Annotated in this window: 52 protein-coding genes and 1 pseudogene (2 of these 53 running past the window's edge); 17 read left to right on the top strand and 36 right to left on the bottom strand. The window is 68.0% G+C overall.

Annotated elements, in window-relative coordinates; genetic code table 11:
• The 3 genes from AC1D0A_RS16295 to AC1D0A_RS16285 form a co-directional block, all read left to right on the top strand.
• Positions 1-111, top strand: partial view of a metal-sensitive transcriptional regulator gene (locus AC1D0A_RS16295; protein ID WP_243178399.1) — the 3' portion only. Its footprint begins 225 nt before the window's first position; the window shows 111 of its 336 coding nt (coding positions 226-336); its start codon lies off the left edge, out of view; its stop codon occupies positions 109-111.
• A gap of 67 nt (positions 112-178) precedes the next feature.
• Positions 179-409: a heavy-metal-associated domain-containing protein gene (locus AC1D0A_RS16290; RefSeq protein WP_243178110.1), complete on the top strand. Its 231-nt coding sequence runs from the start codon at positions 179-181 to the stop codon at positions 407-409.
• Between the two features lie 72 nt (positions 410-481).
• Positions 482-2,779: a heavy metal translocating P-type ATPase gene (locus AC1D0A_RS16285; RefSeq protein ID WP_476946303.1), complete on the top strand. Its 2,298-nt coding sequence runs from the start codon at positions 482-484 to the stop codon at positions 2,777-2,779.
• A gap of 27 nt (positions 2,780-2,806) precedes the next feature.
• Here the strand turns inward: AC1D0A_RS16285 and AC1D0A_RS16280 are convergent, their stop codons facing one another.
• The gene (locus AC1D0A_RS16280) at positions 2,807-3,079 is read right to left on the bottom strand and encodes a DUF2277 domain-containing protein (protein WP_459385925.1); all 273 of its coding nucleotides are present in this window, start codon (positions 3,077-3,079) and stop codon (positions 2,807-2,809) included.
• A gap of 41 nt (positions 3,080-3,120) precedes the next feature.
• On the opposite strand from AC1D0A_RS16280, the pseudogene AC1D0A_RS16275 reads away from it, so the two are divergent.
• Positions 3,121-3,279, top strand: a pseudogene (locus tag AC1D0A_RS16275) (suppressor of fused domain protein); the annotation flags it as partial.
• Between the two features lie 18 nt (positions 3,280-3,297).
• Here AC1D0A_RS16275 and AC1D0A_RS16270 read toward each other — a convergent pair.
• Positions 3,298-4,251, bottom strand: a complete 954-nt coding sequence (locus AC1D0A_RS16270) for an EamA family transporter (protein WP_243178401.1) — start codon at positions 4,249-4,251, stop codon at positions 3,298-3,300.
• 240 nt (positions 4,252-4,491) lie between these two features.
• Here AC1D0A_RS16270 and AC1D0A_RS16265 point away from each other — a divergent pair, with 240 nt between their 5' ends.
• A complete protein-coding gene (locus tag AC1D0A_RS16265) occupies positions 4,492-5,034 on the top strand; it encodes a CGNR zinc finger domain-containing protein (protein ID WP_476946302.1) in 543 nt (180 codons plus the stop codon).
• A gap of 97 nt (positions 5,035-5,131) precedes the next feature.
• On the opposite strand, the gene AC1D0A_RS16260 is transcribed toward AC1D0A_RS16265, so the two are convergent.
• The 3 genes from AC1D0A_RS16260 to AC1D0A_RS16250 form a co-directional block, all read right to left on the bottom strand.
• A complete protein-coding gene (locus AC1D0A_RS16260) occupies positions 5,132-5,494 on the bottom strand; it encodes a hypothetical protein (protein ID WP_043436409.1) in 363 nt (120 codons plus the stop codon).
• Positions 5,495-5,577: 83 nt separating this feature from the next.
• The gene (locus tag AC1D0A_RS16255; RefSeq protein WP_476946301.1) at positions 5,578-6,171 is read right to left on the bottom strand and encodes a hypothetical protein; all 594 of its coding nucleotides are present in this window, start codon (positions 6,169-6,171) and stop codon (positions 5,578-5,580) included.
• A gap of 59 nt (positions 6,172-6,230) precedes the next feature.
• Positions 6,231-7,586 (bottom strand): MATE family efflux transporter, encoded by a 1,356-nt coding sequence (locus AC1D0A_RS16250; protein WP_476946300.1) that lies wholly within the window; start codon positions 7,584-7,586, stop codon positions 6,231-6,233.
• A 149-nt stretch (positions 7,587-7,735) separates the two neighbouring features.
• Here AC1D0A_RS16250 and AC1D0A_RS16245 point away from each other — a divergent pair, with 149 nt between their 5' ends.
• Together AC1D0A_RS16245 and AC1D0A_RS16240 are read left to right on the top strand one after the other, a co-directional pair.
• Positions 7,736-8,131, top strand: a complete 396-nt coding sequence (locus AC1D0A_RS16245) for a DoxX family protein (protein ID WP_476946299.1) — start codon at positions 7,736-7,738, stop codon at positions 8,129-8,131.
• Positions 8,132-8,140: 9 nt separating this feature from the next.
• Positions 8,141-9,115, top strand: coding sequence for an acyl-CoA thioesterase (locus tag AC1D0A_RS16240; protein WP_476946298.1), 975 nt, complete (start codon positions 8,141-8,143; stop codon positions 9,113-9,115).
• A 12-nt stretch (positions 9,116-9,127) separates the two neighbouring features.
• Here the strand turns inward: AC1D0A_RS16240 and dnaB are convergent, their stop codons facing one another.
• Positions 9,128-10,513 (bottom strand): replicative DNA helicase, encoded by a 1,386-nt coding sequence (gene dnaB / locus AC1D0A_RS16235; protein WP_018775337.1) that lies wholly within the window; start codon positions 10,511-10,513, stop codon positions 9,128-9,130.
• Between the two features lie 696 nt (positions 10,514-11,209).
• Between dnaB and AC1D0A_RS16230 the strand changes: the two genes are divergently transcribed.
• Both AC1D0A_RS16230 and AC1D0A_RS16225 read left to right on the top strand, forming a co-directional pair.
• Positions 11,210-11,656, top strand: a complete 447-nt coding sequence (locus AC1D0A_RS16230) for a hypothetical protein (protein ID WP_028277634.1) — start codon at positions 11,210-11,212, stop codon at positions 11,654-11,656.
• A 3-nt stretch (positions 11,657-11,659) separates the two neighbouring features.
• A complete protein-coding gene (locus tag AC1D0A_RS16225; RefSeq protein WP_476946297.1) occupies positions 11,660-12,232 on the top strand; it encodes a hypothetical protein in 573 nt (190 codons plus the stop codon).
• A 57-nt stretch (positions 12,233-12,289) separates the two neighbouring features.
• On the opposite strand, the gene AC1D0A_RS16220 is transcribed toward AC1D0A_RS16225, so the two are convergent.
• Both AC1D0A_RS16220 and AC1D0A_RS16215 read right to left on the bottom strand, forming a co-directional pair.
• On the bottom strand, positions 12,290-12,724 hold the full coding sequence (locus AC1D0A_RS16220; RefSeq protein ID WP_476946296.1) for a TFIIB-type zinc ribbon-containing protein: 435 nt from the start codon (positions 12,722-12,724) through the stop codon (positions 12,290-12,292).
• Positions 12,725-12,798: 74 nt separating this feature from the next.
• The gene (locus AC1D0A_RS16215) at positions 12,799-13,425 is read right to left on the bottom strand and encodes an FMN reductase (RefSeq protein ID WP_476946295.1); all 627 of its coding nucleotides are present in this window, start codon (positions 13,423-13,425) and stop codon (positions 12,799-12,801) included.
• A gap of 140 nt (positions 13,426-13,565) precedes the next feature.
• Here AC1D0A_RS16215 and AC1D0A_RS16210 point away from each other — a divergent pair, with 140 nt between their 5' ends.
• Positions 13,566-13,988, top strand: a complete 423-nt coding sequence (locus AC1D0A_RS16210) for a DUF1801 domain-containing protein (RefSeq protein WP_476946294.1) — start codon at positions 13,566-13,568, stop codon at positions 13,986-13,988.
• A 154-nt stretch (positions 13,989-14,142) separates the two neighbouring features.
• Here AC1D0A_RS16210 and rplI read toward each other — a convergent pair whose 3' ends face one another.
• The 4 genes from rplI to rpsF all read right to left on the bottom strand — a co-directional run bounded on the left by rplI (position 14,143) and on the right by rpsF (position 15,914).
• Positions 14,143-14,595: a 50S ribosomal protein L9 gene (gene rplI, locus AC1D0A_RS16205; protein WP_018775331.1), complete on the bottom strand. Its 453-nt coding sequence runs from the start codon at positions 14,593-14,595 to the stop codon at positions 14,143-14,145.
• Positions 14,596-14,612: 17 nt separating this feature from the next.
• The gene (rpsR, locus tag AC1D0A_RS16200) at positions 14,613-14,852 is read right to left on the bottom strand and encodes a 30S ribosomal protein S18 (RefSeq protein WP_003800144.1); all 240 of its coding nucleotides are present in this window, start codon (positions 14,850-14,852) and stop codon (positions 14,613-14,615) included.
• 125 nt (positions 14,853-14,977) lie between these two features.
• Positions 14,978-15,553 (bottom strand): single-stranded DNA-binding protein, encoded by a 576-nt coding sequence (locus AC1D0A_RS16195; protein ID WP_018775330.1) that lies wholly within the window; start codon positions 15,551-15,553, stop codon positions 14,978-14,980.
• A gap of 55 nt (positions 15,554-15,608) precedes the next feature.
• Positions 15,609-15,914: a 30S ribosomal protein S6 gene (rpsF, locus tag AC1D0A_RS16190; protein WP_026266755.1), complete on the bottom strand. Its 306-nt coding sequence runs from the start codon at positions 15,912-15,914 to the stop codon at positions 15,609-15,611.
• A 271-nt stretch (positions 15,915-16,185) separates the two neighbouring features.
• On the opposite strand from rpsF, the gene AC1D0A_RS16185 reads away from it, so the two are divergent.
• Positions 16,186-16,869: a DUF1345 domain-containing protein gene (locus AC1D0A_RS16185; RefSeq protein WP_476870321.1), complete on the top strand. Its 684-nt coding sequence runs from the start codon at positions 16,186-16,188 to the stop codon at positions 16,867-16,869.
• Between the two features lie 13 nt (positions 16,870-16,882).
• On the opposite strand, the gene AC1D0A_RS16180 is transcribed toward AC1D0A_RS16185, so the two are convergent.
• From AC1D0A_RS16180 to AC1D0A_RS16105, 16 genes are all read right to left on the bottom strand, one after another.
• On the bottom strand, positions 16,883-18,196 hold the full coding sequence (locus tag AC1D0A_RS16180) for a M18 family aminopeptidase (protein WP_476946293.1): 1,314 nt from the start codon (positions 18,194-18,196) through the stop codon (positions 16,883-16,885).
• Between the two features lie 62 nt (positions 18,197-18,258).
• Positions 18,259-19,155 (bottom strand): intradiol ring-cleavage dioxygenase, encoded by an 897-nt coding sequence (locus tag AC1D0A_RS16175; RefSeq protein WP_476946335.1) that lies wholly within the window; start codon positions 19,153-19,155, stop codon positions 18,259-18,261.
• A gap of 247 nt (positions 19,156-19,402) precedes the next feature.
• Positions 19,403-20,863 carry an amino acid permease gene (locus tag AC1D0A_RS16170; RefSeq protein ID WP_243178124.1) on the bottom strand — a complete coding sequence of 487 codons (1,461 nt, stop codon included), beginning with the start codon at positions 20,861-20,863 and terminating at the stop codon, positions 19,403-19,405.
• 285 nt (positions 20,864-21,148) lie between these two features.
• A complete protein-coding gene (locus AC1D0A_RS16165; protein ID WP_243178125.1) occupies positions 21,149-21,910 on the bottom strand; it encodes a response regulator in 762 nt (253 codons plus the stop codon).
• A complete protein-coding gene (locus AC1D0A_RS16160; RefSeq protein WP_476942803.1) occupies positions 21,870-23,249 on the bottom strand; it encodes a sensor histidine kinase in 1,380 nt (459 codons plus the stop codon). Before AC1D0A_RS16160 ends, AC1D0A_RS16165 begins: the two co-directional genes overlap by 41 nt.
• Positions 23,250-23,285: 36 nt before the next feature.
• Complete coding sequence (locus AC1D0A_RS16155; protein WP_476942802.1) at positions 23,286-24,170, bottom strand: ABC transporter permease; 885 nt, start codon at positions 24,168-24,170, stop codon at positions 23,286-23,288.
• Positions 24,171-24,173: 3 nt separating this feature from the next.
• Positions 24,174-25,115: an ABC transporter ATP-binding protein gene (locus AC1D0A_RS16150; RefSeq protein WP_476946292.1), complete on the bottom strand. Its 942-nt coding sequence runs from the start codon at positions 25,113-25,115 to the stop codon at positions 24,174-24,176.
• Positions 25,116-25,293: 178 nt separating this feature from the next.
• Positions 25,294-26,790: a phosphatase PAP2 family protein gene (locus tag AC1D0A_RS16145; RefSeq protein WP_476946291.1), complete on the bottom strand. Its 1,497-nt coding sequence runs from the start codon at positions 26,788-26,790 to the stop codon at positions 25,294-25,296.
• 15 nt (positions 26,791-26,805) lie between these two features.
• Positions 26,806-27,993 carry an MFS transporter gene (locus tag AC1D0A_RS16140; RefSeq protein WP_476942800.1) on the bottom strand — a complete coding sequence of 396 codons (1,188 nt, stop codon included), beginning with the start codon at positions 27,991-27,993 and terminating at the stop codon, positions 26,806-26,808.
• Positions 27,990-28,763, bottom strand: coding sequence for a DeoR/GlpR family DNA-binding transcription regulator (locus AC1D0A_RS16135; protein WP_028277647.1), 774 nt, complete (start codon positions 28,761-28,763; stop codon positions 27,990-27,992). Before AC1D0A_RS16135 ends, AC1D0A_RS16140 begins: the two co-directional genes overlap by 4 nt.
• Positions 28,764-28,885: 122 nt before the next feature.
• Positions 28,886-30,568 (bottom strand): ABC-F family ATP-binding cassette domain-containing protein, encoded by a 1,683-nt coding sequence (locus AC1D0A_RS16130; RefSeq protein WP_476942799.1) that lies wholly within the window; start codon positions 30,566-30,568, stop codon positions 28,886-28,888.
• 4 nt (positions 30,569-30,572) lie between these two features.
• The gene (locus AC1D0A_RS16125; RefSeq protein WP_476946290.1) at positions 30,573-32,051 is read right to left on the bottom strand and encodes an amidase; all 1,479 of its coding nucleotides are present in this window, start codon (positions 32,049-32,051) and stop codon (positions 30,573-30,575) included.
• Positions 32,048-33,313 carry a M20 family metallo-hydrolase gene (locus AC1D0A_RS16120; protein WP_476946289.1) on the bottom strand — a complete coding sequence of 422 codons (1,266 nt, stop codon included), beginning with the start codon at positions 33,311-33,313 and terminating at the stop codon, positions 32,048-32,050. Before AC1D0A_RS16120 ends, AC1D0A_RS16125 begins: the two co-directional genes overlap by 4 nt.
• 44 nt (positions 33,314-33,357) lie before the next feature.
• A complete protein-coding gene (locus AC1D0A_RS16115) occupies positions 33,358-34,728 on the bottom strand; it encodes an MFS transporter (protein ID WP_476946288.1) in 1,371 nt (456 codons plus the stop codon).
• A gap of 378 nt (positions 34,729-35,106) precedes the next feature.
• Complete coding sequence (locus AC1D0A_RS16110) at positions 35,107-36,024, bottom strand: LysR family transcriptional regulator (protein WP_243178134.1); 918 nt, start codon at positions 36,022-36,024, stop codon at positions 35,107-35,109.
• A gap of 33 nt (positions 36,025-36,057) precedes the next feature.
• Positions 36,058-37,752: a PucR family transcriptional regulator gene (locus tag AC1D0A_RS16105; protein ID WP_476946287.1), complete on the bottom strand. Its 1,695-nt coding sequence runs from the start codon at positions 37,750-37,752 to the stop codon at positions 36,058-36,060.
• 113 nt (positions 37,753-37,865) lie between these two features.
• Between AC1D0A_RS16105 and AC1D0A_RS16100 the strand changes: the two genes are divergently transcribed.
• Both AC1D0A_RS16100 and AC1D0A_RS16095 read left to right on the top strand, forming a co-directional pair.
• On the top strand, positions 37,866-39,353 hold the full coding sequence (locus tag AC1D0A_RS16100) for a CoA-acylating methylmalonate-semialdehyde dehydrogenase (protein ID WP_476946286.1): 1,488 nt from the start codon (positions 37,866-37,868) through the stop codon (positions 39,351-39,353).
• A 27-nt stretch (positions 39,354-39,380) separates the two neighbouring features.
• Positions 39,381-40,754 carry an aminotransferase class III-fold pyridoxal phosphate-dependent enzyme gene (locus tag AC1D0A_RS16095; protein ID WP_476946285.1) on the top strand — a complete coding sequence of 458 codons (1,374 nt, stop codon included), beginning with the start codon at positions 39,381-39,383 and terminating at the stop codon, positions 40,752-40,754.
• 110 nt (positions 40,755-40,864) lie between these two features.
• On the opposite strand, the gene AC1D0A_RS16090 is transcribed toward AC1D0A_RS16095, so the two are convergent.
• The 3 genes from AC1D0A_RS16090 to AC1D0A_RS16080 all read right to left on the bottom strand — a co-directional run bounded on the left by AC1D0A_RS16090 (position 40,865) and on the right by AC1D0A_RS16080 (position 45,048).
• Complete coding sequence (locus tag AC1D0A_RS16090) at positions 40,865-42,883, bottom strand: penicillin-binding transpeptidase domain-containing protein (RefSeq protein ID WP_476946284.1); 2,019 nt, start codon at positions 42,881-42,883, stop codon at positions 40,865-40,867.
• A 102-nt stretch (positions 42,884-42,985) separates the two neighbouring features.
• Positions 42,986-43,642 carry a response regulator gene (locus AC1D0A_RS16085; protein ID WP_243178139.1) on the bottom strand — a complete coding sequence of 219 codons (657 nt, stop codon included), beginning with the start codon at positions 43,640-43,642 and terminating at the stop codon, positions 42,986-42,988.
• Positions 43,639-45,048 carry a sensor histidine kinase gene (locus AC1D0A_RS16080; protein ID WP_476942791.1) on the bottom strand — a complete coding sequence of 470 codons (1,410 nt, stop codon included), beginning with the start codon at positions 45,046-45,048 and terminating at the stop codon, positions 43,639-43,641. The genes AC1D0A_RS16085 and AC1D0A_RS16080 overlap by 4 nt, the downstream gene beginning before the upstream one ends.
• Positions 45,049-45,244: 196 nt before the next feature.
• Between AC1D0A_RS16080 and AC1D0A_RS16075 the strand changes: the two genes are divergently transcribed.
• Entirely contained in the window at positions 45,245-46,339 is a 1,095-nt protein-coding gene (locus tag AC1D0A_RS16075) for an FtsX-like permease family protein (RefSeq protein ID WP_476946283.1), read from the top strand.
• Between the two features lie 43 nt (positions 46,340-46,382).
• On the top strand, positions 46,383-47,111 hold the full coding sequence (locus AC1D0A_RS16070) for an ABC transporter ATP-binding protein (protein ID WP_243178141.1): 729 nt from the start codon (positions 46,383-46,385) through the stop codon (positions 47,109-47,111).
• Between the two features lie 3 nt (positions 47,112-47,114).
• Here AC1D0A_RS16070 and AC1D0A_RS16065 read toward each other — a convergent pair whose 3' ends face one another.
• From AC1D0A_RS16065 to AC1D0A_RS16045, 5 genes are all read right to left on the bottom strand, one after another.
• The gene (locus AC1D0A_RS16065) at positions 47,115-48,563 is read right to left on the bottom strand and encodes a phytoene desaturase family protein (RefSeq protein ID WP_476946282.1); all 1,449 of its coding nucleotides are present in this window, start codon (positions 48,561-48,563) and stop codon (positions 47,115-47,117) included.
• On the bottom strand, positions 48,560-50,038 hold the full coding sequence (locus AC1D0A_RS16060) for a glycosyltransferase family 87 protein (RefSeq protein ID WP_476946281.1): 1,479 nt from the start codon (positions 50,036-50,038) through the stop codon (positions 48,560-48,562). The genes AC1D0A_RS16065 and AC1D0A_RS16060 overlap by 4 nt, the downstream gene beginning before the upstream one ends.
• Before the next feature lie 273 nt (positions 50,039-50,311).
• Positions 50,312-50,446 carry a hypothetical protein gene (locus tag AC1D0A_RS16055; RefSeq protein ID WP_476946280.1) on the bottom strand — a complete coding sequence of 45 codons (135 nt, stop codon included), beginning with the start codon at positions 50,444-50,446 and terminating at the stop codon, positions 50,312-50,314.
• A gap of 753 nt (positions 50,447-51,199) precedes the next feature.
• Positions 51,200-51,784, bottom strand: coding sequence for a histidine phosphatase family protein (locus AC1D0A_RS16050; RefSeq protein WP_028277661.1), 585 nt, complete (start codon positions 51,782-51,784; stop codon positions 51,200-51,202).
• Positions 51,785-53,263 (bottom strand): CCA tRNA nucleotidyltransferase, encoded by a 1,479-nt coding sequence (locus AC1D0A_RS16045; protein WP_476942788.1) that lies wholly within the window; start codon positions 53,261-53,263, stop codon positions 51,785-51,787.
• 171 nt (positions 53,264-53,434) lie between these two features.
• Here AC1D0A_RS16045 and AC1D0A_RS16040 point away from each other — a divergent pair, with 171 nt between their 5' ends.
• Both AC1D0A_RS16040 and murJ read left to right on the top strand, forming a co-directional pair.
• Entirely contained in the window at positions 53,435-53,983 is a 549-nt protein-coding gene (locus tag AC1D0A_RS16040) for an NUDIX hydrolase (RefSeq protein ID WP_243178145.1), read from the top strand.
• 62 nt (positions 53,984-54,045) lie between these two features.
• A protein-coding gene (gene murJ / locus AC1D0A_RS16035) for a murein biosynthesis integral membrane protein MurJ (protein WP_243178146.1) crosses the window boundary here: on the top strand, positions 54,046-56,041 show its 5' portion. It continues 71 nt past the right edge of the window; 1,996 of the gene's 2,067 nt are visible here — the first part of the coding sequence; it begins with the start codon at positions 54,046-54,048; the stop codon falls past the right edge of the window.

The following is a 56,041-nucleotide window of genomic DNA, read 5'->3' as shown; positions in this document are numbered from 1 at the left end:
GGCCACTGCGTTGTCGGCGCCGCCGCCGAGCCGGATCCGGAGCTTCGGGCGGAGGCCATCGATGTCAAAGTCAAGGAGGCCACCGATGCCATCGGACGCCTGCTCCGCTAGTACCCGTACCACCCACCACACCACCGGGCTGGGGAACCACACCCGGCCCAGCGACAAGGAGCATCCCATGGCCCCCGTTTCCACCACCGTCAACGTTTCCGGCATGACCTGCGGCCACTGCGTGTCCTCTGTCAGCGAAGAACTTGAGGCGCTCTCCGGCGTCGAAAAGATCGACGTCGACCTCAACGCCGGCGGCATCTCCACCGTCACGATCACCTCCAGCGAAGCACTGTCCTCCTCCGAAATCGGCGAGGCAATCGCCGAAGCCGGCTACCTCGTGGTCGCCAGCGAAGCCTGAGTGACAACAGCGCCGGGCGGGCGCAGACACCGGAACGGCAGAAAACCAATCGAGCGGGAAAAGAAGGGCGCCGTGAGCAGCGAGCAGTTGTTGGACCAGGCCGGGAGCCGTGTCATCGACCTCGATATCGAGGGCATGACGTGCGCTTCCTGCGTCAACCGGGTCGAGCGCAGGCTCGGAAAGCTCGACGGCGTCGAGGCCAGCGTCAACCTGCCCCTCGAGTCCGCCCGAGTCAGCGTCCCGGCGGACATCACCGACGACCAGATCACCGCCATTGTCGCGGCTGCGGGCTACAAGGCCACGGTCCGGTCCGCCAGGTACCCGGGCACGCCGGTGGAGGACGCAGGACTCCTGGCCGGCACCGAATTTCCGGCCGGCACAGCCGCACCCTCGCTTCGCCCGCGGCTGGTTGTGGCGGCCGTACTCACCGTCCCGGTCTTCGCAATCTCGATGATCCCGGCATTCCAGTTCCCGAACTGGGGCTGGGTGGCCGCGATCCTGGCCCTGCCGGTGGTTGCCTGGGCGGCGTGGCCGTTCCACCGCGCCGCGGCCATCAACGCGCGGCATCTGGCCTCGACCATGGACACCCTGGTATCCATCGGCGTGATTGCCGCCTACTCGTTCTCGGTTGGGCAACTCCTTGCCGACCCGGGCATGACCGAACATCCCGCAGCGGAGGGCATGGGCTCCGGCGGCCTGTACTTCGAGGTCGCATCCGTGGTCACCACGTTCCTGCTGCTCGGCCGCTACCTCGAGGCCAACGCCAAACGGAGGGCGGGCGACGCCCTCAAGGCCCTCCTGGACCTGGGGGCAAAAGACGCTACTGTCCTGCGCGGCGGCACCGAGCACAAGATCCCGGCCGACCAACTGGCCCTCGGAGACGTGATCATGGTCCGCCCCGGCGAGAAAATCGCCGCCGACGGCGTCGTCATCGACGGTACCTCTGCGGTGGACGCCTCCCTCGTGACGGGCGAATCCGTGCCCGTGGAAGTCGGCCCGGACAGCCAGGTCACCGGGGCCACCATCAATACCTCAGGCCGGCTCCTGGTCCGCGCCACCCGCGTCGGGTCCGAGACCACCCTGGCCCAGATGGGCAGGCTCGTCTCCGCGGCGCAGACCGGAAAAGCACCCATCGCCCGGCTCGCCGACCGCATCAGCGCCGTCTTCGTACCGGTCGTCCTGGTCATCGCCACCCTCACCTTCGGGGCCTGGCTGATTGCGGCCGCACCGGCCGTCAGCTCCGACGAGGTCCGGGCCGCCTTCACCGCCGCCGTCGCCGTGCTGGTCATTGCCTGCCCCTGCGCCCTCGGGCTGGCCACCCCCGTCGGACTGCTGACCGGGACCGGGCGGGGCGCCCAGCTGGGGATCCTGATCAAGGGTCCGCAAGTCCTCGAGGACACCCGGACGGTGGACACGATCCTGCTGGACAAGACCGGGACCGTCACCACCGGCCGCCTTGCCGTGGACGGCGTCCAAAGTTTCGGGCCGCACAGCGAAGCCGAGGTGCTGCGCCTGGCGGGGGCAGTGGAAAACGCCTCCGAGCACCCGATCGCCCGGGCCATCGCCGCTGCGGCATTGGCCGCGGAACGCTTGAACAACGACGGCGCCGGCCTCCCCGCCGTCGCCGGCTTCCGCTCCGCACCCGGCGGCGGCGTCGATGGCACGGTCGACGGCCGGCGCGTGGTCGCGGGGCGCACCGGCTGGCTGCTGGAGTCCGGCATCGACCCGGCCCCGGCTCAGCGCGAGGCGCTGGGTACTGCCGAAGACTCGGGCGCCACGGCCATCTGGGTTGCCGTGGACGGCGAGACCGCCGGAATCATCAGCCTGCGGGACACCGTTAAGCCCGGCTCCGCGGCCGCAGTTGCCCGGCTCCGGGAACTCGGGCTCCGGCCGATCCTGCTGACCGGCGACAACGCCGCTGTGGCTGCCCAGGTGGCGGCCGCCGTCGGGATCAGCCCGGACGACGTCTACGCGGGCGTGCTCCCGGAGGGCAAGGTCGAGGCCGTCCGGAAACTGCAAGCAGCGGGCGCCACTGTGGCGATGGCCGGGGACGGCGTCAACGACGCCGCGGCGCTGGCGCAGGCGGACCTGGGCATCGCGATGGGCTCCGGCACCGACGTCGCCATCGAGGCAGCCGATCTGACGGTGATGGGCAACGACCTCGGACAGGTGGCGCAGGCGATCGAGCTTTCCCGCCGGACGCTCGGCACCATCAAGACGAACCTCTTCTGGGCCTTCTTCTACAACGCCGTGGGCATCCCGGTGGCAGCCCTGGGCCTGCTCAACCCGATGATCGCCGGCGCCGCCATGGCCGCCAGCTCCGTGCTGGTGGTGGCCAACTCGCTGCGGCTGCGCAGCTTCGGGAAGTAATCCGGCCTTAGCCCGGGCGCCCCCGCCTCAGGCCGCGCCGTAGCGGATGGCGGCCCTGGCTTTGGCTTTGGCCGCTTCCTCCCCGCGGTCCTTTGCCGGGGCGTGGGTCACCAGGGCGTCGAGGAGGTGCTGCGTCGCATGGGCAATCTCATGCACGGCCCGGTTGAAGGCCTCCTCGTTGGCCTTGGACGGCTTGGTGCTGCCGCTGATCTTGCGCACGTATTGCAACGCGGCGGCCTCCACCTCCGCGGTGGTGGCGTGGGGTTCAAAATTGTGGAGGGTCCGGATATTTCGGCACATATCTCCATGCTAAGGGCGGTCTGCCCTTCAGGTCATGGCTGATGCTCGAAAGAACGGACGATTTCATTCCACCGCTGCAGCTCGACAACGGGCGCCACGTTGTCTTCCTGGACGCCACACCGGTCTACCCCGAAGAAGCCTGGCACTTGAAGGATCATGGCCTGGCGGGGCTTTTTGATCTCTGGGATGAGGACCCCCGAGACTTTACGGACAACCGCCTACGGCACGGGCTCGCAGTCGTTCGCGTGGTCCAGCGCTGCCGCGCCGGTGCCGGACGGGGCCCGGAGCTCGTCCAGCCGGACCAGCACCACCCCGCCGACGATCAGCAGCCCGCCGAGGAGCTGGATGGGTCCGGGCAGTTCGCCGAGCAGCAGCCACGCCCAGATGACGGCGAACAGCACCTCGGTGAGCGAGACAAAGGACGCGACTTTCGACCCGAGTGCCCGCGCGGCGACAATTCCGGACACGTACGCCACCACCGTCGCCAGGACCACGAGGCCGCCCAGCGCCACCCACCACGGCGTGACCCAGGGCCCCAGGCGGGTGTCGGCCGTGCTGAAGGCCATCGGCAGCAGCCCGGTTGCCGCGGCAAGCCACATGACGACGGCGCCCACCATGAGCCCGCCGGAGGCCAGCAGGATGGGCGGCAGGGTGTCGTTTTCCTTGGCCGTGATGAAGAAATAGATGGCCAGGCACACCGCGGCCGCGATCCCCCACAGCACCCCGATGAGGTCGATCTTGACGGCTCCGGTGAGGTCCAGGACCAGGATCAGCCCGCCGAGGGACAGGAGAGTGCCGGCAATGGTCAGTGGCCGCGGCCGTTTCCGGCTGGCGGCCCACAGCCAGAGGACGATCAGCACCGGCGCCAGGTACTCCAGCAGCAGGGCGACGCCGACCGAGAGCCGGGATACGGCGTTGAAATAGAACAGCTGGCAGGCGGCGACGCCGATGAATCCGAACAGCAGCACGGTCAGCCAGTTGTCCCGGAGCTGGTGCCAACGCCCGCGCAGGGAGGGAATGGCGAAGACGGCCAGAATCAGGGCCGCACCGGTAAGCCGGGCCGTGACGGCCGCCCCGGGAGTCCAGCCCGTTTCCAGGAGCGCCTTGGCGAATGATCCGGAGAGCCCGAACACCGCGGACGAAAACAGGGCGACGCCCAGGCCCGATGCCATGAACCCGGATGGTGCGGCGGCCCGCGTGGTGCTCTGCCTGGCGGCCTGCTTGCCTCCCCGTTTGCCGTCGAGTTTGCTTCCCTGCGGGGTGCCGCCCGGTTCGGAGGCAGACCGCTGGGCGGCAAGGTCTCGGACCGGCGTGGCGACGGGGCGCTGGGGGGCAGACACGGGCATTCTCCTGTCAGGAGTAAAGTAGGGTTATGCTCATGACATTACGCCCCGGCAAGGTAAGGAGTCAAGATGGTTTTTGCCCCTGACACGGAAGTTGCCCTGCGTTCTGTGGTCAACCTCATCAACACCGCGGCCAACGGCGAGGAACATTTGGCCACGGTCAGGGATCTGGATACCTTCCTGGAGGCCGAGGGCTTCACCGGTTCCCGCACCCGGGACGGGGCGGAGCTGGCCAGCGTGCGGCGGCTCCGCGGCGAGCTCGCCGAGCTCTGGCAGGCCGAGGAGTCGGCAGCCGCGGAGACCGTGAACCGGCTGCTCCGGGAGGCCCGGGCGCTGCCCCAGCTGGTCAAGCACGAACCCTGGGACTGGCACCTGCACGCCGCCACCCCGGAGGCGCCGCTGGCGGACCGGATGAGCACGGAGGCGGCCATGGCAATCGTGGACGTGATCCGCAGCAAGGAAATGGACCGCCTGCTGGTGTGCGCCGCGGACGACTGCGACGCCGTCGTGCTGGACCTGAGCCGCAACCGCTCGAAGCGCTACTGCGACACGGGAAACTGCGCCAACCGCGCGCACGTGGCCGCGTACCGGGCCCGCAAAGCCGCGTCCTGACGCCGAAGGTGCCGGCGGAGGGCCCCGCGGTGTCGGTCTCCGCTGTCAGGCCGGCCTGTCGGGCCTCACCGTGAGGCCACGCTGCTAGGCCTCGTTGCTAGGCCTGCGGGCCGCCGTCCCGGGAATCGCCGGGGCCGGCCTCGGGCCGGGGCTGCGCTGACGGGCCGCCATGGCCGGAGGGCGTGCGCTTGGAACTGAGGTTGACGCCGGAACCCTTCCCCAGGTCAGCGGGATTCTCCTTGTGGCTCATGGCCAGCATGGCGGCCACCACCAGGATCACAATAAAGGCGATGCCGGCGCCGATGAGCGCCAGATCGAACCGGGGCGAGCGGGCGCTGCCGCCCGAGGCGAAGATCAGGACGCCGAAGAAAACCACCACGGCCCAGAACGCGGAGAACATGAGCGGTCCCTTGACCGAGGTCCGCAGGCTGCGGGGCGCTCCGGGTTTCTGCTGTGCCAAGGTGTTTTCCTCCTGCAGCCCGCGCAAATAGCGTGGCTGTCTTGTTACCGCGATTGTTCTACGCCGGGTAGAACCTGTCGGTACTAGTTTACGGCCTCCGCGGAATCGCCCGGAAGATCATGGCGCAGGGTCAGTCCGGACAGCATCCACAGGACGCCGCTGATGATGGCCCCGCCGCCGGCAACGCCGAGGAGGGCGTGCGGGCCGAGGCCGATGAAGAACGGCAGCGCGATCGCAGTGCCCAGTCCGATCACGCCGGAAGCGATCCAGTCACGGGCCAGCACGGACCGGCCGCGGCCACGAATGCCCGCGAACAGCTCCGCGGCGCCGGCCACGCCCAGGCCCAGGGCCGCGATGGTTCCGAAGACGAGCGGGGCGGGAATCAGGGCGACGGCCGCGCCGGCTCCGGCCAGGGCTGCCCCGCCGGCGGAGAGGACCCTGCCAGCGCCTTCCCGCGGGGGGAATCCGGTCTTGGGCACGGTCCAGATCATCACCACACCGGTGGCCAGCAGGTAGAGGCCGCCGGCCCAGCCCATGCCCGATTCTGGCGGCGCCGCCCAGAACACGGTGACCGCGCCAAACACGAGCGCGACGGCCGCCCTGACAAGCACGGGCTTGAAGAGGTCGGCCGCGGCGCGGATGGCAGGGGTCGCGTCAGGCGCTGCGGGAAGAGTCACCCGTCCAGTTTAGTGCGAAGCCGCCGCTTCGCACGTCAGCCGGGGGTGCCTGCCCGCACTCACCGCGCGCCGAGCACCATCCACCGGTCCGTCCGGGCCCGGAGGCCCAGCGTCAGCGCCCGCGCCGCCATGTACCCGAGTGAGAACGCGGCCCACAGCCAGAGCAATCCCGCGCCGGCACCGGCGCCGGAATACAGCACGACCATCAGCAGCGGCAGGTAGGCAGCGAGGTTGACGACGCCGGCGATCGCCAGGTAGCGGGCGTCGCCCGCGCCGATGAGGACGCCGTCAAGGACGAAGACGTACCCGGCCAGCGGCTGCCCGGCGGCGAGCACCCACAGGGCGAGGGTCAGTGCCGCCCGGACTTCGGCGTCGGGCGTGAAGAGGGCGCCCGCCCACGGTGCCGCGGCTGCCAGAAGGATTCCGGTCAGGACACCGAAGCCGACCCCCCACCGGGTCATGGTGCGCGTCAGCGCGCGTGCCGCCACCGGCCGGGCAGCGCCGAGTTCCTTGCCGATCAAGGCCTGGGCCGCGATCGCGAGGGCGTCGAGGGCGAAAGCGAAGAACGTGAAGATGGTCATGGCCAGCTGATGCGCGGCGAGATTGACCGGCCCCTGGGCGGTGACCACCACCACCGTGGCGAGAATCGCGATCCGCAGGCTGAGCGTGCGCAGCATCAGCCAGGAACCCACCCCGGTCAGGGCCCGGATGCCACGCCAGTCCGGCCGCAGGGACACCCCGTTGTTGCGGGCATTGCGCCGGACGATCAGCACATAGACGGCCGCCATGGCCCACTGCGCGATGCTCGTGCCCACGGCCGAGCCGGTCACGGACCAGCCCAACCCGTAGACGAGGACCAGGTTCAGCGCGATGTTCAGCGTGAAACCCGCGGCGGCGACGATCAGCGGGGTCCGGGTGTCCTGGAGCCCGCGCAGCACCCCGGTGCCCGCGAAGATGAGCAGCATCGCCACGAGGCCGGGCATGGACCCGCGCAGGTAGTCCACGGCAAAGGCATGCACCTCGCCGTCGGCGCCCATCAGGTCCAGGAGCGGCCCCGCGGCCAGGAACCCGGCGACCGCGAGGACGAGCCCGAGCAGCAGCGCCAACCAGATGCCGTCGCGCCCGGCGGCGAGGGCTTTGGCCAGTTGGCCGTTGCCGATGGCCCGCGCCACTGCCGGGGTGGTGGAGTACGCGAGGAACACCATCAGTCCGACTGCCGTGTGCAGGACCGCCGATGCCAGCCCGACGCCGGCCAGTTCGGCTACGCCGAGATGGCCCACAATGGCCGAATCCGCGAGCAGGAACAGCGGCTCGGCGATCAGGGCGCCGAAGGCCGGCACTGCCAGGCGCAGGATTTCCCGGCGCTGCCCGGTAGTCGGCGGCGGGGCGGTGGACAGCGGCGGGGAAGGTTGCACGCGTTAACCCTAGCCGGGCCACTGAATCGACCCCGCGCGTCATTTAGTTGACATTTCAACTAAATATCCGGAAGACTGGGACTTGAACGCAACCGAAGCCGCGGCGGCTGAGAGCCGCGACGCCCCCTACTTACGAAACGGTATTTCCCATGAACCAGCCCGCCCTGACCACCTCCGCCCGAACCATCCTGCGCGTCATCGCCGGCTTCCTTTTCGCCGCCCACGGCTGGCAGAAGTTCAACGAATTCACGATCGCGGGCACCCAGGCCGCCTTCACCCAGATGGGTGTTCCGGCAGCCCAGGCGGTGGCTCCCGTCGTCGCGACCCTCGAGCTCGTCGGCGGTGTCGCGCTGATCCTGGGCGTGCTCACCCGCGTGTTTGCGGTCCTTCTCGCACTGGACATGCTCGGCGCCCTGTTCATGGTCCACGCCTCCGCTTGTTGTCTCGGCCCCGCCGTCGTGTGTCTCCAGGGTCATGGCCTGGTTATGGCGTGCCGGACAGCCATTATGTCGCCGGCCGGCGGCGCCTGCCGGGCCAATCAGTAAACTCACATTATGAGCGAGAATGCGCCCAATTCCGTGACCCTGCGCTTCCTGGCGGCCCCCACCGATGTCGGCCACAGCGGCTCGGTCGACGCCGGCACCGTGCTCGAGTGGGTGGACAAGGCGGCCTATGCCGCCGCCGTCGGCTGGGCAAAGTCCTACTGCGTGACGGCCTACGTGGGGAACATCCACTTCGCGGACCCGGTCAACAGCGGCGACATGGTGGAGGTCGAGGCCACGATTGTGTACACCGGGCGGTCCTCGATGCATATCCGCACCGTGGTGTCCTCGGGCGATCCGAAGGGCGGCCCCGCCACCATGCGCAGCCAGTGCATCGTGATCTTCGTGGCCGTGGGCGCGGACGGCAAGCCCATACTGGTGCCGCAGTTCGTCCCTGAGACGCCGGATGAAATCGAACAGCGGGACCACGCGCTGGCCCGGATCAAGGTCCGCGAGGACATCGTGGAAGCCATGAGCGGACAGGAATATACCGACGCCGGCACGGCCGAGCGCGTGGTGCTGCGGTTCATGGCCGCGCCCACGGACGTGAACTGGGGCGGCAAGGTGCACGGCGGCATCGTCATGAAGTGGATCGACGAGGCTGCGTACGTCTGCGCCTCCCGCTACTGCGGCAAGGACACCGTGGCCGTATTCTCCGGCGGTGTGCGGTTCTACCGGCCGCTGCTGATCGGCCACGTCGTAGAGGTGGAGGCCCGGCTGGTCTACACCGGCACCAAAGGCATGCACATCGCCGTCCACGTCCGGTCCGGAGACCCCAAGGGGCGCGGGCTGAACCTGACCACATACTGCCTGACGGTCATGGTCGCCCGCGACGAGACCGGCACCTCGGTCCCGATTCCGCAGTGGGTGCCGGTGTCAGCGGAAGATATCCGGCTCCACGCCCACGCCCGCGAACTGCTGAAAATCCGCGGCCGGGCCCCGGGGAACCGGCTGCCCAACCACCTGCTCGCGGCCGGCGACCGCTAGGGCCGGGCGGGGCTAGAAGCCGCCGCCACCGCCGGCGTCGGCGGCCATGTTGGCAAACCGCGAGTAGTGGCCCTGGAAGGCCACCACAATGTCTTTTGTGGGGCCGTTACGGTGCTTGGCGATCAGGATGTCCGCCTCGCCGGCGCGCGGGGACTCCTTGTCATAGACGTCTTCGCGGTGGAGCAGGATCACCATGTCGGCATCCTGCTCGATGGAGCCGGATTCGCGCAGGTCCGAGACCATGGGGCGCTTGTCCTGGCGCTGCTCGGAGCCACGGTTCAGCTGCGACAGCGCAATCACCGGCACCTGGAGTTCTTTGGCCAGGAGCTTCAGGGCACGGGAGAACTCGGAGACTTCCTGCTGGCGGGATTCCACTTTCTTGCCCGAGCTCATGAGCTGCAGGTAGTCCAGGATCACCAGTTTGAGGTCATGCTGCTGCTTCAGGCGCCGGCACTTGGCCCGGATCTCCATCAGCGACATGTTGGGGCTGTCATCGATGAACAGCGGCGCATCGTTCATCCGGCCCATGGTGGTGGCAATCTTGGACCACTGCTCGTCCTTGATGGTGCCCTTGCGGAGGTCCTGGAGGCCGATCGTGGCCTCGGCGGACAGCAGGCGCATGGCGATCTCGTTGCGGCCCATTTCGAGGGAAAACATGACGGTCGCGAGGTTGTTCTTGATGGCGGCCGAGCGGGCGAAGTCCAGAGCGAACGTGGACTTGCCGACGGCCGGGCGGGCGGCGATGACGATCATCTGGCCGGGATGCAGGCCGTGGGTGAGTTCATCGAGCTCGTAGAAGCCGGTGGGGACACCCACCATGCCCTCGCCGCGGTGGCCGGAGGCCTCGATCTCGTCCACGGTGGATTCCATGACGTCCTTGAGGACCACATAGTCCTCGGCGGTCCGGCGTTCGGCGACGGCGTAGACCTCGGCCTGGGCCTGGTTGACCAGGTCTTCGACCTCGCCGTCCTGTCCGTAGCCGAGCTGGACGATCTTGGTGCCGGCGTTGACCAGGCGGCGCAGCACCGCGCGTTCGCCCACGATTTCAGCGTAGTAACCGGCGTTGGCCGCCGTGGGGACGGTCTGGATGAGTTCGTGCAGGTAGGCGGGTCCGCCGATCCTGTTGATTTCGCCGCGCTTGGTCAGCTCGTCCGAGACGGTGACGGCGTCCGCGGGCTCGCCGCGGCCATAGAGGTCGATGATGGCCTCGTAGATGGTTTCGTGCGCCGGACGGTAGAAGTCCTGGCCACGCAGGATCTCGACGACGTCGGCGATGGCGTCCTTGGACAGCATCATGCCGCCCAGGACTGACTGCTCCGCGGGGATGTCCTGCGGAGGCTTGCGGCTGCCCTCGGCTCCCCGCGTACCCTCGACTGAGTCCAGATGCGTAACTGACAAAACTGCCGTCCTTCATTGTGTGCCGTGGCGGATGTCCGTTCGCCGCGGCGCGTAAGCACTGCGCCTCATGCCCAATGCCCTCGTACCAGTGCCTTAAGGCCAAGCGCCGAACTGCTGTGATGCGGGCTGCAAAACCCGGCACATGCCGGCCGCTCTATTCTTACCAGTCAGCTCCGACAGTTCGCGCCGGCCCAGCGACCGCCGTTATCCACAGTGCTGGTGCGGCCGCAGGGCACCGGATCCCGGAGTCGGTGTCCTGGCGGGCACCATCCGGCGACCGCAGGTTTTCCGCTTCCCTCGCCCGATATCCTGCTACGTTATCCGCCGCCGGGGCAGGCACCAACCCGGCCGCCCCGCTGCCCTGTGGATAACCTGTGCACTAGTGCCTGATGCTTGTGCACACTCTGTGGGTAGAGCTGTGGATAGAAAAAATGTTAAGCCTGTAATCAGTGCTTGACCTGCGGAAATGTTGCATTCATCTTGTGGACACAAAACAATTTCCGCCAAGCTTCATCCACAGCCTGCACCTTGGGGCTGGGGATACGATGCGGCACAGGAGGCCACATTTGCAGCCCGATACGCGCATTTTGTGACCGGATTCATTCCCGCCGAGCCGAATTGACGCCAGCAGCGGCGCACTGTACGCAAGGTGCGGAACATGCTGTGGATAACCGCAATCTGGCATAAGCTCTAATCATGGGCGATGTACTGATAGTCATGTTGCCTGCCCTTATCCTCGCGACGGTGCTCTGGGCGGCGGTCACGGCGTTGAAGCCGCGGAACCACGGCATCTCAGAGGCCGAGCGCTACCAGCAGGAACTGGCGCTCAAGTCCCAGGCCCACTACGCGGCGCAGGTCCGGGCTGCCGAGGCCTCCCGCGCCCGGATTGAAGCGACCACGCGCCCCAGCCAGAACTCCCAGCAGCAGTCGCAGCAGGCCGACCACGCCCGCTCCGCCCTGTTGGGCCGGGACAGCTCCGGCCACCAGGATGCGTTGTCCGCCATTGGACACCTGAACCCACAGCTCCTCTTGCAGCTCCAGTCACTGGCCCACGACGGCCACAAGACGAAGGCCGTCCGGCTGCTGCGGCAATCGACCCGCTCGGACCTGAAGACCGCAAAGAATTACGTAGATCGGCTCTAGCACATGGACTCCCTGCTCATTCCCGTACTGATCCTGGTGCTCGTGGCCGCCGCCGTACTGCTGGCGGTACGGGCGTGGAGCCGCCGCGGCGAACGCACCAGGCCGGCACCAGCGCCGCAGCCGGACCCCAACTCCGCGGAGCTGGCCCGGACGGCGGCCGCCAGGCTCACCGAGGAGCAGCACCGGCAGCTCTACGCGCTGATCGCGCAGGGGCAGGCCATGGCCGCCATCAAGGTCTACCTCGAGGCCACAGGCGAGGGCCTCCGGGCGTCCCGCGACGCCGTCGCGGCGCTGGCAGCCCACCCCCAGCCCTTCCGCGCCCCTGAGCCGGCGCCGGCGGCCATTCCGGACGACGACAACGTGCCGCAGCGGTTCTCGTACCGTTACCGCGCGATCGCCAGCAAGGGCGATGTCACCCGCGAGGTGAGCAGCAACATGCTCAATGATGAGATCTACGGGAGGATCCGCACCCTGGCCAAGAGCGGCGACACCGAGGCCGCAGCGACCGCCCTGACCCGCCACTCGGATATTTCCATGAAACAGGCCCGGGAATTCATCGCACTGCTCGGCGACTGAACCCCGCTGGCCCACGCCCGCTCCGGGGCCACCCGCACGGCCGGCGACCCGGCAGGGCTAGAAGTCGAACAAGTCCCCCAGCCAGCCTTCCTTCTTCTTCGGACGGCGGCGGTCATCGTACCGCGGCTGCTCATACCTCGACTGGTCGGGACGCGGACGGTCGCGGCGGTCATCGTACCGGCGCTCGTCATAGCGGCGGTCATCCGGACGCCGGTCGTCCCGGCGCGGGTCGAGGTTGTACAGCGGCGGCGGAATATGGCCAGCCGCCGCAGGTGAAAACTCAGCAGGTGGAAACGCAGGTGGGACCGCTGCCGGCGGCACTGGTGCGGCGGGGACGCCGGCTTTCGGGCCCAACGACTCCGCCGCACGGCCGATGATCTTGTCCAGCTCTCCCCGGTCCAGCCACACCCCGCGGCATTGGGGGCAATAGTCGATCTCCACGCCGCTGCGTTCACTCATGATCAGGTCAATAGAATCCACGGGACACTTCATGTCCCGGACAACGAGCGGGCGGCCGAAAAGGTTCGGACGGCGCTGCGGGCCCGGAAGCCCGGCGCCGGGCAGACCTACCGCTGGGCAGCGATCCCGGCCAGCAGCTGCTCAAACGGCAGGGACTCCAGCGCGGCCGGCTTCTGCTGCGGCCCTGAGTCCTGCAGCAGGGCGACAAACTCCCCCGCCGCCCTGTCCACACGCACCGACAGCGGCGAGCCGCCGTCGTCGTTGTTTCCCCAGTCCTGCGGCCCGGCGAAAACCGCGGTGGCGGCGATCCGGGTGCGCAGGTAGGTGAACAGCGGCCGCATCGCGAAGTCCAGCACCATCTGGTGCCGGTCCGTGCCGGCGGTGGCCCCGATCAGCACGGCCTTGCCTTCGAGCGCCTTGGGATCGAGCACGTCGATGAAGGACTTGAAAAGCCCGCTGTAGGACGCGCTGAACACGGGGCTGACGGCGATCAGGCCATCAGAGGCCTCGACGCCGGCGACTACTTCGGCGAGCCGCGGAGCCGCATACCCGGTGACAAAGTTGTTGGCGATGTCCACGGCGAGGTCCCGCAACTCCAAGACCTCGATGTCCACGGCGTAGCCGGCCGCGGCAAGCTGCCGCTCGACCGAGGCCGCCAGCTGGTCCGCGAGCAGGCGGCTTGAGGAGGGGACGCCGAGTCCGGCGGAGATAACGGTGATACGGCGGGTTTCCACGGAGTGCTCCTAAGTTGAATCCTGGTCAGCAACGCGACTACATGCGTTTGCATCTACCTCTAGAAGCTCCGGGCAAGGGGATTTATTCCCGGCCACCCTCCCCGCCTGACAGGAATCCCGCGCTCTGCAAGACTGCCCTCATGGCTGAAAACATAACGCAGGCAACCGGCGCGTCGGTTCAGGAGTTCCTGGCCGCCGTCGAGCATCCGGTCCGGCGCGCCGACGGATTCCGCCTGCTGGCGCTGATGTCCGAAATAACGGGCGAACCGGCGCAAATGTGGGGTCCGACGATTGTGGGCTTCGGCCGCTACCACTACAAATACGCGAGCGGCAGGGAGGGCGATGCCGCGGCGGTCGGCTTCTCGCCCAGGAACTCCAGCCTGTCGCTCTACGGCCTGACCTATGGGCCGGAGGCCGCCGAACTCCTCGGCCGGCTGGGCAGGCACAAGCTCGGCACCGGCTGCCTGTACGTCAACAAGCTCGACGACGTCGACGAGGCCGTGCTCACCGAACTGGTCCGGCTCGGCTACTGGCATGTCACCACGGCGCTGCGCCACGACTAAGGGGATCCGCCCCGCCAAAGCAACGCGGGGTCACCTGCGGCCCATGACGCCGTCCAACATGGACCGGGTTAAAGCGGAAGGCCCCCGCCTTCGGTCCTCAGAGAGGTCCGGAGGCGGGGGCCTTCCAGCAGTTCAGGACTGCAGCCGGTGAGGGCTACTTGCCTGCGACTACGTCGAGTTCGATCACAGCGGAAACGTCGTCGTGCAGACGGACGTTTGCCTGGTAGGAACCGGTCGACTTGATGTGTGCCGGCAGTTCAACCTTGCGCTTGTCGATGCGGCCCAGGCCTGCGGCCTCAACAGCGTCGGCCACGTCGCCCTGCTTGACGGTGCCGAACAGGCGTCCGGTTGCGCCAGCCTTGACGACCAGCTTGACCGGCTTGGCGGAGAGTGCAGCAGCCTGCTTCTGAGCATCTTCCAGGGAAGCGTGCTCGCGGGCAACGCGGGCAGCCTTGATGGACTCAACCTGCTTCTCGCCACCCTTGGACCAGGTCAGGGCGAAGTTGCGGGGCAGCAGGTAGTTACGTGCGTAACCGTCCTTGACCTCGACAACGTCGCCAGCAGCACCGAGACCGGTTACTTCGTGGGTCAGAATGAGCTTTGCCATTTTAGTTAATCCCTTCCTTAGCCGCGGCCAGCGCCGGAGTAAGGCAGCAGAGCAACTTCGCGGGCGTTCTTGATTGCCTGGGCGATCTTGCGCTGTTCCTGCACCGTGACGCCAGTGACGCGACGGGCGCGGATCTTTCCGCGGTCGGAGATGAACTTGCGCAGCAATGCTACGTCCTTGTAGTCGATGACAGTGATGTCAGCGGCCTTCAAGGGGTTGGACTTTGGTTTGGGCTTACGGAGTTCAGCCTTAGCCATCGTGGAGCTCCTATTCGATGGAGCCCGTGGATATTGATCCACGGGATGGTGGTGATCCGGCGCAGTCTGCACCAGGCCGCCTTGCGGCGGCCAGTCGGTTTTCGTTGCCGGACCTTAGATGTTGTTTAGAAGGGAGGTTCGGAATCCGGGCCGTTGCCCCAGCCGCCGCCCGCATTGCTGACCCCGGGCGTGGCCCACGGGTCTTCCTGCGCGGCGGGCTGGTTGCCGCCCCAGGTCCCACCGGTGTTGCCGCCCTGGTTTGCACCCTGGCCGCCACCGAATCCACCGCCGCTGTTGCCGCCGCCGAAGCCACCCTGACCACCCTGACCGCCGGAGCGCTGGGTGCGGTTGACCTTGGCGTTGGCGTAGCGCAGGCTCGGGCCGATTTCGTCGACCTCAAGCTCGATAACGGTGCGCTTCTCGCCTTCTTTTGTTTCGTAGGAACGGCTCTTCAAGCGGCCGGAGACGATAACGCGCATGCCCTTTGTCAGGGACTCGGCGACGTTTTCGGCTGCTTCGCGCCAGACCGACGCGCGGAGGAACAGGGTTTCCCCGTCCTTCCACTCATTGGACTGCCGGTCGAAGGTGCGGGGAGTAGAAGCGATGGTGAAATTCGCTACGGCCGAACCGGACGGTGTGAACCTGAGTTCGGGGTCATTGGTGAGGTTACCGATAACCGTGATAGTGGTTTCGCCTGCCATCTACTGCCTCCTTGTGCGTTCCTGCGGGGATAAAGATTGAAGGTTGGCTGCTGAATTACTCAGCAACAACTTTCTGCTCTTCGGGGCGGGTGATCTTGGTGCGCATGATGGTCTCGTTGAGACTCAGCTGGCGGTCAAGTTCCTTGGCGGTAGCCGGCTCGGCGGTGAAGTTCACCACGGCGTAGATACCTTCGGACTTCTTCTGGATTTCGTAAGCCAGGCGACGACGGCCCCAGATGTCAACCTTTTCGATGGTTCCACCATCGTTGGTGATGACGTTCAGGAACTTCTGAAGCGACGGCTCAACGGCACGCTCTTCGACCTCGGGGTCGATGATTACCATCAATTCGTAAGGACGCATATGTGAACCCACCTCCTTTGGGCTAAGCGGTTACGGCATTTCCGTAACAGGAGGTTCATTTGCGGTGTCATGCAATGCCCGGCCGCCGGAACGGAGGCAGGGCGCAGCACAGACTTCAATAGCTTAGTGCATGCGGGCCGGAATCCGCGATTCCGTGCCTCCACCGTACGGCCCCGCGGCCTGGCCGGGAAGAGCGCCGGCGGGCATGTGGATAACCGCCACACGGCCAGCGGTCAGTCGGGGGGCGCATCGGCTGTGCCATGATCTGAAAATGCACACCAACCCCTCGTCAGCCGTGCCGCCGCCGCTCCGCCGCAGCCGTCTCCGCTTCGCCGCCATGGTGCTGTTGGGGCTGCTCGCCGCCGGGGCGGCAGGAATGTCAGGGCACTGGGTGCAGGCTCCCACGATTGGCTGGTGCGCCGCCGCCTTGACCTACGTCGTCTGGGTCTGGCTGGTTATCGGCCGCCTCGACCCTGCGGACACCCGGTTGCACGCCACAACGGAAGACCCGGCCCGGAGCACGACGGACCTGCTTATCCTGGCCGCCAACGCCGCCAGCCTGGCGGCGGCGGGAGCGGTCATCGTGGATTCGCACAACAACACTGACACCCTCTCCAGGATTGCCGGCGGGCTGCTCGCGGTAGTCTCGGTGGCGCTGTCCTGGACCCTGGTCCAGACGCTGTTCACACTGCGGTACGCGGAGCTGTACTACGGCACGGGCACGAGGGCAGGCTCCCGGGTGGGCGGCATCGACTTCAACCAGAGCAGGCCGCCGCAGTACACAGATTTCGCCTACTTAGCCACAAGTCTGGGCATGACATACCAGGTATCGGACACCGCGCTGCAGAACCATGGCATCCGGGCCGAGGCCCTCAAGCACAGCCTGCTCTCGTACCTCTTTGGGACCATCATTCTGGCAACCACCATCAACCTCGTAGTCGGCGTCGCCGCGTAGGGCGCCGCAAGCGTCAGGCCGCCGTCCGGAAGAACGTCCGGGTCACCGCGGCCAGCCGGTGCGGGTCCTCGACGCCGCAGAGCTCGCGTGCCGAGTGCATCGACAGCAGGGCGACGCCGACGTCGACCGTCCGGATTCCCAGCCGGGTGGCGGTCAGCGGGCCGATCGTCGACCCGCACGGCATCACGTTGTTGGAGACGAATTCCTGGTACGGAATACCGGCGTCGGTGCACAGCCGGGCCCAAAGGGCGGCGCCGGCGGCGTCGGTGGCATAGCGCTGGTTGGCATTGATCTTCAGCAGCGGACCACCGTTGAGGACCGGCCGGTTGGCGGGATCGTGCCGCTCGGGATAGTTCGGGTGCACGGCGTGGCCGGCGTCCGCGGAGACGCAGAACGACGCCGCGAAGGCCTGCCGCCGCTGGCTTGCAGAGGCGCCGAGTCCGTCCGAGATCCGCACGAGGACATCTTCGAGGATGGGCCCGCACGCCCCGGACCGGGACGCCGAGCCGATTTCCTCGTGGTCGAAGGCGGCCAGCACGGCAATCGGCGCACCGTCCGGCACGGGCGTGCCGGCGTGCGCCACCAGCGCCGTGAGCCCGGCGTGCGTCGCGGAGAGGTTGTCGAGCCGGCCGGAGGCGAAGAATTCGCCCCTGGCGCCGAACACCGCCGGGGCCTGGGTGTCTGCGATGACGACGTCGTACCCGCCGATCTGCGCCGGATCCACCTCGGCATCGGCAACGCGGTCCGCGAGGAGTCCGAGCAGGTCCTCGCCGGCTGGGTCGCCCAGGCCAAAGACCGGATTCATGTGCTGCTGCTTGTCCAGGGCCAGGCCCTCATTGACGGCCCGGTCCAGGTGGATGGCGAGCTGCGGGAAGCGCAGCAGCGGGCCGGTGGCCGTGAGGTGCTGCGTGCCGTCGCGCATGACGAGCCGGCCGGCGAGCTGGAGTTCGCGGTCCAGCCAGGAGTTCAGGAGGGGTCCGCCATAGACCTCGACGCCGGCCTGCAGCCAGCCGAACTTGCCGGTGGTGGGCTTCGGCTTGAGTTTGAAGGAGGGCGAGTCCGTGTGCGCGCCAAGGATGTTGAAACCGGTGGTCGGTCCGGCGCCTGCCGGGACCACCCAGGCGATGAGGGCGCCGTCGCGGATCACGTAGAACTTGCCGGCGGCGGCCGCGGGCTCCGGCCAGGGCTGCAGTTCGTCCAGACCGGTGAAGCCCGCCGTGTCCAGCCGGCGCGCGGCCTCGTGGACGGCGTGGAAGCTCGACGGCGACGCGCTGACGTACGCGCCGAGGTCCTGGATGTGCTCTGCGGCAGTGCTCGGTGTGGGCATGGCTCCGAGTCTAGCCCGGCACGCACGGGCCCCGGGGGCCGGGGTGCCGGGCGACGCCGCGCCTAGACGGTGACGTTGAGACCGGCGGCGTAGCCCGCGGCCACCGAGCCGGTGATGGTGGCCAGCTGGTAGATGCCGCCGTCGTTGCCGAACACGTTGTCGGACTTCAGCGTGGTGCGGGGGAAGTTCTGCGCGCTGGATTCGTACCCGGCCGACGCGTAAACCTGCTTGCACGCGGCCTCGGTCAGCGCGATCTGTGACACCGCCAGGACCTGGCCGGCCGCCGTCGCATTGTTCATGGACTCGAACACTTCGAAGTGGATATGCGGCCAGCGGCCGTTGTAGGCGCCGGGGTAGATGGTCTTGAACGTCACCTGGCCGTTCGCGTCGGCCTCCTGGACGCCGCGGAGGTAGTTCTCGTTCTGAAGCCCGGAATCGTACATGGAGTATTTGCCCTCGCGGTCACAGTGCCAGGCGTAAACCGCGTCACCGGCCAGCGGGGTGCAGCCGTTGGCGTTGTCCAGAAGGGTCAGCGTGACGGTCAGCGGTACGCCCCCGGCTGTGCTGGTGGAGGTCCCGAAGCTGGAGGTGATGTCCTGACGGACCACGCCGGATGCCTCGAGGACGTTGGGTCCGTTGGAACCGTCACCGGGGTAGGGGCCGGCGGTTTCCTGCGGGATTTCGACCCCGCACTCGGCGATCGCCCGGGTCAGCGTCGGAGTGGCCGAGGCCGACGTCGCCGCGGCCGAGGGCGCAGCGGCTGTTGCCGCCGGGGTCCCCGCGGCCGACGTCGAACTGCCACTGGTGCCGCTGGTGCCGCCCGGGCTGCAGGCCGCAAGGGCTGCGGCCGTTCCCGCGCCGATGAACATGCCCAGCGATCGGCGGCTGACGAGGGTGGAGAGATCGAATTGCAGGCCGCGGTCGTGGTTGGGGTGCGGCTCGTGCGGGGGCTGCGGCATTTTTGTCATGACCCCATCGAACCCGGCAGCGCTATGGGCTGGCTAGTCCCTTCCTGTGACGCGGCTGTGCTCCGGCACGCAGGCACATGCCCTCCCCTCGGCCCGGGGACTGGGCATGTCCCCCCGGCACGCATGGATATGCCCTCCCCTCGCGCCGGGCAGTGGACATGATGGCGCTATGTCCAGTAGTGGGCGCAGGGGGAGGGCATGTCCGGCGGTGCGGGACCGCCGCGGGGGCTTTCCGGGGCTACGACACCGGGCGGGCGCCCACCGTGGCGTCTTCAGCGCCAGGCTCGGCGTCAACCGGGGTGGCGTCGGCAGGAGCCTCGCCGGCACCTGTTGCGGGAACAGCGGCCTTGGCACCGTTCCTGCGGTAGCGGATGACCCCGATCCCCACGACGACGGCGGCGAGAGCCAGCGAGAGCAGCAGCGATTCCCGTGTGGATTCCAGGATCACCATGCCGATCAGCAGGGCCACGATGCTCACGATCGACACCCAGGTCAGGTACGGGAAGAGCCACATTTTCAGCTGGAGGTCCTTGGCGGCGGCGCCCATGCGGCGGCGCAGGATCAGCTGGGAGGTCGCGATGACGAGCCACACGAACAGCGCGATGGCGCCGGAGGTGTTGACCAGGAACAGGAAGACCGTGTCCGGGGCGACGTAGTTCAGTCCGACGGTGACGAAGCCGACCACGGTGGAGGCCAGTACCGCGGCAGCGGGCACGCCGCGCTTGGAAATCCGCATCCACGACTTGGGGGCGTCGCCGCGGCGGGACAGCGAGAACAGCATGCGGCTGGCGGTGTAGAGCCCGGAGTTCAGGCAGGAGAGCACCGAGGTCAGGACCACAATGTCCATGATGGTTCCGGCGCCGGGGATGCCGAACAGCTCAATGACGGCGACGTAGGGGCTCTTGGCGACGGAAGCGGAGTTCCAGGGCAGCAGGGTGACCACAATGGCGATGGAGCCGATGTAGAACACGAGGATGCGCCAGACGGTGGACTTCACGGCCTTCTTGACCGCATCGACCGGGTTCTCGGATTCGCCGGCGGCGATGGTGGCAATTTCCGCGCCGAAGAACGAGAACACCACCACGAGGATGCCGGCCAGGACGGCGCCGGGGCCGTTGGGCATGAACCCGCCGTTGCCGATCAGGTTGTCCAGGCCGGGCGCCGGAACGCCGGGGATGAGGCCCAGGATGGCGGCGACGCCGAAGAGCAGGAAGAGCACGATTGCCGCGACCTTGATGGAAGCGAACCAGAACTCGAATTCGCCGAACGACTTAACGGACCCGAGGTTGGTCAGCGTCAGCAGCACCATCAGGGCAAGCGCCCACACCCACTGGTCAATGCCGGGGACCCAGCGGTGCATGATCGCTGCCCCAGCCGTTGCCTCGATGCCGAGGACAATGATCCAGAACCATGCGTAGAGCCAGCCGATGCTGAACCCGGCCCAGCGGCCCAGGGCCTTGTCCGCGTAGGTGGAAAATGAGCCGGTTTCCGGGTTGGCCGCGGCCATCTCGCCCAGCATCCGCATGACGAGGATGACGACGAGTCCCGCCGCGGCATAGGCAACCAGGATGCCGGGGCCGGCCTGCTGGATCGCCGCACCCGAACCGACAAACAGTCCGGCGCCGATCACGCCGGCGATGGCAATCATGGACAGATGCCTGGGTTTCAGGGATTTTGAAAGCTGCTGGTCAGCGGGCATGGAAGCGCCGTCCTTCGTGGGGGGTTCAGGCCCGCTCGTTGCCGGCACGGAATCGAATCCATGCTGTGCGGCGGACCACAATGTCGTTTCACACTAGACCGCGCGGCGGACCGTCCGTCTTGTGCAGTCCCACAAATGACGGCGCGTCAGACCGGGCCATCACCCAACGCGAGGGCCAGGGAGTCAACCAAAGTTGCCTCACGGGCAATTCGGCAATGTGCCTGAAACCACTGCTTCAGGTACTACCTGCCGGTAACCTGCCTTGCGGCGGCCGGGGGGCGGCCGTCAGTAGTCCGCGTTGCTGGGCACCACGAGGCCGGTCTCATATGCGTACACCACGGCCTGGACGCGGTCGCGGAGGTGGAGCTTGGTCAGGATCCGGCGCACATGCGTCTTGACGGTGGCCTCGGACAGGAAGTACCGGTGCGCGATTTCGGCGTTGGAGAGTCCCTCCGCCATCGCCCCGAGCATCTCGTTTTCGCGGGGTGTCAGGTCCTCCAGCAACGGATCCCGCGCCGGGCGTGCGGGGCTGCCGGCCTGCTGGCCGCCCTCGTCCGCCCCGGCGTGCTGGCCGGCGGCGCCGCCTGTCCCTGCAGGATCCATGCCGCCGGCACCACGGACATAGGTCTCCAGCAGCCGCTGCGTAACACGGGGTGCCACCACGGCGTCGCCGCTGGCCACCACCCGCACCGCGCTGACCAGTTCTGCCGGCGCCACGTCCTTGAGCAGGAACGCAGAGGCCCCTGCCCGCAGTGCTGCAAAGGCGTATTCATCGAGGTCAAAGGTGGTCAGGATGATGATTTTGGCGTCGGAGCCCGAGGCGGCGATCGCCCGGGTGGCCTCGATCCCGTCCAGCACCGGCATCCGCACATCCATCAGGACGACGTCGGGCGCGAGCTCCCAGACGTGGCGGACCGCTTCGGCGCCGTTGGACGCCTCGCCCACGATGCACAAATCGTCTTCACCCTCCAGGATGAGGCGGAAACCCATCCGAAGCAGCGGCTGGTCATCCACCAGCAGGACGCGTACCGGCGTGTTGTCGGACATTGTTCCCCCTTGATTCCATGGCATTCTCGCCGTTGCAGTTCAGTTCCGCGTGCACGCGCCAGCCGCGGTCACCGGCGCGCCCGGCGTACACGGTGCCAGCGTAGATCCTGGCCCGCTCCCGCATCCCGGCGATTCCATGCCCGGTGCCGAAGGAGTCCAGTGCGTCAGGCTTCGCCTGCGCGCCGGTCCCGGGAGCCCCCGGGTCAACGGTGCCCCTGCCGTCGTCGAGCACTTCAATGGTGACGCGGGAGCCGTTCCGGACAATGCTGACCTCCACCCGGCTGAGCGCGCGGCCGTAGCGCAGCACGTTGGTCAGCGACTCCTGCACAATTCTGTAGACGGTCAGCTGAAACGCCGCATCGTCGGGCAGGGACGGGCCGGTGTGCGTGTAGTGCAGCGGCAGTCCCGCGGTGCGGAAGCCCTCGAGCAGTTTGGCCAGGCTGCCCCCGGCCACCAGCGGCTCGCGCGGGGCATGTCCCGTGGCGGCGTCCTCGCGCAGCACGCCAAGGACGCGCCGCATGTCGGCCAGCGCGGTGCGTCCGGTCCGGGAGAGTTCGGCCAGGACGCCGGCGGCGCGCTCCGGATCCTTCTTGACCACGACGGAGGCGCCGTCCGACAGGCTGATCATGACCGTCAGCGAGTGCGCCACGACGTCGTGCATTTCGCGCGCGATCCGGTTCCGTTCCGTGACCGAGCCCAGCTGCTGGGCCCGGGCGGCCCAGGCCGCGATCTCGTGCTCGTGCTCGCGCCGCTGCCGCACCGAGATCCCGATCCCCGTGGCGATCACATTCGAGAGCGCGATGCCGATGCCCGCCGCGATGCCCGTCAGCAGCTGGAAATTCTCCGGTGTGCGGACGGCCATGTCCGGGAGCCGGCCGTCCAGCGGGCCGACGGCCAGCAGGAAGTACAGGAGCAGCAGCGGGGCGGTGGTCAGGGCCAGGGCGGCGAGGGCGAACCGCCGGGTGCGGACGACGGCGACGGCGTACAGCGAAAACCAGAGCCCGGCGGAGACGTTGGACCCCCAGGGATGCAGGAAGGTGACCGCCAGTTCCAGGGCCCCCACAACCGCCGCCACCCGCACCGGATACGCCCGCCGGAAGAGCAGGACCGGCGCGGCCGCGGCGAGCAAAACGGCCACCGGCCAGTCGCCGTGGATGACCGATTCGACCGCCGTGGGCGTGACCAGGACCAGATAGCAGAGCACCACCAGGACGTCCATGACCCGAGGATTGGCCAGCAGGTAGCGCCGGAGCCGGCCGCGGCGGCGGGCCGTGAGTTCAGCAAGGGACGCGTCGGCCGGTCCGGCCGGCGCGTCCCTGACAGGTACCGCATCGATCATGCTCTGAGCCTAGACTCTGGGGCCCGTGGCGCCGGCCTAGACGTCCCGCCTCTTGAGCAGGACGGCGGCCAGGAGCACCGGGATGACAACCCAGGCGCCCAGCACCAGGGCGGCCTGCCAGGCTTCGAGGGTGTCCGGGAGGTGCTCCACCGCGGTCAGCGGATCCACGGTGTTGCCGGGCAGGTACTTGCGGGCCTCCACGAAGAAGTCGCCCGGAATGAGCTGGAAGGCGATGGGTGCCACGAAGAACAGGCCCACCAGGCTCATGATGCCGCCCGCCGAGTTGCGGATCAGCGTGCCCAGCGCCATGCCGATGGCCGCGACCGCCGCCACGTAAACGCTGTTGACAAGGAGCAGCTTGACCGACTGCGGGCTGCCCAGGTCCAGGCCCAGGCCGTAGTTGTCCAGGATCGGCACGGATACGAATCCGGCGGCCAGGGTGGATGCGGCGGTGACGACGAAGGAGGTCACCACCACCACCACGAGCTTGGCCGCGAAGGCGGGGATGCGTTTGGGCACCGCCGCGAACGTGGACCGGGCCATGCCCGTGGTGAACTCGGAGCTCATCAGCAGCACGCCGAGGGAGCCCAGGATCAGCTGGGCGAACGCGATGCCGGAGGTGGGCACGCTGACGGCGATGTCGCCGCCCTGGGCCGCGAGCCTGGCGCCGACCTCCGGGTCCCGGGCCGCGGCCTCGGAGAACTGGCCCGTCCCCCAGGCCGAAAGCGCCCCGAACCCCACCATGACCACCACTGTGGAGCCAAGCAGGATCAAAGTGGAGAGCAGGGTGCGGAACTTGATGAATTCGGAGTTGAGGACCCGCAGGAAGCTGGGGCCGGGACCGGAACTGCTGCCGTTTCCGGACCGCTGTGCGTCGGCGCCGCGGCGCGAGGGCGTGGATTCAACGGTTGTGGAGCTCATGGCTTAGTTGCCTCCGGCTTCGACGGGAACGGCGCCCGTGGTGATCAGCGAGTGGTATTCGACTTCATCCTTGGTCAGTTCCATGTAGGCCTCCTCGAGGCTGGCCTGCAGCGGGGTGAGTTCGTAGATCATGACGTGGTTCTCCAGCGCCGCAGTGGCGATCTGGCGCGGGTCCAGGCCTGTGACTTCGAGGAGTTCGCGCTCTTGGACCTCCACCGAGACCCCGGTCCCGGCCAGCAGCTGCATGAGCCGGTCCGGCTGGTCGGTGCGGACCCGCGTCCGGCCCTGGCCCTTGCCGGTGATGATCTCCTGGATCGGGGCGTCCGCAATGATCCTCCCGCGGCCGATCACGATCAGGTGGTCCGCCGTGACGGCCATCTCGCTCATGAGGTGGCTGGAGAGCAAGACCGTGCGGCCCTCGGAGGCCAGGTACTTCACCAGGTTGCGGACCCACACCACGCCCTCCGGGTCAAGGCCGTTGACGGGCTCGTCCAGGATGACGGTCTGCGGGTCGCCCAGGAGGGCGGCGGCGATGCCCAGCCGCTGGCCCATGCCGAGCGAGAAGCCGCCGACCTTCTTCCTGGCCACCTCGGCCAGTCCGGTCATCTCAATGACTTCGTGGACCCGCTTCTTCGGGATGCTGTGGGTCGCCGCCATGGCCAGCAGGTGGTTGTAGGCGGAGCGGCTCGTGTGGACTGCCTTGGCATCGAGCAGGGCGCCGACGTCGCGCAGCGGTGCGGCGTGCCCGGTCAGCGGGGACCCGTTGACCGTCACCGAGCCCGACGTCGGCCGGTCCAGCCCCATGATCATGCGCATAGTGGTGGATTTTCCGGCCCCGTTCGGACCCAGGAAGCCGGTGACCCGGCCGGCTTCGACGGTGAAGTTGACGCCGGCGACGGCGGTCTTGTCGCCGTAAACCTTGGTCAGGCCTCGTGCTTCGATCATGGAAGCGTTCCTTTGCGTAGCGGGAGATGATCCGGGGCACCGCAGTCACGGGCCCGTCTGCACACCACGCTACCGAGGCAAGCTGCGTATTTCGCCGGTCTCAGGGATGATTCAGGGGCTAATCAGGGTAGTCCGGGAGGATGACAGGGGTTTGGACGACGGGGTCGGGCGACAGGGTTCAGCCGAGGGGCGAATAGTAGGTCAGCGCGCCGGGGCGGACCGTGAATTCCACCCGCCGCACCCCGGGCATGACCTCTCCGTCGACGGCGAGGACCATGGGCCCGTTCCCGGGTTCCACCGTGATCCGGTCCGTTTCGCTCAGATGGGTAATCCCGGACGTGGCCACGGTGCCCGTGAGCACGGCCCAGAGCAGCCGCAAGCGGGCGAATGGCTCATCGGCGGTGATCATCCGCAGATCCAGGACGCCGTCCGCGAGTACCGGGCGAACCAGCGGCGCGTGGTCGCGGGGGTAATAGCGGCCGCGGCCGATGTACAGGATCCAGAGCCGGTGCCGCACCCCGTTGACGATCAGCGTGGTGGGGGTGCCGGCCGCGAAGGTCCGGAGCATGGCCACCACTCCGGCCAGGGGTTTGCCCAGTGCCGGCTGGAGCTGCTCCCGCCGGCGGACCAGGTTCGGGTAGAGGCCGATGCTGGCCGTGTTGAGCATGATCAGCTCGAGGTGCTCCGGGCTGTCGGGGAGCCCGCGCTCGACACTCACGTGGCCGACGTCGGCGACGGCGGCCTCGCCGCGCGACGCCGCATGCACGGCGTCCGCCAGGGTGGGGGTTCCGGCGTCGCGGGCGAAATGGTTCAGCGTGCCGCCGGGGAGCACCAGCAGCGGGAGGGAACGTTCGACGGCGGCGGCCGCCGCGGCGCCCACGGTCCCGTCGCCGCCCCAGACGCCCAGGGCCGCAATGCCCGGCCGGGTCGCGACCTGGGCGATGCCCGCGTCGACGGAGTCATCGGGCCCGATTTCCTTTATATACGCCTTAGGGAATACTTTTTGCAGGGCGTCGGCAGTCTCGTCAGCATAGGACCCGCCGAGGGTGTTGACCGCGATGCCGAGCCCCTGGCCGTCCGGGAGTTCCGCGGCCGGGGCAGCGCCGCGGCGGGTTTCCGGGAACGGTGGCCGGACGGGCCACCACTTCCGCGTCACCATGGCCGCGCCGGCGCCGATCGCGGACCCGAACAGCACATCCGAGGGCCAGTGGGCCCCGGTGTGGACCCGGGAGTAGGCCACTCCGGCCGCGAGGGGGGCAAGCGCCGCACCGAGGGCCGGGCGGACCATGCCGACCCCGAGTGCGAAAGCCACCGCGGAGGCGGAGTGTCCCGACGGCATCGACGAACTCGTCGGCTGCGGGTTCACGAAGCGGAAGACCGGAAGGTGTTCGGGCAGGGGGCGGGCCCGGGGCAGGAGGGTCTTGAACACGACGTTGGTCACCGCCGAGGCGGCGCCTTGCGCGATGAGTCCGTGCACTGCTGCCCGGCGCGTCTTGCCGGGCACCAGGGCCATGGCTCCGGCAACGCCGAACCAGAGTTTGCCCTTGTTGGCGGCGGCGGACAGACGGCGGAAGAAGTCGTCATGGCCTCCTCCCGGCAGATTGGAGACGGCGCCCACCAGTTTGCGGTCGAGTTTCGACAGGCGGCCGGGGGCCTTCCTCAGCATGGTTCGCATTGGACCACCATACTGCTACCTCGCGGGCAGCGGCTTCGCGGCTCCGGCCAGGACCAGCGCCACCACAATCGGAATCCCGATCGCCAGCAGGGCGGTCCTGATACCGGTCACATCGCCCAGGTAGCCCAACAGGGGCGGCCCGGCGAGGAATGCAATGTACCCCAGCGTGGACACGACGGACACCCGGGCGGCCGCCTTCCTGGGGTCGTCCGCCGCGGCGGACATCCCGATCGGGAACGCGAGGGCGGCCCCCACGCCCCACAGCACGGCACCGGCCGCGGCCAGCCAGATGGTGCCGGCGAACACGAAGAGGCAGAGGCCCGCCGTTGCCGCTGCCATGCTGGCGCGCAGCACGGCCACGCGGCCGTAGACATCGATCGCGCGGCCACCAAAGAAGCGCATGGCCGTCATGGCCAGCACGAAGGCGGCGAACAGGAGCGCCCCCGTGGATTGTTCAGCGCCCAGGCCGTCAACCGAGGCCTTGGCAATCCAGTCGTTGCCGGCGCCTTCAGTCAGGGTGGCGCCGAGGACGACGACGCCGATCAGCAGGGTGCGGCCGTCCCGCCAGGCCGAACCGCCCTTGCCGTGCTCCGCGTCCCCTGGAGCGGGTGCCTCGGCAGGCAGATGGGGCAGGAAATACCGGGGGGCCACCGTGGTCAGTACGGCGACGACGGCGGCGATGACCAGCAGGTGCTCCGGGAGCCCGACCCCCAGGGTGGACAGTCCGGCCCCGATCAGGGCGCCGACGAACGCGCCGCCGCTGAAGGCTGCGTGGAACTGCGGCATGATGGTTCGCCCGAGCCGGTGTTCGACGTCGGCACCTTCAATGTTCTGCGAAACATCCCACAAGCCGACGCCGATGCCGAAGAAGAACAGGGCCATCGCCGTCCCCGGGACGGAGGCCGCCATCAGGGACAGCGCCACGCCGACGCCGGCCGCCGCTGCCACCAGTCCGGCGCCGCGGACGGTGTTGGCGGTGCCGATCCGGCCGACGACGAACCCGGCCGTCGGCAGGGCGATCAGCGAACCGACCGCCAAGCACAGCAGCAGGGTTCCCATCTGGCCCGCGGTGATGTGCAGGATCTCCGTCACCGCGGGGATCCGGGCTGCCCAACTGGCGAAGACCAATCCATTGATCCCGAAGACAAGGAACGTCGCCCCGGTGGCAGCCTTCAGCTGCGGAACGGTTGCGGTACTGGTCATACGATCACTGCTTCCACCGAATGTTGGGCGAGTTGGTCAAGTTCTTCAGGGCTGAACGGCCGGTCGGTCACGATGGCGTCCACGGCGTCCAGGGAGGCGACGAGGGCTACGGCGCTGGCGTTCCATTTGGCTCCGGCACAGGCGACAATCACCCGGGCCGCGGATTCCAGGCCGGCGCGCTTTACGGCAGCGTCGTCGAGGTCGTGGGCCAACAGCCCGTCCTTGAGATTCAGGGCGCAGGGCGTGACGACGGCGGCGTCGAAGCGCAGCGAGCGGATGTTGGATTCCGTCATGGGACCGCGGAAGGAAAGTTCACCGGGGACGAGGCTGCCGCCGGGCATCAGGAGCTCGGGGCGGCGCCCGGCCGGAGCATCGTCCGGGGACAGCGCGGTGACGGCCCGCAGCGACATCGGCATGATCGTCATCTCACGCTGGCGCAACTGGCGGGCGATCTCCGTGGCGGTGGTGCCGCTGTCCAGCCAGACGTGTCCGCGGTCCGGAAGCATGGCCGCCACCCCGGCAGCGATCCGCACCTTGGCGGTGTGGTCCTCCAGCTCGCGTTGGCCGTATTCCGGGTTTTCACCGCCGAAAACCAGGCTCCTGGCTCCGCCGTGGACCCGTCGCAGCACGCCGTGCAGGGCCAGGATGTCGAGGTCGCGTCGGACGGTCGCACCGGAGGCGCCGCAGGCGGCGATGAGCTCGTCCACCGTCACGTGCTCCCGGTCGCGCAGCAGTCCGCCGATCAGGCGGTGCCGCTCATCAGTATTCATGCTCAAATGCTAGCGGTTTGTGATCATTTAATCATTTATTGCGCAAATGCACGGCTGCGCGGGGTCACGTGGCGCCCATAATCCCCTCGGGACCGGCGCCAAGTGACCCCGCGCTGCTTGGGTTAGCGGGCACGCTCGACGCGCTTTTCGTCCCAGACCGGTTCGGCGGACTCGTAGACCCTGCCGTCGGAGCCGAAGACCAGGAAGCGGTCGAAGGTGCGGGCGAACCAGCGGTCGTGGGTGACCGCCAGGACGGTGCCTTCGAAGTGGTCGATCGCCCGTTCCAGGGCCTCGGCCGAGTGCAGGTCCAGGTTGTCCGTGGGCTCGTCGAGCAGCAGCAGCGTGGCGCCGGAGAGCTGCAGCAGCAGGATCTGGAACCGGGCCTGCTGGCCGCCGGAGAGGGATTCGTACTTCTGCTCGGACTGCCCCGCCAGCCCGTAGCCGTCCAGCGCCCCGGCGGCGGCTTCGCGGCCCATGCCCGAGCGGTGCTCGTCGCCCCGGTGCAGGATTTCGAGCAGGGTCTTGCCCAGTAGGTCGGGCCGGACATGGGTCTGGGCGAAGAAGCCGGGCCGGATCCTGGCGCCGAGTTTCACGGTGCCCTCGTGCGGCACCTCCGCGATCTCGACGTCGGACACCGGCAGGTGCTCCCGCTCCGGATCCGTGCCGCCGGTGGCGAGCAGGCGCAGGAAGTGGCTCTTGCCCGAACCGTTGGAGCCGAGGACGCCCACCCGGTCGCCGAACCAGATCTCGGTGGAGAACGGCTTCATCAGGCCGGTCAGTTCCAGTTTCTCCGCCACGACGGCCCGCTTGGCGGTGCGACCGCCCTTGAGCCGCATCTGCACGTTCTGTTCGATCGGCAGGGCCTCGGGCGGGCCGGCCTCGAGGAACTTCGCGAGCCGGGTCTGCGCCGCGTGATAGCGGTTGGCCATGTCGGAACGGAACGCGGCCTTGTTCTTGTACATGTTGACGAGTTCCTTGAGCTTGACGTGCTCCTCGTCCCAGCGTTTGCGCAGCTCTTCGAAGCGCGCGTTCCGGTCGGCCCGGGCCTCGACGTAGGAGCCGAAGCCGCCGCCGTGGATCCACGCGCCGGCGCCGTTGATGCCCGGTTCCAGCGTGACGATGCGGCCGGCGGCGTTGTTGAGCAGTTCACGGTCGTGGCTGATGAAGAACACGGTCTTCTTTGACTCGTTCAGCTTGGCCTCGAGCCAGCGCTTGCCCGGGACGTCGAGGTAGTTGTCCGGCTCGTCCAGGAGCAGCAGTTCGTCGGGGCCGGCGAAGAGGGCCTCGAGGACCAGCCGCTTCTGCTCACCGCCGGAGAGGCTCGACGCCGGGCGGTGCTGTGCCCGGTCGAACGGCAGGCCGAGGGCGGCCATGCAGACCTCGTCCCAGACAGTTTCGACGTCGTAGCCGCCGGCGTCTCCCCAATCCACGATCGCCTGGGCATAGGCCATCTGGGTGGGCTCGTCGTCGTGCTCCAGCATGGCGAGCTCTGCCTCGTCGACGGTACGCGCGGCGGTGGCCAGCGCGGGCGGGGCGGCGGAGACCAGGAGGTCGCGGACCGTGGAGTCATCCCGGACCTGGCCCACGAACTGGCGCATGATGCCCATGTTGCCGGAGCGGCCGATCACGCCTTCATCCGCGACGAGGTCGCCGGAAATGATGCGGAACAGCGTGGTCTTGCCGGTCCCGTTGGGCCCGATCAGCGCTGTCTTGGTGCCGTCCGGGACCTTGAAGGTCACCCCGTTGAGCAGCTGGGTGCCGTCGGAGAGGAAGTAGTCGATGCCGGATACGTCAATATGAGCCACGCGTTCAATCTTCCCACGGCCGGACCGGCCGTGGCCCGGGCGCCTGGCTGTTTACCAGGAGGTCCGGTCGGAGCCCTGCCCAGGGCCGCACCGCCTCCACGGCGGCGCCCACGGTGAAGACTGTAGCGTCCTCGAACGGATGGCCCACGATCTGCACACCCGTGGGGATGCCGCAGTCGGCCATGCCGCTCGGCACGGCAAGGACGGGGCAGCGGTTGCTGATGTTGAAGGGCGCCGTCATGTGCCCCTGCCAGTAGTGCCCGAGCCGCTCGCCCCCGGCGTCGATCCCGTCAAGGTACATGCCGTCCGCATCCAGGGCGGCCACGGCCGAGGCCGGACAGAGAAGGGCGTCGAAGCCGGACATCGCCGCGGCAAGCTCGGCCTGGATGCGGGTTTCCGCCTGGATGCCGTCGACGAACCGGTTTTCCGCGGCGGCTTTCCGGGCGTCGGCCATGAACCGCCGTGTGTACGGGGCCAGCAGCTCGGGAGACTCTGCGGTCGCGTCCTCCATAGCCGGCCCGAGGAGGTAGCCGAAATGTGTGAACATAGTCCGGCTGATGTCCTCGGTGGTCCAGGGCAGCTCGATCTCTTCCACCACGGCGCCGGCATCACGCAGGGCCGCTGCCACGCCGCGCGTATTGGCCTCAACATCAGCGGCGACGGGATAGTTCCCCAGCCGGATGCAGAGAGCGATGCGCATGCCGGCCACTGCCGAGCCGGCGTCAGCACCCGGCGGGCAGGACAGCGCCGGACTCCCGGCGAGGGAGCTGTGGTCGCCCGGATGACGGCCCGCCATAACGTTCGCCAGCAGGGCTGCGTCCGCCACGGTCCGTGCCATTGGGCCGTCGCCGCGGTAGTGGTCCGCGGAGAGCGGGGCCAGGCCGGGAATCCTTCCGTAGGGTGCCTTGTAGCCGACGGTCCCGGTGAACGACGCCGGCAAACGGGTTGACCCGGCGATGTCGGAGGCGGTGGCGAGCGGCGCCAGCCCGGCGGCCAGTGCCGCCCCGGAACCGCCGGAGGAGCCGCCCGGGGAATACTGCCGGTTCCAGGGATTGCGCGTGACCCCCCACAGGGGACTGTGGGTGACGGTTGCGCAGCTGTATTCGGGCGTGGTGGTGCGGGCATGGATGATGCCGCCGGCACGCCGGATTCGGTCGATGACGGGATGGTCCGCGTGCGCGAGCTCCCCCTTGCGGGCTACGAGCCCCTGCGAAAGGGTGCGTCCCCGGAGCCCGTGCTTTTCCTTGGCGGCCACCGGCAGCCCCAGCAGGGGTGTGAGGTCCCGCCCCCGCGCATACCGTGCGGCGGCCTGCCGTGCTGCCGGGACCGCCTCTTCGAACAGGGTTTCCGTCAGGGCGTTGATTCCGCCGTTGACGGCCTCGGTCCTGGTGATCACCGCTTCCATGAGCTCCACCGGCGAGAGCTCCCGGGAGCGGAAGAGCCGCAGGGCCGTGCCGGCGTCGAGGTAGTGCAGCTCGGTCATGCCAGGGCCGCTGCCGGCTGGGAGGAGGCTTCGGCGAGGGCGCCGGCAACCAGCTCCCGGGCCACACCGGTGAGCATGTCCACCCCGTCAACCATGTCCTCGTCGGTGCTGAATTCCCGTTCGCAGTGCGAGACGCCGTCCACGCTGGGAATGAAGAGCATGACTGTCGGCGCCACCGTGTTCATGGCAACGGAATCGTGGCCGGCCATGGTCTGGATCCGCCGCGCGGAAAGGCCCAGGTCTGCAGCCACCCTGTCCGCGAGTTCAAGTCCGCCTTCGGGGAAGCGGCGGATCGGACGGATGTCGAAGTCCTTCACATTGACTTTGATGTCGTGCTCGCGTGCCAGCACGTCGATGTCCTCGATGAGCTTGGCGCGGGCCGCCTTGACGATGTCCGGATCGCCGGAGCGGAGGTCCGCGACGAGGTGGACCCTTCGGGCCACCACAATGGGCGAGTTCGGTTCGAGGGTCAGCTGCCCCACCGATGAGACGAGGGCCTCCTCGGCAAACTCCGCAGTGACGTCGTGCACCATAAGGATGATCTTGGAGGCTGCCACCAGGGCGTCGTGCCGGTCGGCCATGGCCGTCGCTCCGGTATGCGACTGTTCGCCCAGCACTTCGATGTCCAGTTTCTGGGTGTACCAGCTGCTGTCGACCAGACCGATGGAGATGCCCTCGCGTTCCAGGACCCGGCCCTGCTCGATGTGGATCTCGGCGTAGCCGGCCGCCTCGGGCCCCTCAGACGTGCCGAGGTACCCGATGCCGTCCAGCGCCTCACGGACCGTGATGCCTTGCAGGTCCGCCACATCCAGCATTTGTTCCCGCTGCAGGAGTCCCGCAAACACCGAACTTCCCATGATGCTCGGCGCGAACCGGCCGCCTTCCTCGTTGAACCAATTCACCACCGCCAGGTTGAACCGCGGCGCGGCGCCGCCCTCCGCAACCTCGGCGTCCAGCCGCCCGGCCGCGTGCAGGGCGGCTACGACGCCGTACGCGCCGTCGAACCGGCCGCCTAGCGGCTGGCTGTCCAGGTGGGATCCGATCAGCACATAGGGCGCCCCCGGCGTCCACTCCAGAAGTCCGAACATGTTGCCGATCCCGTCCACCCGGAGTTCCCATCCGGCGTCGCGCACCCACCCGGCGAACCAGTGGCGTGTCTGCGCATCCTCCGGGGTCGCCGCCTGGCGGTCGACGCCGTTGTCGCGGGTGGCGCCGATGGTGGCCACGTGGTGGAAGTCTTCGAGGAAAGCTGCTGAGGTCATGGGAAATCCTTTGTAGGTTGCGGTTGAGATGGTGGGGCGGCGGCTTAGCCCATGCGGCCGCGCGTCTCGGGAACCTTGGTGAAGAGCACCAGAAGGAGCACGACGGCGGCGGCCGCGGCCATGTAGAAGCCGGGCGCGTGAGGCACCCCGGTGCCGCCGACGAGGGCGGTCCCGATGAACGGTGCAGTGCCGCCGAAGAGGGCGTAGGCGCCGTTGTAGCTGATTGCCGCCGACGTGAAGCGGGTGCGGGTGGTGAAGATTTCAACGAAGAAGGTGTAGCAGCCTCCGCCGTAAATGCAGAGCGCCACCACGAAGAGGGACTGGCCCAGGAGGGCGAGAGGGAGGCTTCCGCTGGTCACCAGCATGAAACTCGGCACTGAAAGCAGGGCCAGCGCGGCCGAACCGGCAATCAGCATTGGTTTGCGGCCGAAGCGGTCGCCGAACCGGCCGCCGAGAGGAAGCAGGACGGCGTAGAGGGCGAGGGCGGCGGCGTTGACCAGGAGGGACTGCTCACGGCTCAAGTGGCCCGTGGTCTGGACATACGAGACGAAATAGGCCGAGAGGAAGTAGAAGCCCATTGCGGTGAGGCCCATGACAAAGATGACCTGGACCATGCGGAGCCGGTTTTCGCGGAAGGCTTCGCGGACCGGGCTGAATTCCTTGGTCCGGGCAGCCTTGGCCTCATTGAATGCATCGCTTTCCACCGTCCGGCTGCGGATCCAGACGCCGAAGAGGGCGAGCGGCAGGGCGAGCAGGAACGGCAGGCGCCAGCCCCACGCCATGAAGGCCTCGTTGGGCATTGACTGGCTCAGGATGAGGATCATCGAACCGGCGACGACAGAGGGCAGCGCAGTGGCGGCGATGGTGATATTGAGCCAGAACCCGCGGCGGCTGACCGGGGCATGCTCGAAGACAAACGATGGCGCTCCCACCGATTCGCCGCCGGCGGAGAAGCCCTGGATCAGCCGGCAGAGGACCAGCAAAACGGGTGCCCAGGCGCCGATCTGGCCGTAGGTCGGCAGCAGCCCCATCAGGGCGGTGGCCCCGCCGATGGCGACGAGCGTGATGGTCAGGACCCGGCGGCGGCCGATCCGGTCGCCAAGCGCGCCGAAGAACAGGCCGCCGACGGGACGGACTACGAAGGCGACGCCGAAGGTGGCGAACGTCGCAAGCATGGCCGTGACCGGGTCGCTGCCGGGGAAGAACAGTTGGGAGAAGATGACCGCGGTGAGGCCGTAGAGGGTGAAATCGTAGAATTCAATGAACTGCCCGATGCTGCCCCCTGTGAGGACTCGCTTCTGCATCTTGGTGATGCCAAAGGGGCCGGACCGCGAAGTGTCCTTGTCCAGGGCCGGGGCAGACGCTGTGGTCTGGGAAGCGGACGCCGGCTGGTCCGTGATGTCGTTGATCGTCATGACAGCCACGCTAGAGGCGCCGTGTTTCCGAAGTTCCCTGCCGTGTTACGGACCCGGGAAATGAAATCTGCTGATGTTGCCGCCGTGTTGCCGGCAAGGCACGGCCCGGACATAAGTCGGACACCTGGGGCGTGAATCGGAACCATTGAATCTCCTTTGATCAACATGGTTGTCGCGCTTCGGGACTCGGCCAAGGGCCGTCATTGCGCGGGATTTGCCATTGGACTCCCGCCGGCACCACCGCACTGGACCAACTGTGTGTGATCCGGTTCACATCTGTCCAATTGATTGTTTTGGCCGAATCGATAGATTTTACCGATGCCAATTACGCCCGATTCCGCAGTCATCGTCGCCGAGAAGCCAGCGGAATTCCCCGTGCTACTGCCGGGCGGCACCGTAGAGACGGATGCAGGTCTCCTCAAAGGCCAGTGCCCGACGGGTGGGTTGCACCCCCTCGGGGCGGACCAGCATCACCTCGATCGGCGGGAAGTCGTCCGTCAGGGTCAGGGCCACCACCCTGCCGCCGGAATACGTCAGGTCGCTGTGGAGCCGCTGGTTCAGCACTGCGTACCCGTGCCCCTTCGCCACAAACGAGCGGACCGTCTCATACCCGGCAAAGCGGTGCCGGACGTTCGGAACGACGCCCGCGATCGCGTACAGCTGCTCGTAGTAGTCCCGGCTATGCGGGAGATCCAGCACCACCGCGGGTTCGCCGTCCAGATCCTTCAGCGCGATGCTCCGCTCAGGCCGGGATGCCGCAGGGTGTTCAGCATGGACCAGCACATGAGGGGGCACCCGCTCGAGGACCGTGTGTGTAAAGCCCCGGCCCAGGCCGAGACCATACATCAGCGCGACATCGCATTGCCCTTCGAGGAGGGCGGTCTGCAGGCTCGCCAGATCGGCCTCCAGAAAGGAGACCTCGACCCCCGGATGCTGAACTTCGAAGGTCTGCAGGATTGCGGGAAGCCTGAAGGGTGCCAGCGGCGAAAACACGCCCACCTTGAGCTCTCCGACCAGGCTTGTCGCAAGCCCCCGGGCCGACTCGTACAGCGAATCCGCATGCTCCAGCAGCACCTTGATGTCCTGGGCAAGCTGCCGGCCGGACGGCGTCAGCCGCAGGCCGCGGGTCCTGAGCCGGACAAACAGCTGAGTCGACAAGCTTGCTTCTAGCTGGGCCATGGCCGTGGACAGGGTGGACTGGGTCACGAGCAGCCTTTCGGCGGCCGACGTCATGTTTTCGAGCTCGGCCACCACCGCGAAATACCGCAGCTGGGTCAAGGTAAAGGGCTTCGCCATTCGTCAATGCTCGCATTCTGCGCGGATCCGCGCTCACAGGCCCCGGAGCCGGTGCAGGAGAAGTGCGACGTGCAGCGAGGTCCGGGATTCTGGGTCGTCGAGGTCCACGCCGAGGAGCTCCTCCAGTTTGGCCAGCCGCGCATAGAGCGTAGGACGGCTCAGGTAGCCGCTGCGGGCCATCGCCGCTTTGTTGCCCCCGGACTCGAGGTACCGGCCCAGCAGCTCCAGGTGCCCGCCGCCGTCCCGGGCGTCGGCCTGCAGGACACCCTCCAGTTCTGACTCCGCGAACTGCTGCACGCGCGGATCCTTGCGCAGCAGGGCCAGCAGCCCCCGAAGCCGGACGTCCGTCGCCCGGTAGAACGGCTTCCGATCACCCCGCAGCGTCGCCGCGGTTTCGGCGACGTGGGCGGCTTCGTCAATGCCCGCCGCCGCTTCGAGCAAGGAACCCCTCAGGCGCCCCACGCCGATGCTCCATGTCGCCTCCGCCGGATTGCCGGCCCAGCCTCCGCCGGGCCGGTCTCCGCGGAGGGGTGGCACGGGCCGCATGTCGCTGCCCGCGAGGGCATCGGCGAGACGCTGGAGGGTCGGATCCTCCAATTGCTTCGCAGGAATGGCCAGGATCATGCCCACCGATCCGGACCGGATGCTCGCGGTCAAAGCGCTGCCTGACACGGCTTTGAGGGCCCTGGCGAGCTGCTCCAGCAGGGCACGTTCCTCCTGTTGCCCGGCCAGTGGATCGATGCCGCCTCCCGCTGCCCCAGCTGAGGGGCCATAGGCTGGTCCGCCGCTCCGGAACACAACCGGCAGGTAGAACGGCGACCGCCTGAGTCCCAGCGCCGCGGCGCGGGCCTCCGCCTCGTCCTCGCCCAGCCCGCGGGGCTGACGCAGGGCGTTGAGAAGCCCCGCCTGCGCCTGGTGGCTCAGCTCTCGCCGGTCCCGTTCGGCGAGCCGGTTGATCGCCAGGGTCTGGGCCGCACGTTCCAGCACCATGGCCGCCGCGCCGTCGTCGTCGAGGGCGACCGGCACCACCAGCCGCCCCCAGACGTTCCCGCGCACGCCAACCGGCGTCTGCAGCCAGGCCTCGGGCCCGGCGCGGCTCGTCTCGGGCGGCGACGGCGTGGTCCGCGACCGCCGCTCCCAGTCCTCCAGCAGTTCGGTGGTCCGCAGCGGCCGGGCCGAGTATGCGAGGACGAGGTGCGAGAGGTCCTCCAGGACCACCGGGGCGCCGATCATGACCGCTGCCTGCTCCACGACCTGCCCGGTCCCGGCGCTTTCCAGGCTCAGCACCGTGAAGGCTTCGTGGACGTCGCGGGCGCGTTCCACCCGTTCCAGCTGCTCGGCGACGATGATCCGGTGCACAATTTCGGTGATCTGGACGAACCGCACCCGGCGTTCCACCACGATCACGGGCATGGCCGCGGCCAGTGCGGCCCCGCGCAGCGCTTCCATACTGCGCTTCCTATCGCCGACGAGTTCAACAATCAGGCCGGACGCTGCCGCCTTTTCCAAGGATCTGATGAACGACGCCGTAAGCCCGGGTTCCTTTTCCAGCTCCAGTCCGGTGGTAAGCACCAGCTCCCCGCCCGACAGCAGCCCGGAAATGTCGAGCAATTCGCTCACGTGGACCCAGCGCACGGGGTTGTCGAGGGCCCCGGCGCCGCCGAGCAGGAGCGGCGCGGCCTCGCGGAGAACGGGAAGGTCAAGGATCGAGCCGACGGTGGGCAACATTTACATAGTGTAAACGAGGCTGTGATTCTCCTTACACCCTGGCACTTATGGTGCCGTCTCCCGGTAGGGACACTGGACTCAACGCACCCCCGAATACCGCATGAGGAGAAACCTTGCACATCATCGAGCACTGGATCAACGGCAGCTACGTCCCCGCCGGCGCGCGCACGGCCCCGGTGACCAACCCGGCCACGGGCAAGGTCACAGGCCAGGTTTCGCTCGCGAGCCAGGACGAGAGCCACGCCGCCATTGCCGCGGCCAAGGCCGCGTTCCCCGCATGGCGAGACACCTCGATTGCCCGCCGCACCCAGATCCTCTTCGCCTTTCGCGAACTGCTCAACTCCCGCAAGGGCGAACTCGCCGCCATCATCACCTCCGAGCACGGAAAAGTCCTGGATGATGCCCTCGGAGAAGTCACCAGAGGCCAGGAAGTCGTCGAGTTCGCGTGCGGCATTCCCCACCTGCTCAAGGGCAGCTACACCGAGAACGCGTCCACCAACGTGGACGTCCACTCCATCCGCCAGGCCCTGGGTCCGGTCGCAGTCATCAGCCCGTTCAACTTCCCGGCCATGGTGCCGATGTGGTTCTACCCGCTTGCCATCGCCGCCGGCAACACGGTCGTCGTCAAGCCCAGCGAAAAGGACCCCACGGCCGTGAACTGGATGGCCGAACTCTGGAAAGAAGCCGGCCTGCCGGACGGCGTCTTCAACGTCCTGCACGGCGACAAGGTGGCCGTTGACGCCTTGCTCAACCACCCGGACATCAAAGCCGTCTCCTTCGTCGGCTCCACCCCGATCGCCAAGTACGTCTATCAGACCGCGACGGCCAACGGAAAGCGCGTCCAGGCCCTTGGCGGAGCAAAGAACCACATGATCGTGCTGCCCGACGCCGATCTTGACCTGGCCGCCGACGCCGCCATCAATGCCGGATTCGGATCGGCGGGCGAACGGTGCATGGCCATCTCTGCCTTGCTCGCGGTGGGCGAAATCGCTGATGAACTGGTGGACAAGATTGCCCAACGTGCGGCTTCCCTGCGCACCGGCGACGGGCTGCGCGGCTGCGACATGGGCCCGCTGGTGACGGCCCAGCACCGGGACAAGGTTGCCGGCTACATTGATGCCGGCGAAGCTGCCGGGGCCCAACTCGTCGTCGACGGCCGCAACATCGCCGCCGACGCGGAAGGTGACGGGTTCTTCGTCGGACCCACGCTTTTCGACAAGGTGACTCCGGACATGTCCATCTATCAGGACGAGATCTTCGGTCCGGTCCTGTCCGTGCTTCGCGTTGACAGCTACGACGAGGCGCTCGAGATGATCAACGGCAACCCATACGGCAACGGCACCGCCATCTTCACCAACGACGGCGGCGCGGCGCGGCGCTTCGAGAACGAAGTGGAGGTGGGCATGGTGGGCATCAACGTCCCCGTTCCGGTCCCCATGGCCTACTACTCCTTCGGCGGCTGGAAAAACTCGCTGTTCGGGGATACCCACGCCCACGGCACCGAGGGCGTCGGTTTCTTCACCCGCGGCAAGGCGGTCACCTCCCGCTGGCTGGATCCAAGCCATGGCGGCATCAACCTCGGCTTCCCGCAGAACGCCTAAGCCACCCGAATCCGAAAGGCAGCTGTCATGACCTCGACCCTTGAAAACGTAACCCTCCCGCAGCAGGAGGCCGCCGAGGGCGCCCGCCGCGCCTATGAACTGGACCGCAAGCACGTCTTCCACTCCTGGTCCGCCCAGGACCTCATCGATCCCATGGTCATCTCCGCGGCCGAGGGCTCCCACGTCTGGGACGGCGACGGCAACAAGTACCTGGACTTCTCCTCGCAGCTGGTCAACACCAACATCGGCCACCAGCACCCCGCCGTCGTGTCCGCCATCGCAGCACAGGCCACCAAGCTGTGCACGATCGCCCCGAGTTACGTCAACGACGCGCGCTCCGAAGCTGCACGCCTGATTGCCGGGCGCACCCCCGGCGAACTAAACAAGATCTTCTTCACCAACGGCGGGGCCGACGCCAACGAGCACGCCATCCGCATGGCCCGTCTGCACACGGGCCGCCACAAGGTGCTCTCCGCCTACCGTTCGTACCACGGCGGCACCCAGCTGGCAATCAACGTCACCGGCGACCCCCGGCGCTGGCCCAGCGACACCGCCAGCACCGGCACCGTCCACTTCTTCCCGCCGTACCTGTACCGCACCGCCTTCCATTCCACCACCGAGGAGGAGGAAAGCCAGCGCGCCCTCGAACACTTGGAACAGCTGATCAGCTTCGAAGGCCCGTCCACCATCGCCGCCCTCATCCTGGAAAGCATCCCGGGCACGGCCGGGATCTACGTGCCGCCTCCGGGATACCTGCAGGGCGTCCGCGAGCTCTGCACCCGGCACGGCATCGTCTTCATCGCCGACGAAGTTATGTCCGGCTTCGGCCGCACCGGAACCTGGTTCGCCGTCGAGCACTTCGACGTCGTTCCGGACCTGCTGACCTTCGCCAAGGGCGTGAACTCCGGCTATGTTCCGATGGGCGGAGTGGCAATCAGTCCGGAGATCGCAGCCACGTTCGGCAAGCGTGTCTACCCCGGCGGCCTGACCTATTCTGGCCACCCGCTCGCGGCGGCTGCCGCCGTCGCGACCATCAACGCGATGGAGAATGAACAGATCGTCCAGCACGCGGCAGCCCTCGGCGAGAAGGTAATCGGCCCGGCCCTGCGTGGATTCACCGAGCGCCACCGCTCCGTTGGTGAAGTCCGCGGCAAGGGCGTCTTCTGGGCGATCGAACTCGTCAAGGACCGGAAGACCCGCGAGCCCCTGGCCCCGTACGGCGGCTCAAGCCCGGAAATGAACCAGCTGGTGGCGGCCTGCAAGTCCCGCGGGCTGCTCCCGTTCGCGAACTTCAACCGAATCCATGTTGTCCCGCCGTGCAACACCAGCGTGGAAGACACCCAGAAGGGCTTGGCGGTACTGGACGCCGTGTTGGACATCGCGGACGGCTTTGCCGCCTGAGGCGCTCCCGCACTATTGACATCGAAAGACGGATGCTCCCCCGCACAACGCGGGGGAGCATCCGCCATTTCGGCGCAGAATTTCCGGCGACTCGGACTTTTCCCGTCCGCTCAGCCGGCCCGGGTCAGGAACTCCTTGAGCAGCGGCCCGGACGTGGTGGCCCCGAGTCCGCCGTCCTCGACGAACACGGCGACGGCGAGGTCACCGTGCACGGCCACGATCCAGGCGTGGGTCTTGGGCGGGGTGTCGTTGCCGAACTCGGCCGTTCCGGTCTTCGCCCCGACGGGCTCGCCCGGGACGGAGGCCAGGAACCCGGCATGTCCGCTGGTGACGACGGCCCGCATCATGTCAGCCAGCGCCGCGGCTTCCGCTGCAGTCACCGGCTTTTCGACGGCCGTGGCCGGTGCGGGGGCCGACGGTGTCGCGTCACCAGAGGCCGGGGCAGCCGGCGACGTGCCGGCGGTAGCCGTTCCTGTGGGGGCGGCGCCTTGGGCATCTGGAGGACTGGCGCCCTCGTTCGGATTCAATACCAGCTGGGCGGCCACCGGGGCTCCCTTGGCCACCGAGCCGGCCATGACGGCGGCGGCCAGGGGGGACAGGAGCACTTTGCCCTGGCCGATCATGGAGGCGGCATGTTCGGTTCCTTCGGCATCCCCGGGGACGGAGCCGAGGAATGCGGCCGCGCCGAGCGCGGGTGCTTCAACTGCCACGCCCAGCGAGGTCGCGGCGGATTCGAGCTGTGCCTGGGTGACGGTGTCGCGGGCGTTGATGAACGCGGTGTTGCAGGAGTGCGCAAAGGCGTCGCGCAGCGTCACGGACCCCAGGGAGGACTCAGGGTATCCCTCGGCGTTCTTGAAGGTGCGGCCGTCCACCGTGAGGGTGGGCGGGCAGTCCACCTTGGAGTCGGGCGTCATGCCGTTGCGGAACATAGCCAGGGAATCGACCATCTTGAAGATCGATCCAGGGGCATACTGTCCCAGCATCGCGGTGTCGTAGCCGTTGCTGCCCGGCCCGGAGGCGGCTGCCAGGACGGCGCCGCTGGAGGGCCGGAGCGCCACAATGGCCGACGCCGGGCCGACCTTGCCGAGGACGTCTTCCGCGAGCTGCTGCAGCTTCGGGTCCAGGGTGGTTTTCAGCGGGGTGCCTTCTTTTATCTCAGTTTGAAAAAGTACGCGGCGTCCCGCATTGGGCAGAGCCTGCTTCTCTGCGGCGGTGAGGCCTGCCTTCTCGGCGAAGACCTGAATGCCGTCGCTGCCGCGAAGCTGCGCGTCGTATTGCTGTTGCAGGCCACCGGTGCCCGTGGTGTCCCCGGCTTTGAGTGCCCCGTTCGATTTTTCGATCTGTTCTGCATTCGCCTCCGCTGCGGTGCCCAGCAGGGCGCGGGCGAAGGTGCGGTTTGGTGCCAGCGGAAGGGAGTCCCGGATGGCGCGGGCGCCGGGAATCTCGCCGATCTGAGCATCGGTGATGGTCCGTCCTTCTTCACGCAAAGTGATGGCGGCAACGAACGCCTCGGGGCCGGCCGCCGCGACCTGCTGCCCGTACGCCGCCGAGTCGACCCCCACCAGTTGGGCAAGCTTGGTGGCGGAATCGGCGGCGTCTGCACCGCCGAGCGCCGGCTTGTCGATGCCAACATTGACCACGGGCCGGTACGTGACCAGCGGGACCCCGCCGGCGCCCAGGATGTCGGCGCGCGACGGCGAATGGGTTGCCGAGCCGACGAGCTCGCCTTCGGCCAGCTCGGGGACCAGGGTGGCCGGGTTCCAGACCGTCAGCCACTTGTCGCCAGACTTCTTGAACTCGGCGAAGGTGGTGTACTTCCACTCTTCGGAGCCGATCTTCCAGCGGTAGTTGAGCGGGACCGTGGCCTTATCGGCCTCCAGCGTCAGTTGGCCGCTTTCCACTGCAGGGCGGGCCGGGTCAAGCCCCTTGAATATTTCCTTGAGCTGGTCGTTAGCGGCACCGGAGTCCTTGCCCTCAAAGGCAACGGATCCGACGTCGAGCGCGGACACCGCGGAGGCGAGCTGTTTGGCAGCGCTTTCGGCGCCCTCACGGCCGTCGCCGCAGGCGACCAGCGAGCCGCCAAGAACAAGGCCCACAAGGGCCAGTGCAAGTTTTGATGAGTTCCCCATGGCGCCCATTATGCCCCGGGCCACCGACAAGTCCGTTGTCACATAACACCGTCACTTAGCACCGTCACCCGCCCCCGGCTTCACTTCGGGTGCCGGGAACGCCTAGGGCCGCCGGATGATCCTGCGCTGCGCTGCCACGGCGATCGCGGCGGTGCGGTTGTCCACGCCGAGTTTGCCGTAGATGTGCACCAGGTGCGTCTTGACCGTGGCCTCGGAAATGAACAGCTGCTTCGCGATCGCCCGGTTTCCCATCCCGGTGGCCAGCAATCCGAGCAACTGGACCTCGCGGGCGGACAGGGCAGGCTCCGGATTCCTGATCCGGCCCATCAGCCGGGCCGCGACCTCGGGGGCCAGCGCGGTGCCGCCGGCCGCGGCAGAGAGCACCGCCTGGCGGATCTGCTCGGGCGGGGCATCCTTGAGCATGTAGCCGCTGGCGCCGGCCTCGACGGCGGCCAGGATGTCGGCGTCGGAGTCATAGGTGGTCAGGATGAGCACCGGCGGCGGCGGCTCGCCGGCCTCTCCTGCCTTGATCCGGCCGGTGGCCGTGACGCCGTCCATGCCCGCGCCCATCTGCAGGTCCATGAGCACCACGTCCGCGGGCTCACCCAGGGTGTGGAGCCTGGCCAGTCCGGCCAGCGCGGCGCCGCCGTCGGCGGCCTCGGCCACCACCGTGATGCCCTCCAGATCACCCAGCATTGCCCGCAGACCGGCCCGGACCACCGGGTGGTCGTCCACCAGGAACACCCGGATGTTGTTCATTTCCGGTCCCCGCGGACCGGCGCCGGCGCGGCGTTGGAACCGGGCGCTTGGCCCAGTGGCAGCCGGATGGCCACCACGGTTCCCTCACCCGGGGCAGACTCGATGTCCAGCTGCCCGTGGAGGGCGGCCACGCGGTCCCGCAACGACGTCAGCCCATAGCCGGACCCGTCCGGACGGGCCGGCAAGGCCGAGGGGTCGAATCCGGCGCCGTCGTCGTAGATGTCCATGGCCACCTCCGGGCCCAGGAAGGAAAGGGTGACGACGGCGGTGCCCGCCTGCGCATGCGCCCGCACGTTGGCCAGGCTCGCCTGCGCGGCCCGGAGCAGGACCGTCTGGTGGGCGCCGGGGAGTTCCACCGGCACACCTTCGACGTCGAGGCGGCACCGCAGCCCGGCACCCCGCGCCGCGGTCTCCGCTTCGGTCTTTTCGCACAGCCGGAGAAGTCCGGCCACGAGGGAGCCGTCCTCGAGATCGGGGGACTGCAGGGCCCGGACGAAGTTGCGGGCCTCTGCCAGGTTGGCGGCGGCCGTGTCCCGGACAATCCGCAGCCTGTCCCGTGCCACGGCGGGTTCGCCGTCGTCCAGGGCCTTCTCGGCCGCGCGCCCCATCAGCACGATGCTGGACAGGCCTTGGGCGAGAGTGTCATGGATTTCCCGGGCCAGCCGGGTGCGCTCGGCCAGGGTGCCGGCATTGTGCTGGGTCCGGGCGAGTTCGGCACGGGTGCGGCGCAGCTCTTCGGCCGCCAGCCGCTGGTTTTCCGCCTCCAGGAACAGCGCCCGGTAGGCCAGTCCGGTGACCACAGCGAAGGCTGCGCCGAAAACGGGCCCGAGCACCATGGGCAGCTGCAGCCCCACGCTGGCCGGATCCGCAGTGGCCAGATCGGGAGACGCGCTACCGCCGTTGTGGAACCAGAGCGCCGCAATAACAAACCCGGTACTCAATGCGATCGCCGGCAGCGCCAGCCGGCGCCGGAGCACGTGCAACTGCAGGAAGAACAGCGGGAAGGCCAGCCAGACGAAGTCGGCACTGGCCCAGACCAGCAGCAGCCAGAGGAGGCAGACGCCGCCCAGCCACCAGGCCGAGTAGGGCCGCGGATCGAACCGGGTCCGGCGGGCGGCGTGCCGTTTCTCCAGCACGGTGCCCACGAGGTAGAAGGCGGCGAGCAGCACGGCCAGCAACAGGGTGATCCACTCCTGCCCAGTGATGCCGCCGGCCAGGAGCCGGAGCAGCGCCACCAGGAGCAGCACCGCAAAGCCGACGTGCAGGCTCACGCGAAGGACGCGCAGAATGACGGCCGCCCCGGTGGGCTCCGGCGCGTGCGGTGCGCCGGCATGCCCGGCGCCGGCGTGCGGTGCGCCCCTGGGTCCTGTGCCGTTGTGGACCGTGTTGCCGGCGTCGCCCTCCATGCTTCCAGCGTAGTGCCGGTGCGGCGGGGCTCCTGCGGAAAACGGCCCGCCCCCGGCGGAATCAACCTTTTGGTTGATCGCAGGGCCGTCCGACCGGTGGCGGCGGTCCAACCGGGCGGCCGATGCCCTGGAGCCCGGCGGAGGGAAGGCTGGAAGCAACGCCACAAGCGCCTCAAACGACACCAAGAAGGACACCATGTATCTCGCCATCCGCGATATCCGCTTTGCCAAGGGACGGTTCGCCCTGATGGGCGCGGTCGTCGCCCTCATCACCCTCCTGCTCGTCATGCTTTCCGGGCTGACGGCCGGACTCGGAAACCAGTCGACGTCGGCCCTCGCCGCCCTCCCGGCCGACCAGCTGGTCTTCGGCGCCCCGGCCGGGAGCGCACCCAAGGCCTCGTTTACCGAATCCGAAGTCACGCGCGCCCAACAGAGCCTGTGGTCGGCGCGCGACGGCGTCGCCCGAGCCGACGCCGTCGGGATCAGCCAGAGCCGCTTCCAGGCACTCGGCGCCGTGCCGGCACGCACGGCAAGCGTTGCGGTCTTCGGCACCGAGCCCGGCGCAGGCCTTGCTCCTGCCCCGCTGACAGAGGGAACCATCGCCGTCGGAGCCGGACTGGCGGAGGACCTGCAGCTCAGCATCGGCAGCCACGCCTCGGTGGGCGGCGCCGACCTCGTTGTGACGGCCGTCGTGCCGGAGCAGTGGTATTCCCACACCGGCGTCGTGTGGACCACGCTGGCCGACTGGCAGAAGCTGGCCCATATCCAAGACGCGGACGCCGCGACGGTGCTGGCCGTGACATTCGACTCCACCGCCGGAACAGGGGTGGATCTCGGTGCCGCCAACACCGCCGCGGGAACCGTCAGCACCACGATCGACGGGTCCTTCCAGGCCCTCGGCTCCTACAAGAGCGAGAACGGCTCGCTGCTGCTCATGCAGGCCTTCCTCTACGGCATCTCAGCCCTCGTGATTGTTGCCTTCCTGACGGTCTGGACGGTCCAGCGCACCCGGGACATCGCCGTTCTGAAGGCACTGGGCGGGTCCGCCCGCTACATCCTCCGGGACGCCATGGCGCAGGCGGCCCTGGTCCTGCTGGCCGGCGCGGTGGCCGGGGGGCTGGCCGGTGTGGCCGGCGGAGTCCTCGCGTCGCAGGCGGCACCGTTCCTCCTCACGCCCTGGACAACGCTGCTGCCCATCGCCGGAATCGTGCTCCTGGGCCTGGCCGGCGCAGCCCTCGCGGTCCGCAGCGTCGCCCGCGTCGATCCGCTCATCGCCCTCGGCGGCAACTGAGCAGCCCCGGCCCGCCCCATATATTCCTAGAAAGGCATATCTCATGAACTCAACCCTGAACAACACCGCCCTGAACCTCGTCAACGTCACCCTGGAGTACCCGGACGGAGACGGCACCCTCAAGGCCCTGGACTCCGTGAGCCTCAAGGTGCACGCAGGCGAATTCGTGTCCCTGATCGGCCCCTCGGGGTCCGGCAAGTCGTCCCTGCTGGCCGTCGCCGCCACCCTGGTCCGGCCCACCGCCGGCCTGGTGGTGGTCGACGGCGAGGACGCCGGCGGATTGCCCGACTCCGGCCGCACCGCACTGCGGCGGGACAAGATCGGCATCATCTTCCAGCAGCCCAACCTCCTGCCCTCCCTCACCGCGGTGGAGCAGCTCGTGATCACCCAGCGCCTGCGCGGCGGGACAGCGCGGGCGGCCGGGGAACGCGCCGCGGCTCTGATGGACCTTGTCGGCCTCGGGCATGCCCTGGCGAAACGGCCGCACCAACTCTCCGGCGGACAGCGCCAGCGCGTCAACATTGCCCGGGCACTCATGGGCAACCCTGCCGTGCTGCTGGTGGACGAGCCGACGGCCGCCCTTGACCACCAGCGCAGCGAAGCGATCATCCGGCTGCTGCGGCAGGTCACCGACGAATTCAGCGTGGCAACGGTCATGGTCACCCACGACACCGATTTCGTGCCGCTCACCGACGCCGTCGCGAGCATGCGCGACGGACGGCTGTCCGCCAGGGTGGCGACGGCGGCCGCTGCGGCGCCGCGGCAGGGCTAGGGGCTAGGGGACCAGGTATCCGAGGTCCGGGACGCCGAGACCGAACATGTCCTTGAGGGCATGCCGGGCGGCGTGGAAGCCGGGCATGCCGGTGACGCCGGGACCGGGCGGGGTCGACGACGAGCACAAGTACAGCCCTGGCAGCGGCGTCCGCCAGGGCACCGGGCTCAGCACCGGCCGCCGCAACATGCCCCAAAGGTCCATGCGGCCTGCGCCGAAGTCCCCACCGACGAAGTTCTCGTCGTACGCCGCCAGCCCTGCGGCCGTGGTCACCTTGAACTGCACCACCACATCCCGGAACCCGGGCGCGAAGCGCTCCAGTTGCGCCATGACCGCATCGCTCATGTCCGCGGTGGAACCGGCCGGAACGTGGCAATAGGTCCACAGGATGTGCCGGCCGGCCGGCGCGCGGCCGGCATCAAAACGCGAGGGCTGGGATACCAGCACGTAGGGCCGGTCCGGATGCCGTCCCGAGGCGACCAGGCGCTCCGCTTCGGCGGTTTCCGCCCTGGTGCCGCCCACGTGCACCGTCCCGGCATCGGCGAGGCTTTCCGCCGCCCACGGCACCGGGCCGGAGAGGATGAAATCGACCTTGCAGGAAGCGTTCCCGAAGCGGAAGGACGCCAGGGCGCTCCTATAGCGCGACGGGAGCCGGCCCTCCGCCAGGTGTAGCAGCGCGGGGGGCGCCACATCCAGCAGCGTGGCCCGGGCCGGCGGCAGCTCCGCGAGCGATGTGATCCGCCTGCCGGTCTCGACCACCCCGCCATGGGCCTCGATGTCAGCGGTCAGCGCCTGGGCAATCGCGGCCGATCCGCCGCGCGGAACCGGCCAGCCGCCGGCATGGCCCAGGGCGCCCAGCATCAGCCCGGCGCCGGCGGCGGTGATCGAGGGCAGCGGCGCCACGGTATGCGCGGCGACGCCGCTCAGCAGTGCGGGAGCCAGGTCCTGGCTGAACCTCACATTCCACAGCGTCGAGCCTTGTTCGAGCGCCCGGAGGCCGAACGCGGCGGCGGCCAGGGGATCTGCCGGAATCCGCAGCAGCTGGTTCAGGGTGAGGTCCGCGACGCCCTCCACCCGCCGCACGAGGGGCTCCATGAGCTGGCGGTAGGCGGCGCCGTCCCGCCCGAGTTCCGCAACGGTGCGGTCCAGGGAACGGTAGGCCAGCGCCGCGCGGCCGCCGTCGAGCGGGGATCCGTACGAGAGCTCGGGCACCTCCAGGGGCACGCGCCTGGACAGCTCGAACCGGCGGAAAAAGGGTGAGGCCAGAACCATGGGGTGCACGGCCGAACAGACGTCGTGGAAGTGGCCCGGTTCCATCAGTTCGGCGGTGCGCAGTCCGCCGCCGGGTGTGGCGGCCGCCTCAAACACGTGGACTTTGAGTCCGGCCCGCGCCATGGTCACCGCCGCGGCCAGCCCGTTGGGGCCGGAACCGACGACGGCGACGTCAGTCATGCGCTGTGGCTTTCCGCCACGGCACTCTTCCGCCACGGCACCAGGGACGCCGCGGGCCGGCGCAGATCAATCCGCAGCCAGTCCGGGGCACCGTCGAAGGGGCCGCCATGCGGATCATCGATGCGGTGGCGGCGGATCACGTCGCAGGACGGATCCCAGATGTCCCAGGCGACACGGGCCATCAGGTATGCGGTGGCGAGCATGTGGGCAACCACGGCCAGGACGTAGTAGGGCATGTCGATGTTGTGCTGGGTCGAGCCGCCGCTGGTTGCCTGCCCCAGGTACATCCAGATGGCGCCCCAGTGCAGCGCTTCGATGGCTTGCCAGATGACGAAGTCACGCCAGCGGGGCCGGGCGAGGGCGATCAGGGGGATCAGCCACAACACGAACTGGGGGGAGTACACCTTGTTGGTCAGGATGAACGCGGCCACGATCAGGAACGCCAGCTGCGCGATCCTCGGCCGGCGGGGTGCCGTCAGTGCAAGGACCGCAATCAGGATGCAGGCCAGGAGAAACAGGTCCAGTGCCAGGGAGTTGATGGCCGCGGCCTCAAGCGGATTCCAGCCCAGCCGGGCGGCCACCAGGTTGTAGGCGAACCAGGGTGAGCTGTAGCCCGCCGGCCGCTCCTGCGTGAACTGGTAGAAGTACTTCCAGCCTTCCGGATTTGCCGCGGCTACCGGGACGTTGACCGCCAGCCAGGCCGCGGTTGCGGCACCGGCCGTGATCAGCAGCGCCCGGATACGCCCGCTCCGGAGCGCCAGCAGCAGGACGGCGCCGAGGATCAACAGCGGGTAGAGCTTGGTGGCCGTGCCCAGACCGATGAAGATCCCGGCGAGGACGAGCTTGTTCCGCGCAAAGAAGTACATGCCAAGAGCCAGCATGCACACGGCCCACATGTCCCAGTTAATGACGCCCGCCAGGACAATGCCGGGGGCGAGGGCAACCATCGCCGAGTCCCAGGACCGCCGGCGGTTCGTCCGTGCCGTGGCCAGCACGGTGATGATCCAGACGGCGGCGATCAGGGTGGCGTTGACGTCGAAGTAGCCAAGGACGCGGGGATCGTCGGCGCCGGCGCCGGGCACCAGAAGTGCGGTGGCACCCGCGATCAACCCCATCAGCACGGGGTACTCGAAGAGGCTTCCCGGGGTAATGAAGGGGAAGGCGCCATCGCCGAGGCCGCGGTTGCGGAACAGCTCCGGAAAGTCCGAGTAGCACGTGGCGTAGAACTGCCCGGGTGTTTCCCAGCCGTTGGTGCGGCAGAAGTTCTTGAGCAAGATCCCGGCCAGGGCGGCGAGGACAGTGAGGATCACCAGAACACGTTCCACCGTGAAGAATCCCGGCGAAACGATCCCGGGCGCCGAGCGGTGGCCCAAGGGACCGCCTACCAGTTCCGTGAAGTTTCGGAGAAAAGGGTCGCTGCGGCTCGGGATGACCAATCGGACCCGTTTGCGCTCCGGCGGCTTTGTCTCCTGCATGACCTTGAGCTTACCGGGGGACATTGACCCATGCCGCGCCGCGGTCTTCGCTGGCACGTCGTATCGGAGGCCGCCACAACGGCGGGCCATGAAGGGACGCTTAAAAAGGGGGAGCCCGTGCGGCGACGCACGGGCTCCCTGGGATCGGTTCCAATGTCAGTCATCAGGTCCTCCTTCGCTGCGGACAGTCCTGCCGGTAAGGGGCGTCGCCCCTGCACGGGATTAGTCCATGCGCCGGTGGCGGAAGTGTCCGGCCGTCAGCAGATCGGGGCGTCAGCGAATCAGGCCGGACTGATGCATGGCGAGGAACGTGTCGTCCCGCCTTTGGTCCAGGAGTTGGCCGTTGAAGCGTGTCGACTCCCTGCGGGCCAGCTTTCGGAACAGGACCGTATAGAGCTTGTTCATCATGGTTCTTACCTCCCCTCGGGGACTCGATCGGCGTGCCCGGGTGGCGGGCAGGGCTGTGCGGTGGGCTGGAGCGGTGGTTGCGGTAGTCACAGGGACCTTTCGTTGGTGGGGGATTGCGCCGCCTGGGCTCAATGGGCGACCTGGAGGCAGCAGGAATGGGCGGATGAAACGGGCGGCCGCATTTTGGGCGCGACAAATAGAGCCCTGGATGCAAGGAATTCGAATAGCCGGTTCCGGGCGTGGCAATTAGCCCGGAAATCCCCGGCCTTATTTAGGCCGGAATTCCGGATAGGAAAAAGTTATTCGATGGAGAATGGCCCCTGGACGCGGTAGCGCCGAAACCCCAACAAGAAGCTGGGTTCCGAACTATGGGGAGGCTGCGCAACCGCGTGGTTCCGCCTGATCAGGCTGCCGTCATTGGGCTTTCCGTTGAGGAAGGCCAACTGCCACGGGCCCCAAGCTGCATTGCCTGGGACGGGAACGCGGTCAGGAAACAGTCAGTCCGACATTTGGGCGCGGCTCAGCGAACGAGGCCGGGTTGGCGGTGGTGGAGTACATCCATCCGCTAGTCAAAGTAATCATCATTTTCCCAACCTCCTTTTCTGTTCTGCCGTGGCTCCGGCTGACTGGCCGGGCGACGCGCGCCGTGACCCCGGCAAGTCGCCTTGGGGTCAGAAATAAAAATACACTACGAATACGGCCGTTGCCTACCGAATTCATAAACTTTCTTTGACTTTGTTTTAAAAACCGGTTTTAGAGTCCCCAGCGCACGATTGCCGGTGTCTTCTTATCCCATCCCAGTGTGCAGACTTTGGCGGTCCCCAATACGAAATGCCGGCCCTCGCGGGGGTCCAACCCGAGCCACCGGGCGGTCAGGATGCGGGAGAAATGCCCGTGCGCGACGATCAGCACATTGTCCAGGCCCGATTCGAGCACCCGGGCCACGATCTTGTCCGCGCGGGCGGCGACGTCGTCGAGCGCTTCACCATTGGGCACGCCGTGCGTCCAGATCAGGTATTCGGGGTTGTCCTTGCGGATGAGGTCCGAGCTGATGCCCTCATAGTCGCCGTAGTCCCATTCCACCGCCAGCGGCTCCAACTGGGCGTCGGGGTAGCCGGCGAGTTCGGCGGTCCGGCGGGCGCGGCGCAGGGGTGAGGTCAGCACGAGGTCGAAGTCGACGGTCTCGAGCACCCTGCGCGCCTCCACGGCCTGCTGCTCGCCTTCCACCGTGAGGGGCATGTCCGTGAGACCGGTGTACTGCCCGCTCTTAGACCACTCTGTTTCACCGTGCCGCAGGATCCACAGTTGGGGGCGGGGGCCGTTGGATGGTGCGATCACTTAGGACTCCTCAGTGGTGGAAAGTTCGGCGCCGGCGGGCGCCGCCTCGGGCTGTGCCGCCCACCAGTCCCGCAGGCGGGATTCGGCGACGGCGGGATCGAGCGGGCCGTGCTCCATGCGTTCTTCCAACAGGAATTTGTAGGCGCGGCCCACCACGGGACCGGGCTTGAGGCCAAGCAGCGCCATAATCTGGCCGCCGTCCAGGTCCGGGCGGACGGCGTCGAGGGACTCCTGCTCCCGCAGCGCCGCAATCCTGTCCTCGAGGTCGTCGTAGGCGAAGGACAGCCGGTCCGCCTTGCGCTGGTTCCGGGTGGTGACGTCGGAGCGGGTGAGCCGGTGCAGGCGCTCCAGGAGGGGACCGGCGTCGGTGATGTAGCGGCGGACCGCGGAATCGCTCCAGCCGGCCTCACCGTAGCCGTAGAAGCGCATGTGCAGCTCCACCAGCCTGGCCACGGCCTTGATGGTGTCGTTGTCGAAGCGCAGCGCCTTCATGCGCTTGGCGGTCAGCTTGGCGCCCACCATGTCGTGGTGGCGGAAGCTCACTGCGCCGCCCGGTTCAAAGCGGCGCGTGGCCGGCTTGCCGACGTCGTGCATGAGGGCAGCGAACCGCAACACAAAGTCCGGGCCGGGAACCGGGCCGTCCGCCTTCGACTCCAGCGCTGCTGCCTGTTCCAGGACCTGCAGCGAGTGCTGGTAGACGTCCTTGTGGCGGTGGTGTTCATCGGCTTCCAGGCGCAGGGCCGAGACTTCCGGCAGGACCAGGTCCGCGAGCCCGGTATCGACCAGCAGGTCCACGCCGGCCCGCGGCTGCGCGGCGCAGATGAGCTTGATCAGTTCATCGCGCACGCGTTCGGCCGAGATGATGCTGATCCGTTCCGCCATCCGGACCATGGCCTCGCGGACGTCGGCGTGCAGCGACACCCCCAGTTGGGCCGCGAACCTCGCGGCGCGCATCATGCGCAGGGGGTCGTCGGAGAAGGACGTTTCCGGCGGCCCGGGCGTGTTGAGGATCGAGGCGTGCAGGTCGCGGACGCCGCCGAAAGGATCGACGAGCTCCAGCATGGGCAGCCGCAGGGCCATGGCGTTGATCGTGAAGTCCCGCCGCAGCAGGTCATCCGTCAGGGATGTTCCGAAGGCCACTATCGGCTTGCGGGACTCCGGATCGTAGGCGTCGGCCCGGTAGGTGGTGATTTCGATCTGGAAGTCGCCCTTGCGCATCCCGATGGTGCCGAAGGCGCGCCCGATCTCCCAGTAGTTGTCCGCCCATTTCTTGATCAGGGCAACCGTCTGGTCCGGAGTGGCGTCAGTGGTGAAGTCCAGGTCGGGCGAGACCCGGCCAAGAAAAAGGTCACGGACGGGCCCGCCCACGAGGGACAGCTCGTGGCCGGCGTCGACGAAGCGCTGCCCGAGCTCCAGAACCACCGGATCCACCTGGAAAGAAACGGTGTGGGAGTCAGTCTTGTGATGTGCGTGCGCCATAGTTACTTAAGCTTGTCAGAAAACCGCGCCAGCACCACACCGGAACCCACAAGGATCCGGCGGGTTCGTCACGATTGCGCACGAACCGCTCAGGGCCGACTTTCCCGGCCGTCTACTTTCCGGCCATGTTTAGGTCATCAACAGCGGGCAAGAGTCGTTAGAGTGGACCTCATGGCCCATCCCGTACCGAGCGCTCCCGGCAGGAGGACAAACGCACCTTTGCCGTCGGCAATAGGTGCCAACGTCGCGCCTGTCCAGCACACGGGCCAGGCCTCCCTGCCCACTGTGGAGGAAATCTCCGCCGGCGGCGTCGTGGTGGACATGTCCGATGCCGACCTGCGGGTAGCGATCATCGCGCGCCTGAACCGCGGCGGACGTCTCGAGTGGTGCCTGCCGAAGGGCCACCCGGAAGGCAAGGAAAGCAACGAGGAAGCCGCGGTCCGCGAGATCGCCGAGGAAACCGGGATCGAAGGCAAGATCCTGGCACCGCTGGGAAGCATCGACTACTGGTTCACCGTGAGCGGGCACCGCGTCCACAAGACCGTGCACCACTACCTGTTGCGGGCCACCGGCGGGGAACTCACCATCGAAAACGATCCGGACAAGGAAGCCGTGGACGTCGCGTGGGTTCCGATCCAGGAGCTGGCGCGCAAGCTGTCCTTCCCCAACGAACGCCGCATCGCGGATCTGGCCAAAGAAGTCCTGCCGGAAGACCGCTGAAGACCGCCGGTGCGGCCGGTCACGTCCACGGATAGCGACTAATGCCCCGCGCGGGTGAGACGATGAAGACGATGTCATCAGCCAAACCCGCCCCCGTACCCTCCGGCCCCGCCGATTCCAAAGCTGCCCAATCCGGAGAAGCCCGTTCCAGCGCCGTCATGGCCGCCGGAACCCTCGTTTCGCGTTTCCTGGGCTTCGCCAAGACCTGGATGCTGGCCGCCGCCCTGGGCCTGGGCTCGACGGTTAACGACACTTTCATCAACGCCAACAACCTTCCCAACCTGATCTTCCTGCTGGTGGCCGGCGGGGTGTTCAATGCTGTTCTGGTGCCGCAGATCATCAAAGCCAGCAAGGCGCCGGACAAGGGAGCGGACTACATCAGCCGGCTGCTGACGCTGGCGGTGCTGGTGCTGCTCGTTCTCACGCTGCTGGTCACGCTGCTGGCGCCGTCAGTCATTCAGCTGACCACCCAGGGCTACTCGCCGCAGCAGAAGGCCCTCGCGGTGTCGTTCGCGTTCTGGTGCCTTCCGCAGATCTTCTTCTACGGCCTGTACGCCCTGCTGACCCAGGTCCTCAACGCCCATGGGGCCTTTGGACCCGCGATGTGGGCGCCAATCATCAACAACGTCGTGGCGATCGCCGGGCTGGGCATGTTCATCGGCATCATGGGGGCCAACGCCACCAACCCGCACACGATCGACAACTGGGGCCCGTTCCAGACCATCCTCGTCGCCGGGTTCTCCACAATAGGCGTCGCCACCCAGACCGCCGTGCTGCTCATCCCCGTGTTCAGGCTCCGGCTCGGGCTGCGGCCGCGCTTCGGCTGGCGCGGGGTCGGTCTGGGCCATGCCGCGAAGCTGAGCGTCTGGACCCTGGCGACGGCCGCCGTCGGGCAGTTCGCCTTCCTTTACGTCATGCGCATCGCGACGATCCCGGGCGCGGAACGGCTCCGCCTTCAGCAGGCGGGGGACACCGCCGCGGCCGGCAACATTCCGGGCAACGCGGTGCTGGAGGTGGCCAGCCAGCTGTACCTGCTGCCGCACTCCATCATTGCCCTGTCCCTGGCCACCGTGCTGTTCAACCGGATGACCCGGGCGTCCCAGGACGGAGACCGGGCCGCCCTGCGAAACGCGCTCTCCCACGGGCTGCGGACCATGGCCGTGGCAACCGTTTTCGGCGCGCTGGCGCTCTTTGCGCTGGCCGGACCGCTGGGCATGTTCTTCTCGGGCGGGCAGCGCCAGGACGGCGTCATGCTGGCCCAAACCCTCACGATCCTGGCCCTCAGCACCCCGTTCATGAGCGCCAACTTCATGATGTCGCGGGTGTTCTACGCCAATGAGGACGCCCGGACGCCGTTCTTCATCCAGTTGGTCCTGGCGCTGGTCAACCTGGCGGCCGCGTTCGCGATCCAGTTCCTGCCGTTCGATCAGATCATTTTCGCCATCGCGATCCTCTACACGGCCGGCAATATCCTCTCCGTGATAGTCAGCGCGACCTTCCTGCGCCGGCTCCTGGGCCACCTCGACGGGCCCCGCATCGCCAGCTCCTACATCCGCATGGGGTATGCGGCCCTGGGTTCCGCCCTCGCCGGAGCTGTGGCGTTGTGGCTGCTGGGCAGCTACAACCCGGACGGCTACGCCTGGAGCGACCGGATCGCCGCCCTGGTGACAATCGTCGTCGTCGGTCCCGTCATGCTGGCCGCCTATTTCCTGCTGCTGAAGCTCTTCCGGGTCACCGAGCTGCAGGACCTCCTGGCGCCGCTCCTTGGGCGGCTCCGGCGCAGGGCCGCCGCAGGGCCCGGCACGGGGCCGCAGGCAGGCGGCGCGGCGGAGGTCCGGAGGGCACCGGAGCGGGCCACCGTCTCGGTGGATACGGGCCTGATTCCGCGAATTTCCGGCGAGTTCGACGCCGAGTCGTTCCGTGCCGGTCCCGACATCCGGGAAGAGGACTCGTTCCCTTACGGCCGTCCCGCGGGCCCGGAGGGCGGTTACCTGCCGGCAGAAGACCTCCCCAGCACCGCGCAGGGCGGCTTGGGCAAGGGCGATGTTCCCTTGCCGG

The sequence above is a fragment of the Arthrobacter sp. P1_D4 genome, from assembly GCF_056406115.1.
The sequence above is the reverse complement of the archived record's forward strand: the minus strand, read 5'-3'. Positions and strand labels throughout refer to the sequence as shown.

Bases quoted from the DNA above. Each gene is read 5' to 3' on its own strand.
- AC1D0A_RS16290 (WP_243178110.1), top strand. From the start codon at position 179: ATGGCCCCCGTTTCCACCACCGTCAACGTTTCCGGCATGACCTGCGGC.
- AC1D0A_RS16280 (WP_459385925.1), bottom strand. From the start codon at position 3,079: ATGTGCCGAAATATCCGGACCCTCCACAATTTTGAACCCCACGCCACC.
- AC1D0A_RS16270 (WP_243178401.1), bottom strand. From the start codon at position 4,251: ATGGCATCGGGCCTGGGCGTCGCCCTGTTTTCGTCCGCGGTGTTCGGG.
- AC1D0A_RS16265 (WP_476946302.1), top strand. From the start codon at position 4,492: ATGGTTTTTGCCCCTGACACGGAAGTTGCCCTGCGTTCTGTGGTCAAC.
- AC1D0A_RS16245 (WP_476946299.1), top strand. From the start codon at position 7,736: ATGAACCAGCCCGCCCTGACCACCTCCGCCCGAACCATCCTGCGCGTC.
- AC1D0A_RS16240 (WP_476946298.1), top strand. From the start codon at position 8,141: ATGAGCGAGAATGCGCCCAATTCCGTGACCCTGCGCTTCCTGGCGGCC.
- AC1D0A_RS16230 (WP_028277634.1), top strand. From the start codon at position 11,210: ATGGGCGATGTACTGATAGTCATGTTGCCTGCCCTTATCCTCGCGACG.
- AC1D0A_RS16225 (WP_476946297.1), top strand. From the start codon at position 11,660: ATGGACTCCCTGCTCATTCCCGTACTGATCCTGGTGCTCGTGGCCGCC.
- AC1D0A_RS16220 (WP_476946296.1), bottom strand. From the start codon at position 12,724: ATGAAGTGTCCCGTGGATTCTATTGACCTGATCATGAGTGAACGCAGC.
- AC1D0A_RS16210 (WP_476946294.1), top strand. From the start codon at position 13,566: ATGGCTGAAAACATAACGCAGGCAACCGGCGCGTCGGTTCAGGAGTTC.
- rplI (WP_018775331.1), bottom strand. From the start codon at position 14,595: ATGGCAAAGCTCATTCTGACCCACGAAGTAACCGGTCTCGGTGCTGCT.
- rpsR (WP_003800144.1), bottom strand. From the start codon at position 14,852: ATGGCTAAGGCTGAACTCCGTAAGCCCAAACCAAAGTCCAACCCCTTG.
- AC1D0A_RS16195 (WP_018775330.1), bottom strand. From the start codon at position 15,553: ATGGCAGGCGAAACCACTATCACGGTTATCGGTAACCTCACCAATGAC.
- rpsF (WP_026266755.1), bottom strand. From the start codon at position 15,914: ATGCGTCCTTACGAATTGATGGTAATCATCGACCCCGAGGTCGAAGAG.
- AC1D0A_RS16185 (WP_476870321.1), top strand. From the start codon at position 16,186: ATGCACACCAACCCCTCGTCAGCCGTGCCGCCGCCGCTCCGCCGCAGC.
- AC1D0A_RS16180 (WP_476946293.1), bottom strand. From the start codon at position 18,196: ATGCCCACACCGAGCACTGCCGCAGAGCACATCCAGGACCTCGGCGCG.
- AC1D0A_RS16175 (WP_476946335.1), bottom strand. From the start codon at position 19,155: ATGCCGCAGCCCCCGCACGAGCCGCACCCCAACCACGACCGCGGCCTG.
- AC1D0A_RS16170 (WP_243178124.1), bottom strand. From the start codon at position 20,863: ATGCCCGCTGACCAGCAGCTTTCAAAATCCCTGAAACCCAGGCATCTG.
- AC1D0A_RS16165 (WP_243178125.1), bottom strand. From the start codon at position 21,910: ATGTCCGACAACACGCCGGTACGCGTCCTGCTGGTGGATGACCAGCCG.
- AC1D0A_RS16160 (WP_476942803.1), bottom strand. From the start codon at position 23,249: ATGATCGATGCGGTACCTGTCAGGGACGCGCCGGCCGGACCGGCCGAC.
- AC1D0A_RS16155 (WP_476942802.1), bottom strand. From the start codon at position 24,170: ATGAGCTCCACAACCGTTGAATCCACGCCCTCGCGCCGCGGCGCCGAC.
- AC1D0A_RS16150 (WP_476946292.1), bottom strand. From the start codon at position 25,115: ATGATCGAAGCACGAGGCCTGACCAAGGTTTACGGCGACAAGACCGCC.
- AC1D0A_RS16145 (WP_476946291.1), bottom strand. From the start codon at position 26,790: ATGCGAACCATGCTGAGGAAGGCCCCCGGCCGCCTGTCGAAACTCGAC.
- AC1D0A_RS16140 (WP_476942800.1), bottom strand. From the start codon at position 27,993: ATGACCAGTACCGCAACCGTTCCGCAGCTGAAGGCTGCCACCGGGGCG.
- AC1D0A_RS16135 (WP_028277647.1), bottom strand. From the start codon at position 28,763: ATGAATACTGATGAGCGGCACCGCCTGATCGGCGGACTGCTGCGCGAC.
- AC1D0A_RS16125 (WP_476946290.1), bottom strand. From the start codon at position 32,051: ATGACCGAGCTGCACTACCTCGACGCCGGCACGGCCCTGCGGCTCTTC.
- AC1D0A_RS16120 (WP_476946289.1), bottom strand. From the start codon at position 33,313: ATGACCTCAGCAGCTTTCCTCGAAGACTTCCACCACGTGGCCACCATC.
- AC1D0A_RS16115 (WP_476946288.1), bottom strand. From the start codon at position 34,728: ATGACGATCAACGACATCACGGACCAGCCGGCGTCCGCTTCCCAGACC.
- AC1D0A_RS16110 (WP_243178134.1), bottom strand. From the start codon at position 36,024: ATGGCGAAGCCCTTTACCTTGACCCAGCTGCGGTATTTCGCGGTGGTG.
- AC1D0A_RS16105 (WP_476946287.1), bottom strand. From the start codon at position 37,752: ATGTTGCCCACCGTCGGCTCGATCCTTGACCTTCCCGTTCTCCGCGAG.
- AC1D0A_RS16095 (WP_476946285.1), top strand. From the start codon at position 39,381: ATGACCTCGACCCTTGAAAACGTAACCCTCCCGCAGCAGGAGGCCGCC.
- AC1D0A_RS16090 (WP_476946284.1), bottom strand. From the start codon at position 42,883: ATGGGGAACTCATCAAAACTTGCACTGGCCCTTGTGGGCCTTGTTCTT.
- AC1D0A_RS16085 (WP_243178139.1), bottom strand. From the start codon at position 43,642: ATGAACAACATCCGGGTGTTCCTGGTGGACGACCACCCGGTGGTCCGG.
- AC1D0A_RS16080 (WP_476942791.1), bottom strand. From the start codon at position 45,048: ATGGAGGGCGACGCCGGCAACACGGTCCACAACGGCACAGGACCCAGG.
- AC1D0A_RS16075 (WP_476946283.1), top strand. From the start codon at position 45,245: ATGTATCTCGCCATCCGCGATATCCGCTTTGCCAAGGGACGGTTCGCC.
- AC1D0A_RS16070 (WP_243178141.1), top strand. From the start codon at position 46,383: ATGAACTCAACCCTGAACAACACCGCCCTGAACCTCGTCAACGTCACC.
- AC1D0A_RS16065 (WP_476946282.1), bottom strand. From the start codon at position 48,563: ATGACTGACGTCGCCGTCGTCGGTTCCGGCCCCAACGGGCTGGCCGCG.
- AC1D0A_RS16060 (WP_476946281.1), bottom strand. From the start codon at position 50,038: ATGCAGGAGACAAAGCCGCCGGAGCGCAAACGGGTCCGATTGGTCATC.
- AC1D0A_RS16055 (WP_476946280.1), bottom strand. From the start codon at position 50,446: ATGATGAACAAGCTCTATACGGTCCTGTTCCGAAAGCTGGCCCGCAGG.
- AC1D0A_RS16045 (WP_476942788.1), bottom strand. From the start codon at position 53,263: ATGGCGCACGCACATCACAAGACTGACTCCCACACCGTTTCTTTCCAG.
- AC1D0A_RS16040 (WP_243178145.1), top strand. From the start codon at position 53,435: ATGGCCCATCCCGTACCGAGCGCTCCCGGCAGGAGGACAAACGCACCT.